This window comes from Paenibacillus zeirhizosphaerae (assembly GCF_030705605.1).
Taxonomy (GTDB): Bacteria; Bacillota; Bacilli; order Paenibacillales; family Paenibacillaceae; genus Paenibacillus; species Paenibacillus zeirhizosphaerae.
In genome coordinates, this window is the sequence record NZ_JAPCKK010000033.1 from 1 (window position 1) to 45,823 (window position 45,823).

Sequence of the window (45,823 nt, forward strand, 5' to 3'; positions counted from 1 at the left end):
CCGCCGCTAACTTCTGAAGAAGCAAGCTTCTTCATCCGTCCGCTCGACTTGCATGTATTAGGCACGCCGCCAGCGTTCGTCCTGAGCCAGGATCAAACTCTCCATGAAAGATCATCCGAAGATGATCCATTGCAAGAGCGATAAGCTCATTTTGAATCTGACGAGATAAAATATCTCAATGATCCGTTCCGGTTTTCATACTGTCATAGACATGTACCAAAAACCTTCACGGGGCGATTTCACTTCGTGAAATCTACTCACTCGTTGTTCAGTTTTCAAAGATCAAACACTTGCTTTCTTTCACCACCGCATCTCAGCGGCGACTTAAATAATATAACACACAACCTTCAAACGAGTCAACAACTTTTTTGAGAAAGTATTTTTTGTCGTTTGTTGAATCACTTATAGCCCAAAACAACAGAAGTAAATGTATCACAGATTTATTTATTTCGTCAACTAAGATTTTTTTGGGGGCATTCACCTCCCCCATTCAACTAAATAAAACCAACTTCAATCCATACAGCAGACCAACTCCCGGCAATCCCAGTATGGCCACAGTGCCTATAGTTACCGCATTAAGAGGAATGTGCACCTGGGTAACCCAGCCGGAGTAGTTAACAATATAAATGCCGATTGCGGCGATTGCCAGATGTGCGCCAAAGGTCGCTAGCCAGCCGAGTCTAGCTTTTTTCATAACAAACAAATAACCCAACAGCAGGACAGAAATAGACAGAACCACCCATGCGATCATTTTCATTCAGCTTTCCTCCCTCTGCCCCAGGCGATTCCTTCTATTGCCCACGCGATATCCGCAGGAATTTGGAGACGATGAAGCTTGCTCTGTTTAGCTTTTTTCAATTGGATTTGGTACTTTCTTTCGGCTGCTTCGAGTACAAAAATAGCGTAATCAATCTGATCCTCTCCGACAGCTTCTTGAAACATGCGTTGAGCTCTTACCCAGTCCGCGTGAGCCGCGCACACATCCGCAAACAACTCTGTCTGATATTCAATGCTATCGGGCCCGCCTAGTTTTCTTTTATTCCAGGTCCACACTTCGCTCACTCCCAACCGATGTTGCTCGGCATTTGCCCCTGCCGTCTCTACATACATATTCGGAGAATGGACAAACTTAGAACCCATATTGGGGACCCATGCGGAAATCAATTTAGAGCCGTAAAATAAAAATGGGCCAGCCAGAAATCTCTGGCCAGCCCGTTCTCTAATTCAATTGGCGTCTTCCCTCAAGCGCTTTGGATAAGGTCACCTCATCGGCGTATTCCAAATCCCCGCCTACTGGAAGCCCGTGCGCAATACGGGTAACGGTAATTTCAAAAGGCTTGACCAACCGTGAAATGTACATGGCGGTCGCCTCACCCTCAATATTGGGGTTAGTCGCTAAAATCAACTCTTTCACCCGCTCGTCACTCAAACGGGTAAGCAGTTCCTTAAGCCGGATATCTTCAGGCCCCACACCCTCCATCGGCGAAATTGCACCCTGCAGCACGTGGTAGTACCCGTCATACTCCTTCGTTCTCTCCATGGCGACCAGATCCTTGGAATCCTGAACGACGCATATAATAGACGAGTCCCTCGTTTTATCCTGGCATATCCGGCATGGATCCGTATCCGTGATATTGCAGCAGACCGAGCAGTAATGGAGATTTCGTTTGACACTCACCAAGGCCTTGGCAAAATCGATCACGTTATCTTCCTGCATGTTCAGCACGTGAAAGGCGAGTCGGGCGGCGGTTTTCGGGCCAACGCCCGGCAGGCGGGTAAATGCATCGATCAGCTTTGCAATCGGCTCCGGATAATACAATAGTCTATTGCTCCTTCGTTCTATAGATTAGAACAGGCCTGGAATCTTCATTCCGCCTGTAAATTTGCTCATATCATTATTAGCAACCTCGTCAGCTTTGACCAGCGCGTCATTCACAGCAGTCAACACAAGATCCTGCAGCATTTCAACATCATCAGGATCAACAGCTTCAGGCTTGATGGCAATGGACAGAATTTTCTTGTGCCCGTTGGCCTGTACCGTAACCACGCCGCCTCCGGAAGTGCCTTCCACCACTTTTTCCCCAAGCTGTTCCTGAGCCTTGAGCATTTGCTCCTGCATCTTCTTAACCTGCTTCATCATCTGGTTCATGTTATTCATTTCGCGTCATCCCCTTAAACTAAAATAAGAAAGTTACAGCTCATTCCTTGATTACGACGAGGTCTTCGCCAAAGAGCTCAATCGCCTCATCAATCCAGGGTTCCTTGGACTTCCCCGGCCCATCGCCTTCATGCTCCAGCTTAAACTCTTCTTCCGGATGGGTATTAGCCCCTTCAATAGCCGTCAACCAATCCCGCTGCATCATCGTGACCAGCCGCAGGGACTTGCCAAGCTGTTCATTAAGCACCCTTTCGATCACTTGCCTGTTCGCCTGCTTCTCAGTTGTCTCCCTGTGAATATTATTTTTGAAAGCCACCAAAACAGCATCCTCGTACAGCGATACAGGCTCACCGTCCATAAACCAGGCATGCACAGTGACCTTCTCTTCTTTTACCCGCTGTAAAATTTGGCTCCACTTGCGGGCAGCCTCCAAAAATTCAGGACTGGACTTCGCGCCTATAAATTCATTCAACTGGGAAGGCAGCTTGGCCGGGGTCGAAATCCGCGGAGCAGGCGCCCTTGAAGCCGCTGGTCGATTCCCCGCACTCTCTTGTCCACTCCCACCGGAAAGCCCCGCCTGCAACGCGCGTTCCAGCTTCTTCTCCATCTCCGACAGTTGTCTCTTAAGGGTCGCGATCTCCCCGCTGTCTACCGCGGAAGCTTGCCCCTCCCGATGGGAGGGCATCTGCTGAATGCTGCACAACTTTAATAAAGCGACCTCAAACAACGTCTGAGGCTGCACAGCATATTTCATTTCACTCTGATAACGATTGAGCGTATCCATCATCTGAAACAGCTGTTCTTTCGTAAATAATGCAGCCACTTCCTGAAACTGGGCCGGCTCCAACACTCTTTCCGTCAGCTTATCCGCCTGCGGCACCATTTTGATCATGAGCAGGTCACGGAAATAATATAACAGATTTTCCATGCATTTATCGGCACTTTTACCCTCTTGCATGAAACCTTCAATCATCTGCAAAACTGTGGCAACATCTTCCTGATGCAGCGCTTTGGCAAGCTTGCTGAACTGCTCGGAAGGAATGCCTCCGGTCATATCGATGACCTGCCGATAAGTAACCCGTCCATCCGTGAAGGAAGATATTTGATCCAGTACACTCAGCGCATCGCGCATACCTCCGTCGGATAAACGCGCAATATACTGCAACGCATCACGGTCCGCTTCGATATTCTCCTGTCTGCAAATCAAATCCAGACGATCTGTCTGCTCCTCCAGTGACACACGCCGAAAATCAAAACGCTGGCATCGGGAAATAATAGTGGCAGGAAGCCGATGAGGCTCAGTGGTTGCTAAAATAAACATGACGTGAGGAGGCGGTTCTTCGAGCGTCTTAAGCAGAGCGTTGAACGCTTCCGTTGTCAGCATATGCACTTCATCAATGATATACACTTTTTGCCGAACTTCCGTCGGCGCATACTTCACTTTATCCCGTAGATCACGGATTTCTTCAACACCACGGTTGGAGGCCGCATCAATCTCCTGGACGTCCATAACCGCCCCGGCTGTTATCCGCTTACAGGATTCACACTCATTGCAGGGCTCAGTCGCCGGACCACGGTCGCAGTTCACTGCCTTGGCCAATATTTTGGCTGCACTTGTCTTGCCGGTACCCCGGGGACCGCTGAACAGATATGCATGGGATGTTCGTCCCTCTCGGATGGCATTCTGCAAGGTCTGGATAATATGCTGCTGTCCTACCATGTCTTGAAACGACTGAGGCCGCCAAGCACGGTACAACGCTATATGTTCCAATTCGCGTTACCCTCTTTCAACATCACTTTCGTGACCTTCGTCGTTACTACATTATACTATATTCCCGTATGAATCTAAACTTTAACCTTCCCTAGTCCAGATACACAAAAAAACACCTTTTGCTTCAGGCAAAAGATGCTGTGTGCTATCATCAATAAATTATAATTATTAAGCCGTGCACCTGTTATTGATGATTGCGATCCAAGCGGCAAACCTGCGCCGCAACTCGGGCTAGGCCACCCTCCGGCACATGAGCGGGCCTGCTTATGGCTGCTTCCTTCCGGACCTGACCAGGTTCACAAGTACTCATTGCGGAGGACCCAACCGTCAACATTGTGCGCAGGGACCAGCCTCACATCGACAACACCTCTAACAGGAATTCAACCTCGCTATAGCGGATTGCGAGTTACAGGGCACCGCTACCTCCCCGTCTAGCACGGTGAAAATAAGTATATCTTATGCATGTACAAAAATCAACCGTCATTAAATGGGCTTTCTTCACGCAACAAAAAAGACCTCTGCACAAGGCAAAGGTCTTTCCAATCACGGCTGCTTGCCGCATAACGGCACACCGGATTATATTCCGTATTTCTTCTTAAATCTATCGACACGTCCGCCAGCGTCAACAAACTTCTGTTTGCCTGTAAAGAACGGATGGCAGTTAGAGCAAATCTCCACGCGCAGATCTTCTTTGACGGAGCCTGTTTCAAACGTGTTGCCACAAGCGCATGTTACAGATGTAACGTGGTACTTCGGTTGAATAGCTTCTTGCATGTGTTTCACCTCTTTCCGCCCTGAGCATCTTATCAGCCCAGAGTTATATGGACATATGATCACATTATATCACCCATTGCAACGATCCGCAATGATTTTTCCATGAGGCTTCAACGGGACATAACCGGCACCTTCGGCCGGTCCTGGCCAAGCGGTGGCACATGAGTATATGAGCCGATGACAACATCAGGAAGCTCCTGCCGGTAAATCTCCAGCATCTGCTTCATCCCCAAGACTTCGCCCTGCGCAGGCGGTATGAGCTCCAGATAAGCTTCCGGATCGATGTTGAGATTGCGCATCTGAATCAGCTTCAGCTTGGTACGCTTGGCAAATTCGATCATCGCCTCAATCTCCTCCTCCCGGTCAGTTACCCCCGGAAAGATCAAATAATTAATCGAGGTATAGACACCCTGCTCGGCCGCATACTTCATAGATTTCTCTACATTGGCCAAGGTGTAGGCGCGCGGCTTGTAGTACGCATTATAATGATCGTCCAGCGCACTGATCGTGCTCACCCGCATAAGATCAAGCCCTGCATCCACAATCCCTCGGATATGATCATTCAATCCGGCATTCGTGTTGATATTAATATACCCCATGTCCGTGGTTTTACGGACTTCCCGGATCGCTTCAATGATCAGCTTGGCCTGCGTGGAAGGCTCACCCTCACACCCTTGTCCGAAGCTGATAATGGATTCAGGGGTTTTCAGATGCTCCAGCATGACCTCTACGATTTCCTCCACCCGAGGCCGGAAATTCATACGGGTCTGCGGAGAAACGAATCCGCTGTCATCCGGCTGCTCGGAAATGCATCCGAAGCATCCCGCATTACAGGAATAGGATACCGGCACACCACCTTCCCAACGGTTCAGGAAAGTGTTCGAAGAGGTCAGGCATTCATAACCGAGCGCACAATTGGATAAATGCTGATACAGACGGTTATCCGGATACTGCTCTACCAGACGCTCCACACCCAACCTTACCTGATCACGGTCGCAGTTGTCCGGATTCCACTTATCCGGCTGGTCGCTCTGTTCCGCTGTAACGTAGAACGACCCGTCTTTCCACACGACAGCCGAATATCCAAATAACGGGAGGCGGTATTCTTTATCCGCCTTCACATACCCCGGCAAGCAGAGGCGTGTGAATCCTTGGGGAAGAAGGGCACCTACCGCTTGTACATTTCCGGGCAGCGGCACCATTTCCCCTGTATTCGGATCCATTCCCACCGGCCGGGTATTCGGCAGTCCAACCAGGGTCGCTCCATCCGGGAGCGGAATCAGTTCTTCCTCCATAATCTCCACAATCATATCCGCACTGCGTGCGAGACCGTACAGCGATGGATGATCAAAGACGTTCCCCTTCTCATCAGCGTATACCAAATACATAGCGGAACTCCTTTCGTTCCTTCAAGCGTTGTAGCTTTTGAGGTCTGTTTGTAAATTTATCCATTCGTAGTAGCTGATACCGTAGCTGGCGCCGATCTTGTCGTTCTGCGCTGACCGCTGCCGCTGTTGGTTCCCCCTACCGAAGCTGAAGTGTCAAAGGATGCCAAGAACTCGGGATTCGTTTTAGTATTGCGCAGCTTTTTCAGGAAGCCTTCTACAAACTCATAACTTTCCGTCATATTTTTACGGATGGCCCAAATCGTGTCCAGCTCTTCCTTATTAAGCAGAACTTCTTCACGGCGTGTTCCCGAGCGTCTGATATCAATGGCAGGGAATACACGGCGCTCAGCCAGCTTGCGGTCAAGATGCAGCTCCATATTGCCCGTACCCTTAAATTCTTCATAAATGATGTCATCCATACGTGAACCTGTATCAATCAGTGCAGTAGCCAGGATGGTCAGGCTGCCGCCCTCCTCCACATTCCGGGCAGAGCCAAAGAACCGCTTCGGACGGTGAAATGCCGCCGGATCGATACCACCGCTCAGCGTGCGGCCGGAAGGTGGGATGACCAGATTGTAGGCGCGTGCAAGCCGCGTAATACTGTCCAACAAAATAACAACGTCCTTCTTCGCCTCCACGAGACGAAGCGCGCGCTCCAGCACCAGCTCAGCCACCTTGATGTGATTCTCGGGCAGCTCGTCAAACGTCGAAGCCACAACCTCCCCTTTCACCGAACGCGACATATCGGTTACTTCTTCAGGGCGTTCATCGATCAAAAGAACAAACAATTCGATCTCGGGATTGTTGGTTGAGATGCTGTTGGCAATTTCTTTGAGGAGTAACGTCTTCCCAGCTTTTGGAGGAGCTACGATCAAACCGCGCTGTCCTAATCCAACAGGGGCAAGTATATCCATGATTCGCGTAGACAAATTGTTGGGGGAGGTTTCGAGAACTAGCTTAGTCTGCGGATACAGTGGAGTTAGTGCCGGAAAATGCAGTCGTTCTGCCGCATGCTCTGGACTTTCACCATTGACGGCATTCACCTGGAGCAGTCCGAAGTAACGTTCATTCTCCTTGGGGGCACGGCATTTACCGGATACCAGATCTCCCGTTCGAAGATCAAACTTTCGGATTTGGGAGGCCGATATATAAATATCCTCGGCGCTTGGGAGATAGTTAATCGGCCTCAGGAATCCGTACCCTTCAGGCAGAATCTCCAGAACTCCCTGCATGAACATCAGGCCGCTCTGTTCCGCCTGAGCCCTCAGAATGGCAAAAATCAATTCTTTCTTCTTCAACTGACCGTAATACGGGATTTGATACTGCTTGGCAAGCTTGTATAGCTCAGTCAGCTTCATTTCTTCCAAATCGGATATTTGCAGATCCATATAATAACCACCTATTCAATTAATAAGTCCATAAAGATAGGACAACATCTTCATCAATCTATTTTTACCCAAAAAGACATAAATTATGCAGCAAAAGGGCAGACGCAAGGGCTTTTTTACTTCCTCGCGTCGGCTATTACAGTTCACCCAACACCACTACCGGAGCGATATCACTCGCTCTGACGCCATACATCCGCACCCAGCATTCGCAAATTGGAAACCAGATGATCATAACCGCGATCAATATATTCAACGCCGGTCACTTCGGTAACTCCTTCCTCTACCGTAAGTCCGGCAATAACCAGTGCTGCGCCCGCGCGCAGATCGGCTGCTTTAACCTTCGCGGCATTCAGACGGCCACCTTCGATGATGGCTGAACGTCCTTCCACACGGATTTTGGCACCCATACGGACCAATTCCGGAACGTGCTTGAAGCGATTGCTGTATACAAAGTCACTCAGCACGCTTACTCCACGAGCCTGCGTGAGCAGACTGGTCATCGGGGACTGGAGATCTGTAGCAAATCCCGGATAGATCAGTGCCTTGACGTCAACATGCTCATACGAGGGCGTCCCCTTGACCCGGATGCTCTCATCGAATTCCTCAATCAGCACACCCATTTCCTGCATTTTGGCTGTAATGGCCTCCAGGTGCTTCGGAATGACGTTGTCAATGAGCACATCCCCACGCGTAGCGGCGGCGGCTATCATATATGTCCCCGCCTGAATCCGATCCGGGATGATGGAATGACGGCAGCCGTGAAGCTCCGAAACACCTTCGATCCGAATCGTTTCGGTACCGGCTCCCTTGATGATGGCCCCCATCGAATTTAAAAGTGTTGCTACATCTATAATCTCAGGCTCTTTGGCCGCATTTTCGATAATTGTAGCGCCTTTGGCCCGAGCGGCCGCCAGCATAATATTAATGGTCGCTCCGACACTGCTGACATCCAAATAGATTTTCGTGCCGCGCAGCTCTTTCGCATGCAAATGAATGGAACCGTGCTCGTTGGTCACGGTCGCTCCGAGCGCCTCAAAGCCTTTGATATGCTGGTCAATGGGCCGGGGCTCAAAGTTGCAGCCTCCAGGGAGGCCAACCACCGCTTCTTTAAATCTTCCGAGCATTGCCCCCATCATATAATAGGAAGCGCGAAGCTTCTTCACAGGGCCGTTGGGCATCGGAATGGACTTGATGGATGAAGGATCAATGCGCATCTGGCTGCCTTCCCAGGCAACCTCGGCTCCAAGCTCCTCCAAAATTTCGGCATACACCGCCACGTCGCTAAGAAGAGGCAAATTGTCCAGTATCACTTCCGATTCCGCCAAAATGGCAGCCGGAATTAAGGCGATTGCACTGTTCTTGGCTCCGCTGATGGATACCATGCCCTGCAGTGGACGTCCACCGCTAATCATCAATTTTTCCATAAGCTTTAGGGTCCCCCTACTTCACTTCACACCTGAAAACATGTTCTCATGGAAGTCAATTGGTAACTGAAATGGAAAAACACCGGCTAAGCGGTGCACTTCCATATCGTATGATGCCGGACAGTCCCCGAAGGGTCTGTCCGATGTAAAACTACTGTTTCAGTTAAGCTTTTCCGGGATACCAAGGCATCCTGTAACAACCGTAATCTTACGCCTTGTTGTTGGAACCAAACTCGCGGATTTTGCCAATGACGGTTTGTTTGATCGCTTCGCGGCCTGGTGCAATGAACGTACGAGGATCATAAGCTTCCGGTTTGGCAGCCAGTACTTCGCGAACTGTCTTCGAGAATGCAATTTGGTTCTCTGTGTTCACGTTAATTTTGGATGTCCCCAGGGAAATGGCTTTTTTGATGTCATGCGTAGGGATCCCAGTACCGCCATGCAGAACCAGTGGAAGGCTAACTGCGTTGCAGATTTCTTCCATTTCCTTGAAGCCAAGGTTCGGTTCACCTTTGTAAGGTCCATGCACAGAGCCGAGTGCAGGAGCAAGCGTGTCGATGCCAGTTTCATTTACGATGCGGACGCAATCATCCAGCTTGGCATACATAACGTCGCCAACCACATCATCTTCCTGGCCACCAACCATGCCGACTTCAGCTTCAACGGAAACGCCTTTGGAATGAGCATACTCAACAACCTTCTTGGTTGTCTCGATATTAGTGTCGATAGGGCTGTGGGAATCGTCAATCATAACGGAAGTAAAGCCGGCGTCGATTGCTTCTTTACATTTCTCAAAGCTGGAACCATGGTCCAGATGGATAGCAACCGGAACGGTGATTTTCATATCATGCATGAGGCCTTCTACCATTTTCACAACCGTATAGAAGCCGCCCATATGGCGTGCGGCACCCTCGGATACACCGAGAATAACCGGGGATTTCTCTTCTTCAGCAGCACCCAAAATAGCTTGCGTCCATTCCAGGTTGTTGATGTTGTATTGGCCTACGGCATATTTTCCTTCAAGCGCTTTGTTGAGCATGTCTGTCATTGATACTAATGGCATGGTTTCATCCTCCTAAGGGGTATTGGGTCTGTCTATGGTTTTTAGCCGACATTCACACAGGGCTTATTATACCACATCCCATGTCAAATACTAAACAAGCTTTTACAAGTACAAAACAGCCCCAAAACCCCTGTATTCCCCCGTTTCTCCCTTTAAAAAGCAACTCCTCGCACGTTCAAGTGCGGGACTACTCGATATAAGACAATGGAATCTGATTGCATCTTATATATCAGCCTAGGAATACACCTTTCAATTTATACTTGCAGTTTAACAAAAAATGCAAAAAAAATAAAAACCCTGTACAAATAACAGGGTTACTATCGGAACTGATTAGGCTCCTCCTGCCCATCTTTCAACTGTCCGTTAACTGCCACGCGCATTTCATCAATATCAAACGGCTTGGTAAAATGCATCAGCGCGCCCAGTTCAGTGGCCTCCTTGATCATATCCAGCTCTCCGTACGCCGTCATCATAATGACTTTGATCTCCGGATTTCCCGTCTTGATATGCTTCAAGATTTCCAGCCCGTCCATACCGGGAATCTTCATATCCAGCAGCACAAGATCCGGGGTTTCGCGTTCCACGATTTCCAGCGCGATTTTTCCGTTGGCCGCTTGAAACGTCTCATATCCCTCACTGCTGAACACTTCCATCAACAAAATGCGGATACCATTTTGGTCATCAACTATCAAAACCTTTTTCTTCTCCACTTTTTTAACCTCCCGGGGTCTTGAAAAGCGCAACAGCTGTCCATTCGTATAATCTAGTGTTGTATGCCATTGCATATATGTAATCGATCATTCAAAGGTATTCGCCCTTCACAGATGAAATCCTTCCCCTATTCAAAATTGTGGAAAAGAAAAGACCTCCCGCGGGAGATCTTTTGGCTTAAGCTTGGTGCAGGAGGGATGCTTTAACAAATTCACGGAACAGCGGCTGCGGACGATTCGGACGGGACGTAAACTCCGGATGGAATTGTACGGCCAGGAACCAAGGATGATCCGGATACTCCACAATTTCCACCAGACGTCCATCTGGGGAGGTTCCCGAAATCTTCAGACCGGCATTCTCGATCATTTCGCGATATTCGTTGTTAAACTCATACCGGTGACGGTGTCTTTCATACACCAGCTCATCGTTGTAACAAGCCATGGCGAGGGAGCCCTCGACCAGCTTGCACGGGTATAATCCGAGACGCATCGTTCCGCCCAGATCTTCGATATCCTTCTGCTCAGGCAGCAGATCGATCACCGGGTATTCTGTCGCCGGATTAATCTCCGAGCTGTTGGCTCCGTCCAGACCTGCCAGCGCCCGGGCCACTTCAATAACAGATACCTGCATGCCAAGGCAGATGCCGAAAAATGGAATTTTCTGCTCTCGGGCATAACGGATCGCGCTGATTTTGCCCTCGATCCCCCGATCTCCGAAGCCGCCTGGCACCAGAATACCTCCAATACCGCCAAGAATGCTTGCCACATTCTCATCCGTAAGCTCTTCCGCGTTAACCCAGCGGATCTTCACGTCCGCATTCGCGGCGAAGCCTGCATGGGAGAGGGACTCTACCACGCTGAGATAGGCGTCATGCAATGCTACATATTTACCGACAATGGCGATTTCCACGGTCGTTTCCAGCCTGCTGATTCGCCCCACGAGAGCTTCCCATTCCGTCATATCTGCAGGAGGGGTAGTGAGCTTCAGATGGTTAACAACAATCTCGTCAAGCCCTTCTTCACGGAGATTGAGCGGCACTTCATACAACGTTGAAGCATCGCGGCACTCTACCACCGCATTAGCGTCAATATCACAGAAGAGGGCGATCTTCGCCTTCATGTCGGCAGACAATTCATGCTCCGTACGGCAGACGATCACATTTGGCTGAATCCCGATGCTGCGCAGCTCTTTCACGCTGTGCTGGGTTGGTTTGGTTTTCACTTCGCCGGCAGCCTTGATGTAAGGAATGAGCGTAACGTGGATGTACATCACATTTTCGCGTCCGACTTCGCTTTTAATCTGACGAATCGCTTCAAGAAAAGGAAGGCTTTCGATATCCCCCACCGTACCGCCGATCTCCGTAATAACGACATCGGAGCCGGCCTCACGGCCTGCACGGAATACGCGTTCTTTGATCTCGTTGGTGATGTGCGGAATGACTTGAACGGTTCCCCCGAGGTACTCGCCGCGGCGCTCTTTACTGATTACACTGGAATATACTTTACCTGTGGTAACATTGCTGTTCTTCGACAGATTGATATCAATGAAACGCTCATAATGGCCAAGGTCCAGGTCCGTCTCCGCGCCATCATCCGTTACAAATACTTCGCCATGCTGATAAGGGCTCATGGTACCCGGATCCACGTTCAGATATGGATCAAATTTCTGGATCGTTACTTTCAATCCCCTGTTCTTCAGAAGCCTGCCGAGCGAAGCGGCCGTAATTCCTTTTCCCAGGGAAGACACAACTCCGCCTGTCACGAAAATGTACTTTGTCACTGTTTAAAACCCTCCTAAATAAAGTCCAGAAATTCAGGCGACATATGATGTTAGCGTAACCCGTTTGCACAGATTATCATCCACAAAGAAAGCAGCGGATCAATTTCCCAACTCCGCCGCTGATCGCTTGCATGTTCAGATCAACAGCACCAAATCGCGCTGTTAATCCCCTATAAAAAACAAAAAAGCACTCCCGTTGTTACGGGGCACTTTTGGCACTCAAAACAAACATATTATATAACTCAATCATAAGCCCAAGCAATAGTTTACCTTTTGTTCATACCTCTGTCAAGAAACTTTGGACTACTTCTCAGGAAAGTCAGCAGCGCCGAGAAAAAAAGAAAAAAGGGAGAACCTGTCTCCCTTATCACCCGGTATTAATAGTCTTCCTCTTCCGCTGGCTCATCTTCACTTTCTTCTTCGGCTTCTTCCTCTTCGAGGTCCTCGTCATCTAGCACGACATCGTCCGTGGTGTCGTCATCATCGTCGGCATCGAACAGGTCTTCATCTTCAGCGTCTTCGGAATCATCGACATCTCCAAAATCATCGTCGGTGTCGTAATTTTCTTCCTCTTCCTCTTGATAGTCCTCTTCCTCATCGTCCTCATCATTAATGATGCGCGGACGCTTGCCACCCGTAATGGCATCTTCCGATTTATCTACCGGATACCAGCGCTTGAGCCCCCACAGGTTGGTACCTACACAGGCAAAACGACCGTCAATATTGATCTCGGTATATAGCTGAGCAATTACATCGTTAATTTCTTCTTCAGACAAGCCGCGCAGCTTGGCAACTTCATTCATCAAGTCACGGTAGTAGAAAGGCGTATTGGCTGCTTTCAGCACCATGAATGCCAGGTCTACCATCGGAATTTCATGAACTTTCTCGGGGTCAATCTTCAAGTTGAGTGGCGTACTCACTTAAGGACACTTCCTCTCACGCGTAATTCACACGAACATTCTAGCCTGCGAACTGCTCCATGCAGACTAACCTATCCATTATCACACCTAAGTAAACCTTATTTAGGCGCAAATTGCAAGTTAAATACCCCGGTTCCAGGACAGGATTTCAAAGCATGTGATGCGGGCACGCAAAAAAAAGGCGGGTTTCCCCGCCTCCGACTGTATCCCCTTTGAAGGCTACGCCTCCAAAGGTGATGCGCAAGAGCCTTACAGCTCTCACAGTATCCTATGTCTGCTGTTAATGATTGACACGACGGGACGCCTATTATCGTAAAAAGGGGCATGTTCCTCATGCGACTCCCTCATGCTTTACATACAATAATTCAGCAATTCAGCATGGCTCAACAGAGGGGAGCGCCTCTACATGGACTATCCGGGATTTTTGCAGCTATTAAACAGGGCTATTCAGGAGCCCGCCCGCTCCGGGCGGGCAAAGCAGATTATTCGCTTTAATAAAGCATCCCACTACAGGGAGTGTCTATCCTATTTGCAGAAAATGAAGCCGGGCCTGTCCGGGCTGCGGAGTGTTCAGTCATCCCACCTGATTAGGGCCCTGATCGCTCCGATGGCCTGCAGAGAACGGCTCGGCAAATACCGGAACGGTGTTGTCATTGAAGAAGACACACGCATTCGTGTTCACGGAGGAGCGGCTTCACTCTCTGCTGAAGCCGTCTCCACGCTCCCTTGGGGAGTCAAAAAAATTAAGGCTCATCAGACATGGCCCCTGTCCACAGGTTCGCAGATTCGGATCGGCGTCATTGACACGGGCGTTGATTTTCGCCATCCCGATCTCCGGCATTGTCTAGCCCGAGGGGTCAATTTGCTGAACCGGGCCATGCTGCCGCACGATGATAACGGACATGGCACTCATATCGCCGGGGCCATCGCTGCCGCCAGCTATGATCGCGGAGCCGTCGGTGTGGCCCCAGGCGCGATCATTTGCCCTGTCAAGGCTTTCGACCATAATGGTTCGGCCTACGTATCTGATATTATCCTTGCCATAGACTGGTGTGTCCGTAACCGAATCGATATTATTAACATGAGCTTCGGTATGAAAACACGCAGTAAGGCTCTGCTTGATGTGGTCAATAAAGCCCATACCAACGGGATTGTAATTGTAGCTTCCTCGGGCAATGACAGCAAAAGGCAGAGTATCGATTATCCCGCCCGTTATCCGCAGACGATCTCAGTCGGGGCCACAGACCGCTTTGGGCGCATCGCTTCATTTAGCAATCGTGGGCCCCATGTGGATATCTATGCTCCAGGCGAGAAAATTCTCTCTTCATGGACCAACAATCGGTACCACGAAATGAGCGGCACCTCTATGGCGACCTCTCACGTGAGCGGCACCATCGCGCTTTTACTCGAACTGAAGCCCAGTCTCTCACCAGCGGAGATTAAAGCGCTCCTGAGACGGACAGCCTCGCCCATGCGTCGACGATCAGGCACGGCGCCCAAAACCTCCAGACTGGGAGAAGTGGACGCCTTCCGGCTGATTCGGGAAGGGATAAAGCTTAGGTAAGGGAACTGGGCGAAATCCAGGACAAAAAGAAAACCGCCCGGAAACCGGGCGGTTAATTATTACATACGTTCCGGTGCGGTTACCCCCACCAGTCTCAGCACATTGGCAATAACCGTACGAACGGCAGCCAGCAGGGCAAGGCGGGCCTGTGTCTGCTCCGCATCTTCCGTGATGACGCGCTCAGCTCTGTAATAGCTGTGGAACATGGATGCCAGCTCGTATACGTAACGAATCATGCGGTGCGGGGCATAAGATGCCGCAGCCGTAGACACCTCGTCCGGCAGTTCGCCGATTTTGCGCAGTAAGTCATGCTCATGCTCAGTATTCAGCCTGGACAGGTTCACTTCCGATAATGGCAGCAGGGCGATTCCCTGCTCCTCTGCCTGACGGAATACGCTGCATACGCGGGCATGGGCGTATTGAACATAGAAAACAGGGTTTTCGTTGGATGTGGAAATCGCTAGATCCATATCAAAATCAAGATGCGAGTCCATACTGCGCATCGTGAAGAAGTAGCGGATTGCATCAACACCCACTTCTTCCATCAGGTCCTCCATCGTCACCGCTTTGCCGGTACGCTTGGACATTTTTACTTTTTCGCCATTCTGGAACAGACTGACCATTTGGGCAATCAGTACCTTAAGCTTGTCCGGGTCATTGCCGAGCGCCTCCATGGCGGCCTTCATGCGCGGAATATATCCGTGGTGATCTGCACCCCAAATGTTGATGACGATATCATAGCCGCGCGCATATTTGTCACGGTGATAAGCGATATCCGGCGTCAGGTAGGTATAGGTGCCGTCGTTCTTGATGAGCACCCGGTCCTTGTCATCTCCGTACTTCGTTGTGTTGAGCCAGGTTGCGCCTTCCTTCTCATAGACCTCTTCACGGTCACGCAGCTCATTCAGTGCCTTAAGCACCTCCCCGTTCTCGTACAGGGAGGTCTCGCTGAACCAGGAGTCGAACGGCACCCGGAAACGCTCGAGATCGCGCTTTATTTTGTCCAGCTCCTTCTCCAGGCCGTATTCGCGGAAAAAGGCCGCGCGGTCCCCCGGATTCATGGAAAGCAGGGAGTCGCCTTTCTCGGCGACCAGCTCCTTGGCAAAGCCGATAATATCCTCTCCGTGATAGCCGTCCTCCGGCATTTCCGCCTGCTGGCCAAGCTGCTGCAGATAACGAGCCTCGATTGAGAGGCTCATATTGTGAATCTGGTTGCCTGCATCATTGATATAATATTCGCGGGTCACCTGGTATCCGGCAAAATCAAGCACATTGCACAGCGAGTCGCCAACGGCCGCACCACGGGCGTGTCCGAGGTGCAAGCTGCCGGTCGGGTTGGCGCTGACAAATTCAACCTGAACCTTCTTGCCTACACCTTCTTGCGTGCGCCCGTAGTCGTCTCCCTGCTCCAGCACACGGCCGATTACAGGATACAGATAGCTTTTGTTCAATCTGAAATTGATGAACCCAGGCCCGGCAATTTCAGCTCCTTCTATAGAAGCGGATGCCATGTCCATGTGTTCGATAATCTGCTCCGCGATTTGGCGCGGGTTCTTCTTCGCAATGCGGGTCAGTTGCATGGCTGCGTTGGTAGCCAGGTCCCCATGTGCCTTATCCTTCGGAACCTCAAGCGTGATGGCTGGCAGTTCTTCCCGACCTACAATACCTGCCGCTAATATGGCGGCTTCAATAGCATCTGTTACTTTCTGATTAATCTGCTCAAGCGGGTTGCTAGTCATGATCCTTGCTCCTCCTGTATCGATAAACTGATCTCGAAATGTCCGGAAAACTCTTCATATACATACAGATCATATGTCCATTCCACGATGCCGGAAAGGCCATCCAGTCGGATATCCAGTTGTCCAGTATCAGTTGACATCATGAAGTTCATGTATGGTGAACGATAAAATCCAGGCAGCTTGCTGCCCAGCTTGAAGGTCTGCTCAGACTGAATATCTCCGTGACGGATCAGCTTAAGCTCGTCCTTCCCGATTTTAACGGTGGTCCGTGTCTTTCCGCTCTGCGGCCCCTCCTGCGGATCTTCATACCTGACGTACAGGCTGCTGCCGCGAAAGATCGCTTCCGCCGGAAGCTCTTGCACGACATTTTCACCGTCATGACGGCTATGCAGACGGATGCGGACCGGTGTATGCTGCGGCATCGTCTTTTCCGCTCCCATTCTATTCATTCTTACTGTACTACTATAGCCAGTTCCCCGCCGCAATTCAATTCAAACAGCAAAAAACCCTGCCTTCCGAATCCGCGCGATTAACCGGGCGGCTCAGTCAGGATCAGGGCTTTCTTAAGACAATTTTTATTTTGTCAGATCTTCCACGAACTTAGGCAACACAAACGCAGCCTTATGCAGGCGCGGGCTGTAATATTTCGTATCCATTTCAGGAATCTGCGTTTCGTCCACTTCGAGCGGGTCATATTTCTTACTGCCCAGCGTGAACGTCCACAGTCCGCTTGGATAGGTCGGAATGTTCGCGCCATAGACACGCACGATCGGGAAGATTTCCTTCACGTCCTTGTTCACCTTCTGGATCAGATCCGCCTTGAACCAAGGGTTATCCGTTTGAGCAACGAAAATTCCGTCATCCTTCAGCGCTTCGTAGATGCCCTGGTAGAAGCCTCTCTCAAACAGCGGAGCTGCCGGGCCGACCGGTTCAGTGGAATCGACCATAATCACATCGTATTCATTTTTATGCTCAAGAATATGCATATACCCGTCGTTGACCAGTACCTCTACATTGGGCTCGTCCAGCTTGCCGGCAATCTCAGGCAGATATTTTTTGGAATATTCAATCACTTTGCCGTCAATTTCGACCAGAACGGCCTTCTCCACTTCGGGATGCTTGATCACTTCGCGGATGACACCGCCATCCCCGCCACCTACAACCAGTACCTTTTTCGGGTTCGGGTGCGTGTTCAGCGCCGGATGGGCCACCATTTCATGGTAGACGAATTCATCCTTTACCGTTGTCATGACCATACCGTCTAGGACGAGCATGTTGCCGAATTCTTCAGTCTCCACCATCGCCAGATCCTGAAATTCCGTTTTCTCTGTTACATAAGTCTGTTTAATTTTCGCCGTGATGCCGAAAGAGGAAGTCTGTTTCTCCGTAAACCACAATTCCATCGTTCAACCTTCTTTCCCGTCAGAATCTTACACACTTTTTGCATTATAAGCCATCCCCGCCGAGACTGCAAAAGATGATTTTTGCGGCCTTTTCCTGTACAATAATTCACCCTATTAAATGGATGAAATGATCAGAATCCCATCCCTGTATGAATAGACCCTGAAGGTTTGACAATAATGAGAATCATCAAGTGAGAAAAAGGGTGGTCAAATGAGCGGGATGCGACCCAAATCAACAAGCAGAGGACATGTATTCTTTGTGCTATTCAAAATATCTTTCATCACCGTCCTGATCGGTCTGATCGCCGCAGCGGCGCTGCTTGTCTACTTATACGGCACCAGTCTCCCCATGGCGGACACGGACCGCAACTCCCACATTCTAGACAGCGAGGGAGAGGTGATTGCGACTTTCTCGGCCGGCGGCAAATCTGCAACTCCCGTTCCTTTAAACGCCATCTCCAGACATGTAATCGACGCCACCCTTGCCGTAGAGGACCGCAAATTTTACAGCCATCCCGGCTTTGATTTTAAAGGTGTGGCCAGAGCAGTGCTCGTGAATCTGGAGAACTGGAAAATGACACAGGGCGCAAGCACGCTGACCCAGCAGTTAGCACGTAATCTGTACCTCTCACATGAACGGACCTGGACGCGCAAGGCCAAGGAAGCCTTTTATACTGCTCAGCTTGAAATGAAGTACAGCAAAGATGAAATTTTGGAAATGTATCTGAATGAAATTTATTACGGACATGGTGCTTACGGGATCGAGTCGGCAGCGCAGATGTATTTCGGAAAATCAGCGGACAAGCTGAATTTGGCGGAAAGCGCTCTGCTCGCCGGCATTCCCAAAGGGCCGACCTACTATTCACCTTATAACCATATGAAGAATGCCAAAAACCGGCAGAAGATCGTGCTGGACTCCATGGTCGAGACCGGCAGCATCACGGCGGCCGAAGCGGCCAAAGCTTACGAGCAGATTCTTCCGCTCAAACCCGAGAGTGAACGGAGAACCGTGGAAGCGGCACCCTATTTCCGCGATTATATTCGGAGCCTGGCTATAGAGAAGCTCGGGATCGACGAAGCGATGCTTGAGCACGGCGGCTTAAGTATCTATACAACGTTGGATATGCGCATGCAGCAGGCGGCGGAGCAGGCTGTAAGCAAAGGGCTTAAAGGCAGCAGCGGACTGGAAACGGCTCTCATCTCGATGGATCCCCGCACCGGATATATTAAGGCGATGGTCGGAGGAAAAAACTATGTGGAAAATCAATATAACCATGTGCTTGCCACGACCCGTCAGCCGGGATCAGCCTTCAAGCCAATCATGTATTTGACCGCGCTGGACTCCGGTGAGATGACGAGCCTGTCAATGTTCGAAAGCCGCCCCACCCTCTTTCGCTATGATGACGACCGGAAGACTTACCAGCCGCGCAACTTTGGAGACAAGTATCTCGGCGAAATTGATATGAGGCGTGCTATCGCCGCCTCGGACAATATTTATGCGGTAAGTACCATTCTGAAGATCGGCACAGAGCAGGTTATCTCTATGGCGCACAAGCTGGGAATTACAAGCAGTCTAGATCCCGTGCCCTCGCTTGCGCTGGGAGCATCACCTGTCAGCCCGTTCGAAATGGCGGCTGCCTACTCCGTCATCGGAGGAGGAGGTGTGCAGGTGCAACCGACGGCCATCCTCCGCATTACCGACGCGGCTGGCCGTATCATCTACGAGGCTCCCAAGCCCACAGGTAAACAGATCGTTCAACCGGCGGCTACTTATGTGCTCACCCGCCTGATGGAGGGCGTGTTCGAGGAGGGCGGCACCGGAGACCGTGTGGCTGATCTGATGAAACGGCCGGTAGCGGGCAAGAGCGGCACAACCGATACCGATGCCTGGATGGTCGGCTTTACACCCGAGCTGACGACCGCCGTATGGGTGGGCTACGACAAGGGCAAGAGCATCACGGTCACGGATGGACGCCGGGCAGCTCCGATTTTCGCCGAATTTACAGAGAAGGCACTGGAGAATGTCCCGCCCAAAATATTCCCGATCCCGGAGGGCGTCGTCAGTGCATATATCGATCCGAACTCCGGCAAGCTGGCAACTGCCGACTGTCCAAGCCAGCGCCTGGAGGTGTTCATTAAGGGGACAGAGCCCAAGGAAGCATGCACGGGGCACGGAGACAGCCCGAAGACGGAGATGCTGCAGGAGGACGGTTCGAAGGCGAACACTCAGGACGAGAAGAAGTCCTGGTGGGCTGATTTTAAACGCTGGTGGATGGAATAAGGCGGTTGACTGTCCGGAGATTTTTCCTTTCGCAGATGTTATCATGGGTACAAATACTCTGTTTAGAGTAGGAAGAAGGTGTATTCATGATTCTTTCACCCGACTTGTACGCCATGAGTGCGCTGCAGGCCGCCCCGCGGCTGCTCGGTCAAACGCTGGTCCGCTTAACGGAGGACGGGGAAATCCGCTGCCGGATCGTCGAAACGGAGAGCTATGGCGGTGCGGAAGACAAGGGAAGTCACGCTTACGGCAACCGCAGAACCGCGCGTACAGAGACGATGTTCCAGCCGGGAGGCTGCGCTTATGTATACCTCATTTACGGCATGTACCACTGCCTGAACGTCGTAACCGGCGCTGCAGATGATCCGCAGGCTGTCCTGATCCGTGCCGTGGAGCCGCTTACGGACAGAGATGCGGCCCTGATGGCTGGCTACAAGGGAACGCCTCCCAAGCGGCCATACGAGCTAAGCGGCGGGCCCGGCAGACTGTGCAAGGCGCTGCGCATCGATAAGAGCTTGAATGGCATCTCGCTGCAGCAAGCGCATGGGCCGTTGTGGCTGGAGGCTGCGCCGCCATCCGCTCCGGGCTTCGGCATCATGCATGGGCCGCGCATCAACATCGATTATGCCGAAGAATACGCCAGCAAACCTTGGCGCTTCGTCATCGAGAACCATGCTTACAATTCGGTCAAAAAGGCGCCGCTGGAACGATATTGTACATAAAGAAAGCGAATCTTAATTGGTTTATGTAGGCATATGCACCCAAGCAGCGGAGAGAACGAAGCCATTGCGAAGAAGCGGAGCGTTCGTCTTTGTCCCGAAGGGGGGCAACAGCGATCGGAGGAATGCTTCGTTCTCGGAGCGTCTCAGAAGCACAAAAGAGAAGCCCCGGATCCATAGATCTTCCGGGACTCCCCTTTTAACAATATTGCTCAGCCTTCCAGTGCCTGCTTTAGCTCGTCAGGAGAAGCGTTCCACCATTCTTCATTATGTGTAATAAGCAGCGTCTTCAACGCAGCCTTCTCCTCGCTCCCCAGCTCATCCAGCATGAAACGGCGCTTCAGCGCGTAATCCATCCGATTCACGTGGTCGGCAAGAATTTTCCAGCCCCGCTTGGCTTCTTCATCAATCAGCATCTCACAAGCCGTTGCACCGCCGTAGGAGCGGCCATCCGCCGTGCGGTCCACCGCAACCCACACGAGCCACACCTGGCGGCCGTTAGGTACGTCCTCCTTGTCGGCGGAAAATTTAATCCCCCGCTCCACCTTGCTCTTCGCATGCATGGCTCCAATATCAATCTTCGCTTCACCGCGGTCAATAATAACCGGCGACATGTTGTTCAGATCGATGGAACCGGCTCCAAAGCCCTTGTGTTTGCTTTTGCTGCTTACAATATTCAAAGCTATTTGCTTCTTGCCGTCCGGCTGATTCTGATCCATAACGTATTCCTCCATATCTTAGTGCAGCCGGCCTCCAATGTCTGAGTTCAGGATCGGACCGGCCGTCAAATGCTTGATCTCCAGCATGATATCTCATCTAAACGTCTACAAATTATTTTAACTAATAATCCCCCGAAAGCAAACATATACATGCTGTAGATGCTTGTCAACGGGAGGTATCCAAATCGATATGAACCTACAGCGCGGCAAAATCTTTCTCTGTCTGCTGCTTGCCTTTTCAATTCTGTCCGGGGAAGCTGCTGCGTCCGCCCCTCAGTCCCCCGCTTCGGCTGCGCCGGAACTGGCCAAGCCTCCGGACCCTTCTTCCGTACCTCAGACGCCTGCCCCGCCTTCACCATCCAAGGCCGAGGTACTTAGCAACCGGATCGTGGAATACCACCTCGATGTCTCTTTGGAGGAAGGAGGTATTTTGCAGGGAAAGGAAACCATTACCTGGAAGCATCCCGGACGAAAACCGGTCAATGAACTTTATTTTCATATGTACCCGAATGCCTTCGCCTCGCCGCAAACGACGTTTATGAAGGAGACGGGGGGCAGGCTGCGCAATGACACCATGCCCGAGAATGGTTACGGCTCCATCACCGTGAAGGAGATGAAGACAGAGGACGGTCTTCCGCTGATGCACCGCACCCAGTTCGTTCAGCCCGACGACGGCAATACCGCGGATCAGACACTAATGAAGGTCAGGCTTCCCAGGCCCGTAAAGGAGGGGGAGAGCATCACCCTATACATGACCTTTGAAGTGAAGCTTCCTAAAATCTTTGCGCGGATGGGGCATGCAGGAGATTTTGTCATGGCAGGGCAGTGGTTTCCGAAGATCAGCGTTTATGAGCCCGCCGGACGGAGGGACCGTGCCGAAGAGGGCTGGAATCTGCACCAGTACCACGGTAACTCCGAGTTTTATGCCGATTTCGGGATTTACAGTGTGCGTATTCAGGTTCCGGACGCCTATACCGTAGCTGCCACCGGTTTTCCTACACGGGCCCCGGTGAGCAAAGGCGGACGTAAAACGTATCAATTCTATGCCGATGATGTGCACGACTTCGCCTGGGCCGCCTCACCCCATTTCGTTACTTATGAAGAGCCCTTCTCAACCGCAGAGGTGCCTGGAGTCAAAATCAAGCTGTATATGGACGCTTCCCACAAGGATCTACAGGCCAGGTATATGTATGCTGCCAAAGCCGCCTTGGCCAACTACAGTAAGTGGTACGGTCCTTATCCATACTCAACGCTGTCCATCGTCGTGCCTCCACAAAACGCGAGTGGTGCCGGGGGCATGGAATACCCGACGCTGGTAACGGGTGTTGGAGCGGATGATGCCGACCCCGGATATAATCTGGAACGCACTGTAGTACATGAAATCGCCCACCAATATTTTTACGGCATCGTGGCCAGCAATGAGTTCGAAGAGCCATGGCTGGACGAGGGGTTTACCTCCTATGCCGAGGATAAATTAATGGAACAGGAATACGGCCTCATACCAAACATCCCCTTGCAGTCTGGACAGGTCTATTCTCCGGAATCGCTGACCCGCGAGGCATGGAAGTATAGCTCACCCGATCACTATGCACAAAATGCCTACCTGCGCGGCAAGCTGGTACTGCTTGGGATAGAACAGCAACTGGGAAGCAACAAAATGGAAGCTTTACTGCGCTCCTACGTGCGGAAATACCGCTTTAAGCACCCGTCCACCCGGGATTTTCAGCGTGTGGTGGAGAATATAACGGACCAGTCATGGTCCCATTATTTCAATCAGTATGTCTATGGCAGCCAGATGGCAGATTTCGCGGTGGACAGTATAACGCTGCGCAAGCTGGAAAATGGCATGTATGAATCTGCGGTTACCGTGTCCAAAAAGGGCGGCGACGTGCCAGCGGTCCCCATACAGATCATGTTCAAGGATAAAAGCAGCCTGCAGAAGACATGGAATGGCCAGCAGCAGAAAATAACCTACCGTGTTCAAAGCCGTTCCCCTGCAGAATCGGTGGTCATTGACCCTCTTTATACGCTCGCTCTGGAGAACAACCACCTGAACAACACGCTGCTGGCCGAGCTGCCGGAAAAAACCGAAACACGCTGGCTTCTGGGCATAACCAGGCTGGCTGAAGCTTTGATTGGAAGTCTGTCATGGTGAGGTGTCGCAGGTGATACATTCTGTCAAAGAGGGTTGGACGCTGGTCCGCTTGCACTTTTTTATCGTAATTCTGCTGTTTATCTACCGTCTCGTATGGGGAGTATTCAACTATAAGTACACCGAAGCCGGTGTTGTACCCCTGCTGCTGCGTTATCCGGGCAACGGGCAGAGCGAGCTTAACCAGACCTTATTCTGGATGGAAAGCCAGATTGCATTAGTACAGAGTAGCACCGTCCATTTGTATCTATGGGTCTTGCTCGCGGTCATCGTGCTGCGCATGCTGCTGACTCCTCTGATCAGGGCGGGTATGTATTATAGCCTGCACGTGAAGAGGCAGCATGGACGGCGCTCCTTTCTCATCGGCATCCGTCTGTTCTGGCGCTCCTCTCTCTTCTATTACGCCGTTGAAGTCCTACTGCTGCTGCTGCCCGGGTACTGGATTCTGCCACATCTGCTACAGACTCTGTCCGACTCGCTGCAGGAACCGCTCAATGCCGTTGTCCGCCTGCTTCCCTACTTGGCTCTATGGGGGATTTGGGCTTGGCTTATCCGTCAATCGGTGATGTACATGCAGTTCGGAACGGTCAGCGGAAGAGGCGCCTGGTTCTCTCTTGCCTGCTGTATGCGGCGGATTCCCCCCGGCATCGGCATATCTGTTATGCTTGGAGCGGCTGTAGTCGTTCTGTTTTCCGTGTTTGCCGCTTCGGCCTGGGTGTGGACAGGGATGCTTGCGCTCATTCTGCATCAAATCTACTGTTTCATTTCCTCTCTGTGTAAAATATGGCATACATCTGCGCAGTATCATTTATGGAATACCGCCTGTGATTCGTTCAGCAAGGAGTAATTCGTTCATATAACAAAGAATTTTAGATATATGTAACCTTTGTTCTCTACAAAGGTTATTTTTTTGTATATTTTTTGCAATGAAACATTTGCCAAACCAAGCTTCCTTTGTTACAATAATCGCAGTGTAATGATAGTAACAACTTTGTAATTATTATTGTAACTTTTTAAGACAAACATTAATGAACTCTCATATTCTTCAGGTGCATATCAAGAGAAGCCGAATTCCTGGCACCTGGGAAGCGGGGGAACCAGTTTTGGGTGAATTGATCTCGCAACAGAGGGATCATAGGGGAACCTTCTACCGAATCCTTAAGCTAACCTCGTAGGCGTTGGAAGGGGTTTGTGTTTTTTTGAAAAAGAAGCTAGCTATCGCAGCCATGAGTGCAGCAATCGCCTTCTCCGCTTTTTCATTCGGCGCCGGAAGCGTATATGCGGACTCTAAAATGGACCTGGTCATCCAAGATACCCAAGGTACCTCCTATAGAATAGGCGGCACAACTTTGAGTGGATTTGACTGCTCCGGTTTTACAAGCTATGTATTTGACAAGCTTGGCATTGATCTTCCTCGCCAATCCTCGTCTCAATTCGAAATTGGCGATTCCGTATCCCGGGATGAAATGAGACCTGGTGATTTGGTATTTTTCAATACCAACGGAAGAGGAGTTTCGCATGTAGGGATTTTCGTAGGTGATGGTCAATTTGCTCATTCCTCTTCATCACGCGGTGTCACCATCAGCTCGTTGAGCGAAAGTTACTACGCCAACCGTTATCTTGGTGCCAAGCGTGTTATGAGCACATCCACTTACGAATCTGTTGCACGTGAATAGAAATATTTCTTGATCCTTCATTCTGATTTGCATCAGCAGCTTCGATTCCGCGCCGGAATTGAGGCTGCTTTTTATTTGCCACGAAGCTTGCCAAACAGGCCCAACCGAAGTACCATTTTTTTATAACGATAAATAGGGGGATAGGAATATGTCAGCCGAATCCACAAGCTATCAGGTCGTACCGATGAGTGAAGAGCAGGCGGCTGCCATAAGTGAATGGCAATATGAACCGCCCTATGACATCTATGGATGGCTGCCGTGGGAGCATATGAAGGCCCTTGATATCGAATTCGCCAACCCGGAGCTGCGAAGCTCCCAATATGTCGCTGTATTGGATTCGTCAGGAGTCTTATGCGGATTTGCACAGTATTTTCCGATGGTAGGGGTTACCCGCCTCGGTCTCGGGATGCGGCCTGAATTATGCGGCCATGGACAAGGCGCGGCGTTTGTCAGGGCCATCGCTGAGGAAGCCAGGCGCCGCACACCGCATCATGAGATCGACCTCGAAGTCCTTGTCTGGAACGAACGGGCTATCAAGGCCTACCGGTCCGCAGGCTTCCGGATCACCGACACCTATGAACGGCAGACGCCTGACGGGATGCGACCATTTTACTGTATGGTCTACGATAGCGGAGAAAATGAAGACAATACACCAAACGCCCCGGACTCAGAGACTTAACTCTAGGCCAGGGCGTTTGCCGTTGGTGCACACCGTGCGGTTTGTTTTGCTCGCGGTTATAAGATTAATCCTCCGAACGCATCCGCTCGAACGCTTCATTGTACTGCTGTGCTTCTTTTATATCAACTGCCGTGATCCCGCCATCATCCCATGAAGTGAGCCGCAGCGTGACCGTCTTATAATCAATGGTGATAAATGGATGGTGATTGAAGGCTTCCGAAATACCGGCGACCTCATCCACGAAAGCAATTCCTCTCATAAAGCTGGAAAAGACATATTTGCGGACAATCCAGCGTCCCTCTTCAAGCTCCCAGCCCTCTAGTCTCTCCAGATGAGCCTCTATTTCCTCTAATGTAAAAGGCATTGTGTGTCCTACTCCTCTCCGTTATACGGAAGCCGTTCCTGATGTTATTTGAGCCTATATCGTGTTCATATTACCATGGCTTCAGCGAGAAATCCATACGGTGTGTTAGACCAAAGATACGAAGGTCAGCTCCTCATCGCCGATCAGAATGTCGATCCGATGATGGCTCCGGTCATGAATCACAACACCGCTTCCTACCGGAATAACAGACTGCTCTCCAAGCGCGTAGAAGAGATCTTCAGCCAGGGCCTCCTGGACCTCAGCACGTTCTTCGCTGCCCAGACGCTCCCACTCCTCCGCTTCCATTTCAAAAAATAGGTAACTGTCCGGAATACGTCCTACTGCGACCGTCAATTCCTGAAGTATATGCTCATATTCCCTTCCATGCTTTACGCCCATGTAAACCCCTCGCTCTTCCATCCATATTTGGAATAAAGTTCTTAAAATTGTCATGAAACAGAGTTATCTTATTATACAGTGAATTACCCCTTAAAAAAAAAGGGGCTTTTGTCGATAAATAGAGTAGTCCGTTTCACCAAAATGCGTTGGAGGGCAAGGATGTCCCCCAGCCGGACCGGATGTTCTACCAATTTCTCATGGATGAGGTGTACAATGCAAATTTCATCAATTATAGGACTTGCGCTCGGACTCATATCTCTGGTTGTCGGTATGATCCTCAAAGGGGCGCCTGTCGTCAATTTGGTTAATAACCCTGCCGCTTACATGATAATCTTTGTAGGTACGGCCGCTAGTGTATTCATGGCCTTCCCAATGTCGGAAATGAAAAGAGTGCCTAAGCTTTTCAAAATTATTTTCACAGAGCAAAAGCTGCCGGACCGTCAGCAGTTAATCGCTACATTCATGGACTGGGCCTCTATTACCCGCCGTGAAGGTCTGCTGGCCCTCGAGCCCAAGGTAGAGGAAATCGATGATGCCTTCCTCCGCAGCGGAATGCGGATGATTATTGACGGTAATGATCAGGAATTCGTACGGGATGTTCTTATGGAAGACATCCACGCAACGGAGGAAAGACACCGGGGCGGGGCGCTGATCTTCTCTCAGGCTGGCATGTACGCGCCAACACTGGGGGTGCTCGGGGCAGTTGTTGGTCTGATTGCCGCTCTTGCCGATCTCAGTGACATGGAGAAGCTGTCCCATGCGATCGCTGCAGCCTTTATCGCAACACTGCTTGGTATTTTTACCGGTTATGTATTATGGCACCCGATGTCGAATAAATTGAAACGGCTGTCCAAGAAGGAAGTCGATATCAAGCTGATGATGGTGGAAGGCCTGCTGTCCATTCAATCCGGCGTATCCACCATCGCCATCAGCCAGAAGCTGTCCGTATTCCTCACTCCTACAGAGCGGACTCAAATGAGCGCCGAAAAGGAGGAGAGCGACGGTGAGTAAAAAGGGCAGACACGAGCCACATGAGGAACATGCGGATGAGAGCTGGCTGCTTCCTTATTCCGATTTGATGACCCTCCTGCTTGCCTTGTTCATCGTTCTGTTCGGTATGAGCTCGTTGGATGCCAAGAAATTTGAACAGATGGCGAAATCAATGAGTTCCGCCTTCAGCGGGGGCTCCGGTGTTCTCGACAACACCTCGGCCAACCCGGTCGAGAACGCCTCCATGGATATGGGCAAGAATCAGGAAACCGTTCAGGACCCTGTTAAGAGCAAGAAATCCAGTGATCTCCAGAAGGAGCTTGCCCGCCGTGAGCAGGAAGACCTTGAGAAGCTCAAGCGCCAGATGGATAAGTATATCAAGCAAAACGGGTTGACAGAGCAGCTCAGCACCAAGCTGAACCAGTCTCAGCTCATGATTACGATTTCCGATAATGCCCTATTTGCATCCGGCCAGGCCACCGTAAAACCGGACGCCCGTAAAATCGCCAACGCGATTTCGGGGCTGCTCGATGAATTCCCGGACTATGATGTTATCGTATCCGGACACACGGATAATATTCCCATTTCGAATAGCGAGTATCCTTCCAACTGGGAGCTGAGCGCCGATCGTGCATTGAACTTCATGCGTATCCTGCTGCAAGACAAGCAGCTTAATCCACAGAAATTCAGTGCCATCGGTTATGGCGAATATCGTCCAACCGCAACCAACTCCACAAATGTCGGCCGTGCCAAGAACCGTCGGGTAGAGATCTCCGTCATCCGCAAATATCAAAACGGCACACAGGTCATCAGCGCAACATCTGGCGGCAACAACTGAGTCGACAGCAAAAAAAGGGTCTCTGACATATTGTCAGCGGCCCTTTCCGCATTTTAAACTAGCTTATAATCCAACATCCGACCCAATTCCTCTTTCTCTTGATCCGTCAAATCCCGCCACATGCCCCGTCGAAGTGAACCCAACAGAATGTTCATAACACGCACACGCTGCAGGCGTTTGACCTCATATCCGAAGGCCGCGCACATTCGCCGGATCTGCCTGTTCTTACCTTCCGTCAGAATGATCCGAAACACGTTATCGGAGACGCGGGTAATCTCGCATGGCAGGGTACGCTCTCCCAGGATCTTGACACCACTCGACATGCCCTGAAGAAAGGATGGAGTGACTGGCCGGTCCACGGTTACAATGTACTCCTTCTCATGCTTGCCTTCTGCCCGCAGTATTTTGTTAACGATGTCTCCGTCATTGGTGAGCAGAATCAGCCCCTCCGAATCCTTGTCCAAACGGCCTATCGGGAAAATACGTTCCGTGTGACCCACAAAGTCCACAATGTTGCCCCGAACATGGCGCTCGGTTGTACTCGTGATTCCTACAGGTTTATTCAACATAATATATACATGCCCTGTTGCTTTGCTTCCCAGGGGCCGCCCGTTTACACGGACATCATCCCCTTCTTCGGCTTGGCTGCCCAGCACGGCTACAGCTCCGTTAATAGTGACCTTGCCGCTCTCGACCAGTTTATCCGCTTCACGCCGCGAACAAAATCCCGTTTCACTAATAAATTTATTGATACGCAACTGATTTTACACCCCGTTCTGTAGTCCGCCACCCGCTTCCCCTGCTGTTCCGGCATCCTTCGCACAGGCTGCCCAAGGCAGAAGAATGGTAACGGTCGTCCCTTCTCCTTCAATGCTTTCCATATCCAGCAGCCCTTTATGGCTCTGAATAATTCGTTGGCTGACCATGAGCCCAAGTCCTGTTCCCGCGTCTTTCTTCGTGAAAAAAGGCTCTCCCAGCTTGGCCATCACTTCAGGAGACATGCCTGTACCTTCATCCTTTATGACAATTTTAACGTTTTCTTCGTACAAGCACAATTCAATAGAGATGCGTCCTCCATTCGGCATCGCTTCTATAGCGTTTTTGAGCAAATTGATAAATACCTGCTTCAACTGATTTTCCGCACAAAATACGGCAGTCGGCTGATTCGTTACCTGTATATGGAACTCAACGCCACATAGATGCGCCTGGCTGTCGAGCAGGGAAATCACATCTTCGAGAATACATCGGATATCGGTCCTCTGAAACTGCACCGCCTGCGGCTTGGCCAGAATCAGGAATTCACCGACGATCAGATTGATCCGGTCCAATTCCGAGAGCATCAGATCGACATGCTTCACATTCAGCGTGCCTGTCTGCTGCTGTATCTGCAAAAATCCGCGCAGGGTTGTAAGCGGGTTGCGGATCTCATGTGCCACACCAGCGGCCAGTTGTCCAACTGTGGTCAGCTTTTCCGACCGGCGCAGCAGCTCCTCCATCCGGTTCCGGCTCGTCATGTCCCGTGTCACGCTGATCAAGCCGACAATCCCTTTTTCCTCATCATGAATAGGCGCGATACTGATGCTTACCTCCACACGACTTCCATCCTTGCGCAGGTGAACCGACTCTGTGGACGAAATGCTTTCTCCTTTCAGCAATCGCTGCCGCTGGTCCTCGTATGTTTCCTTCAGCTCTTCCGGAACCAAATTCAGGCGCTTGCCAATGACCTCTTGCGGATGCCAACCGTACAAATCTTCAAAGGCTTGATTCACCCGGACAACCACATCCTCCGTATCGGTGACATGAATGGCATCCGCCGTTTGATTGATCACAGATTCCAGATGTTCCTTCACCGCCCGGTTCTCCTCATACATCTGTTCCAGCCTGCGCGTATATAACCCCTGATTGAACGCCATGATGTCAATTCGGCTGCTTAGCTGAGCAAGCTCATCATTTCCTGTCACATCGAACTGTGTATCAAATTCACCAGAGGCCACTTTATTTACTTTTTCCAATATGGATTGAACCGGTCTTGTAAAATAACATGCAAGCACATAACTGCCACAAATAACGATGACCAGCAAAACGGATGAAATGACGACGGAGCTGCAGAACAGCTCCCGCATCAATGAAGAGATGTGTTGATAACTCATAACAATACGCATAACATAAGGATCGCGACCCGGCGGATCAAAGGGAATAAAGCCTTTAAGGACCTTCTTATCCCGCATGCGGCTGTCAAGCATCACGCTTTCTCCTGTGCGGATAGCTTCCGCAACCGCGGCGCGATCTTCATTCCATTGGCCCTGTTGATAAGTGCCGAACAGGATCCCGGCATGCATAGCGCCATCCGTCCGGCTTGGGGAGGTGAAGGTAGCAGGATCTATCCCTGTGATCTCCAAATAGCGTGGATCGTTCTTTTGCATCTGCTCCAACATATCCTCAAAATTGGGTACATCCTCTACTTTGTCTATGGTCGATAGGCTCCGCTCTATTGAGCTCTCGATCTGTCTTGCAGCGAGAAGCATATTCGATTGACTGTCCCTTCGGAGACTGTCACCAACCATATAATAGTTAAGCGTCATGCTTAACAATAGAATAACCAGGACAATAGCTGACATAATCATCATTAATTTTAGTTTGATAGACAAGGCTATAGTCACCTCTTAGAGGATTTTGGCGATTCCTGGTAGCATTAATTCCATCATACCCGCTGCCTATCTTTTTGAAAAGAATAATCGCATTCAGTAAGGTGACACATAAAGCTCAAATATAGCCAAACGTTGTTATTTTTAAAGAGTTTGCCTACAATATAACTAGTCCACAACCTATCCACAAATACACAGAATTCTGCACACACTGTGAATAACTCTGTGCATAACCCCGTAGTTATCCACATTTTTATTCACATCATGTTAACAACGGAATGCCTGTTCGCTGGATAATCTAATGATCGAAAGGAGCTTTACCCCAGTGACAGACGAGCATGAATACTGGATGAATCAAGCCATATTGGAAGCGAATAAAGCGGAAGCGATCGGAGAAGTTCCCATCGGAGCTGTAGTGGTCAAAAATAGTGAAATCATCGGCCGGGGGTACAATCTGCGGGAAACCACCAACGACGCAACCGCGCATGCCGAAATTATCGCCATCAAGCAGGCGAGCGAGAGCATCGGCGCATGGAGGCTTCTGGATTGCCATTTATATGTAACCCTTGAGCCTTGTCCGATGTGTGCGGGGGCTATAGTGCAGTCCCGCATCCCCACAGTGATCTACGGTACCACCGATCCGAAGGCCGGTTGTGCCGGTACCCTAATGAATCTTCTACAGGAGCCCCGGTTCAACCATCGCACTGAGGTGATTCAGGGGATTTTGCAGCCGCAATGTGCGGCTCTATTAACTAACTTCTTCCGCAATCTGCGCAAGAAGTGAATCATTTGATCAGGAAGAAGGGAATTATCATGTCTTTAACGTTATATAATACAGCCCAGGGTATTTTTCTTCGCCCTCTCCGGATGGAAGATGCACAGGTGCTGCTCGACCTTCGGTGTGCCAATAAGGATTTTCTCGCCCCGTTTGAGCCTCTGCGAGAGGAGAGCTTCTTCACGCTTGAGGGCCAACAGCAATTCCTGCTGCAGCGTATTCATAACGAGGAAGCCGGAGGTGGCTACCAGTTCGGAATCTTTGTTGTGGAGGATGAACGTCTTATTGGGACAATCGCCATTTCCAATATCGTACGCGGGGTCGCTCAATATGCCGACGTCGGCTATATGATGGATCAAAGCGAGCAGGGAAAGGGACATATGACCGCAGCAGTAAAAATGATCATACAATATTCCTTCAAAGCCTTGGGACTGCATCGGCTGCAGGCGGCCACACTCCTGCACAATAAAGGCTCCCAAAAGGTACTGAAGAAAGCAGGCTTTCAGGAGGAAGGTATCGCCCGCAGGATGCTTCGTATTCATGGGGAATGGCAGGACCATCGCAGATATGGAATCCTCGCGGAAGACCTTATGGAGGAAGCCTATACGACATAAATCTAAAAAAGGAACCACTCAGCCTATCAGAGCCGGAGTGGTTCCTCAATCCATTTGTTATTAATAACCTGCCTTAGACATCTGTTCCTGCAATTGATCCATTGTAACCACCTGGTCGCCGGATGGAATGCCGATCGCAAAGGTCTGCTTCTCATTGATTTTCGTGTACTGGCCGCTTCCGGTCACAGAAAGTTTAACGTTCTGTTTTGTTTCCGGATCATTAAAATCAAGCTTGGCATTCAGGCTTTGATATACCGGGAAATTGTCCTTATTGATGGCCGTATTCAGGTCAAACTGGTTTACCTTCAGGTATTTCTTGGCTTCTTCGATTCCTGTTGTTACTTCGCTGCTGTTCGAGGCTAATTCGGACTTCAAATCCTCAATTTCGGATTTCTCTATCTGCATCAGACCCGCATACTCATCCTTGGACATGATGTCAAGGACTTTAGGAAGTGCTTTATTCACAAAAGTCGTGGCTGCCGCCTGGAAGTTATCATTCGTGACTTTAAATTGAACGACCTGTTTGGCGTCAATTCCTTCCGGTAACGCTGCGTCCTTAGGATCGATGTCTGTGAAATAGGAAGCATCATATTCCGCCATAATAGCATTTATTACTTCATTGGAGAGCTGCTGTGCTTTGGCCTGGTCCATGGCAGCCGGATTGAATTCCTCACCGGTTTGCTCTGCCAACTCCTTCGGATCGAGTTCCAGGAATTTACCTACAATGCCCTCCGGCATAGGGAAGAACGGAATGCTTGGGATTTTGACATACATTTTATCCTGGGTAAGGACCATAGGAATGGTGAAATCCATGGCCATGTCGCCTTTCAAATGAATGCCCACTGTCATTTCCGTCTGCATCGGATCAAGCTGATACACGCCGTCCACTGTCATTTCAGCATTTTTCAACATATTAAGGGCCATATCCATACTTGGGTCGCTCTGAGCTTCAGGTGATGTAAAGGATAATTCATTAATCGTGAATTTGCTGCTCATCGCGTAAGATTTCATCGTCGTAGCTTGTGTTGCTGCTGTTGTTGCAGCTTCCTTCGGTTCCATCTTCTTGCTGCAGCCTACAAGCGCTACAGTCAGTACAAGAATCATGGTCAGCATCAAGGCTGCAATTCTTTTACTCATTACTCTTTCTCTCCCCTCGTTGTTCAACCCCGATGTACATTGTAAAAAGCATGCACATCTTACATGATAACGTAAGTTGTATGTTTTTGAAACACTTTTTGGTAAATTTATACGATGACCGGATACACACAAAAAAGCGCCTTAGTCTACGACTAAGACGCTGTTCACGGATAGCTCCGCCGGCAAATAACTAGGACCCCTCCGGGTTATTGTGGTCGACATGATTGCGGTTCTTGACTTTTTTGGACCCAGACAGTGGTTCCTGTATCCCTCGGCCACGATCCCGGTCACGATGCTGAGGCTCCTGCGCTTCAGGTACCGGTATGCTCTTGGGCTTGCTCATGATTCCCGCCTCCTTTGCATTATCCAGATTCTTGGGCTAGACCTTCCCCATATGGGTCGGGTTCATATCTTCTGTTGCATCATGGTTCAAGGCATCCTGGTGCCGACGGTCATTCCGGTCCTGCTCAAGCTGCTGAGCATGATGGCTGTTTACGGGAGTCTTATCCAGGCTTTCAATAACATTCGATAAATTTTTGTCCATTCCCTTTTTGGATCTGCTCACGGAGATTCCCCCTGTCTGAAATAGCTTGAAATTCCCCGATCAGGTAACGGTCATGCATGCGTCAACTGCTGCAGCGCCTGGGCACATTGATGGATATGTCTTGTATAGTCGTCGGCCAATTGCTGTATCATGTCAGAACGCTCATCAATAGTGCGGCCTCCGCTTTCCACATCCACCAGGCTGACCTTTACTTCACGGGAATCCACATAGGCACAGATAAAATCAAAAGAGTACATCTGCCTTCCTTCCGATTCGATGTGAATGCGCAACGCTTTCGGATCGGCTTCGTCGGCGGATATCTGTGCTTTGTCTCCTGGACCGATGAAGGTCGGAAGACGTTCCTGCCATGCCTCCACTAGCCTCTGCTGGTCTATTTGCAGTTCTTTGTTCATTACAACACCTCCTCCGCACTGTTAACGTGCGGCAAAGAAGCATCATTTATGCATGTGCAAAGCAAAAAAAGCTACCCGCATCTGCCGCAGCAGAACGAATAGCTTATGTGTTCATTTTCATTCATATGAAATGGCGGAGAGGATGGGATTCGAACCCATGTGGAGTTGCCCCCTAACGGTTTTCAAGACCGCCCCGTTATGACCGCTTCGGTACCTCTCCGTGTGGTAAATTACGTTACGCCTTAAAAGACTATACATGAAGCGCAACACAATTGATTTTACCACGAACCATAAATTAAATCAATCCTATTCCTTACGGGCAATCTTCTGAACTCCGCCCATGTAAGGCTGAAGCACCTCAGGAATAGACACACTGCCGTCTTCTTCCTGATAATTTTCCAGAATAGCCGCTACCGTGCGCCCAACCGCAAGTCCCGAGCCATTCAGCGTATGCAGAAACTCCGGCTTGGCCTTCGGCTCCGGACGGAATCGGATATTGGCGCGACGCGCCTGGAAATCCTCACAGTTGGAGCAGGAGGAAATTTCACGGTACATTCCGCTTTCAGGCAGCCATACTTCAAGATCATAGGTTTTGGCCGACGTAAAGCCCATATCGCCTGTGCATAGTGCTAGCACACGGTAAGGCAGACCCAGGAGCTGCAGCACACGCTCTGCGTTCTGAGTCATTTTCTCCAGCTCTTCGTAAGAGGTGTCAGGATGCACCAGCTTCAGCATTTCCACTTTGTTAAACTGATGCTGGCGAATTAGCCCGCGTGTATCCCGGCCTGCAGCACCGGCTTCCGAACGGAAGCATGAGCTGTAAGCTACGTAATGCTTAGGCAGCTCTTCAGCCGGCAGTATTTCTTCACGATGATAGTTGGTCACAGGCACTTCGGCTGTTGGAATGAGATAATACTCGGTATCCCGCAGTTTAAAGAGATCTTCCTCAAACTTAGGGAGCTGGCCAGTACCGTACAAGCTATCTCTGTTGACAATGTACGGAGGAAGCATTTCCTCATAGCCGTGTTCCGTGCTGTGCAAATCCATCATAAAGTTGATCAGTGCCCGTTCAAGACGGGCTCCGAGGCCTTTGTAAAATGTGAACCGTGATCCGGTCACCTTGGCCCCTGCTTCAAAATCAAGAATCCCGAGATTTTGCGCAATGTCCCAATGTGCTTTAGGCTCGAAGGAAAACGATCTGGGCTCAGACCAGCGGCGGATTTCGACGTTATCCTCTTCAGAGCCCCCGACAGGGACGTCTGAATGTGGAATGTTAGGGATGGATAACACCAGCTCATCGATCTGTTCTTCCAGCCCGCGTACCTGCTCGTCCAGCTCCTTGATTCGGTCCGATACCTGACGCATCTCCACGATAAGATCGTCCGCGTTCTCTTTATTCTTTTTCAACTTTGCCACTTCAGCCGATACAGTATTGCGGCGGTTTTTCAAAGCTTCACTTTCCTGAAGCAGCTCACGACGGCGGGTATCCAGCACAGGGAATTCACTTATCGAATCCTGATCCTTTCCCCGGTTTCGGAGCGCTTCTTGTACACGTTCAAAATCATTTCGAAGTATTTTTACATCCAACACGGCAATCCCTCCTACACAAAAAACCTTGACCTCTGCCCGAAAAATAACGATCCGTTTCATGCTGCCTGCAGCCTTACGGCCATTCGTTATTCCCTGCACGAGGGTCAAGGTCGATTCGATTACAATTTTTTATATTCATGAACCATGTCGGCAAAATATTGATGCAGCCGGTAATCATCCGTCAGCTCAGGATGAAAAGAGGAAGCCAACAGATGTCCTTCCCGGGCCGTTACGATTTCTCCGTTGTATTCTGCCAGAACATCCACACTATCGCCTACCTTCTGAATCAGAGGAGCGCGAATGAATACTGCGCGGACAGGTTCTTCTATCCCCTTAATGTTCAAATCGGTCTCAAAGCTCTCACGCTGGCGGCCAAATGCGTTGCGGCTGACTGTCATGTTCATCAAACCAAGATGAGCCTCTTCTTGCCCGACGATCTCTTGGGCCAGCACGATCAGGCCAGCACAGGTACCGAAGACCGGCTTCTTTTCTTCCGAAAATTTACGTACCGCTTCGATAAAACCATACTTGCGCATCAGCTTGCCAATCGTCGTGCTTTCTCCGCCCGGGATGATCAGCCCATCAATCTCAGCCAGCTCTTCCGTCCGTTTGATAGCTATTCCTTCAGCTCCCGCTAAACGAATGCTTCTTATATGCTCTGCTACGGCGCCCTGCAGCGCCAGCACTCCGATATTCATAGATTCCCTTCTCTCTTACCAGCCGCGATCCTGCATACGGTCATGCGGAGCCAGCTTGGAAATCTCAATGCCCTTCATCGGAGCTCCCAGATTCTTGGATACTTCCGCAATCAGCTTGTAGTCCATATAGTGAGTTGTCGCTTCAACGATGGCGCGGGCAAACTTCTCAGGACTGTCTGATTTGAAAATACCCGAGCCTACGAAGACACCGTCTGCTCCCAAATGCATCATCAAAGCAGCATCCGCAGGAGTCGCTACACCACCGGCTGCAAAATTGACCACCGGAAGCTTGCCGTTCTCGTGGACTTCAAGCAGCAGATCGTAAGCTACACCCAGGTTTTTGGCTTCTGCGTACAGCTCGTCTTTCGACATATTCTGTACTTTACGAATTTGGCTGTTAATCAGGCGCATATGACGAACGGCTTCAACAATGTTGCCTGTTCCAGGCTCACCCTTGGTCCGGATCATGGAAGCTCCCTCACCGATCCGGCGCAGCGCTTCACCCAGGTCTTTGGCCCCACAAACAAAAGGAACGGTGAAATCCCGCTTATCGATGTGGAACACTTCATCAGCCGGCGTAAGCACTTCGCTCTCGTCCAGATAATCAACACCCAGCGATTCCAGAACCTTAGCTTCAACGTAATGACCAATACGTGCTTTCGCCATCACGGGAATCGTTACGACCTTCATAACCTCTTCCACAATCGTCGGATCAGCCATACGAGCCACTCCGCCCGCGGCACGAATATCGGAAGGAACCCGTTCAAGCGCCATTACAGCGGTTGCTCCAGACGCTTCAGCGATTTTTGCTTGCTCGGCGTTCATGACGTCCATGATTACGCCGCCTTTTTGCATTTCTGCCATACCCCTTTTAACACGCGATGTTCCCGTTTCCATGTCTTATTGGCCTCCTGTTGAATGCGGATTCTAACTCGTTATTTTACCCTACGGTACCCAAATACTCAATATCTGGCGCTCACTATATTAGAACAGATTTTTGATGCTGCCGAACAGATCTGCGAAGAAGCCTCCGATAGCCCGGAAGAACATCCGGAACCAGCCCGCTTCCTCCACATTTGTTGTCGTAATTAGGTCAACCGTCTTTTCCTGCGGCTGGTCCATTCCCTTTGCTTTGTAGGTGTAGGTTACCGTTCCCACCTTATCCCCCTGCTTGAGCGGAGCCAATAGCTCACTTGCCGACGTTACTTTAGCTGTGTGTGTAATCTGCGGTTCGGCACCATTCTTCGGTACAACGAAGGATACAGCATCTTTGGTTACTACTGGCACTTCGGTTTCTTTACCTTTGGTTACAGGTACAGTTTTCAGCTCGGCAAGCTCTGCCTTAGGAGCCACAACCTGCTGAAGTTTAAAATTCTCAAATCCGTAATCCAGAATTTTTCTTGTTTCTTTAAAACGCGCTGGCTCCGTATCAGCACCCATCGCTACACTGATCAGCGTCATGCCGTCCCGCACCGCTGTGCCTGCAAAGCAGTATCCGGCCGCATTGGTATGTCCGGTTTTCATCCCGTTCAAGCCTTCATAAGCATAGGCTTTAAAGTTTGTAATATTTTTATTCGCTTCAAGCATCCAGTTCCAGTTGACGATCGGATCTTTATCAGTAGGACGGAACTTGTAGTTTTGCAGAGTTGTAAATTCAGTATAATCCGGATGATCCCTTACAATGTACCCGGCCAGTGTGGCGACGTCTCTTGCCGTCATCACCGTCTCACGATCCGTGTCAGGCTGGTACGCCTTCGGCATATCGGCCTTGTCCAATCCGGTAGCATTAATAAAGTAGGAATCCTTCATTCCCATGCGCTGAGCCGTTTCATTCATCATCTCAACGAAATTCTGCTCAGAGCCAGCCACACGCTCCGCCAAAGCTACCGTAGCATCATTGGCAGAGCCCACAGCCATGGCTATATAAAGATCTCTTACCGTATGCTTATCGCCTTCTGCCAAAAAAATTCGTGAGCCGACGCTTTCCGCCGCATTTTTACCGACAGTAACGACATCGTCCCACTTGAGTCTGCCCTGCTTGACCTCTTCAGCGACAATATATTCGGTCATCATTTTTGTCATGCTTGCCGGCGGCAGCGCCTCATCCGGGTTCATGGAGAGCAGCACCTGACCCGTACTCGCTTCGATTAATATAGCTGAACTCAGCGCCAGTTCCGGGGTTTTTATTCCCGCAGTGCCAACAATCTCCGTCGTTGACGCGGCGGCTGAAGTAATCACATGAGAATCCAAAACACTTACGACCGGCAAAGCAGTCATATACATCATATTGAACAGCACAACAATGGCAATGCTCTTCTTCAGAATGCCGGACTTCTTCTTCAATTTACCTGTATCTTTCAATGTTAAATAAACTCCTCTCTAACTCAACCCATTCCACGATGTATACGTGAAGGTTGTCTGGCCTAGCAAATCACTCATCTATTCTATCATACGCTATTGTGCAAAAAAAGACAGGCCAAGCGAATTCGCCCAGCCCGTCTGCCCTGGTATTACCTATGTTTTATAACGAATAGTTTGGTGCTTCCTTCGTGATCTGCACATCATGCGGGTGACTTTCGCGTAACCCTGCACCAGTGATACGGACGAACTGTGTATCGTTGCGCAGATGTTCGATCGTTTGCGTGCCACAGTACCCCATACCCGAACGAAGTCCGCCCATCAGTTGATGAATGGTGTCGGATAATGGACCTTTATAAGCCACACGGCCTTCAATTCCTTCCGGCACCAATTTTTTATCATCATCCTGGAAGTAACGGTCTTTACTGCCCTGTTTCATAGCAGCCATAGATCCCATACCGCGGTATACTTTAAAACGACGTCCCTGATAAATTTCGGATTCACCCGGGCTTTCTTCCGTTCCGGCAAACAGGCTGCCCAGCATTACAGCAGAAGCGCCCGCCGCCAAAGCCTTGGTGATCTCGCCGGAATACTTGATACCGCCGTCCGCAATAATCGGCACACCATACTCACGGGCAACGGTTGCGCAATCATAAATGGCTGTGATCTGAGGAACCCCGATGCCTGCAATAACACGAGTGGTACAGATAGATCCTGGTCCGATGCCGACCTTAACGACTGAAGCACCCGCTTCGATCAACTCCCGTGCACCGTCTCCGGTTGCCACGTTACCCGCTACAATCGTAAGATCCGGATAGTTCGCGCGTAACTTACGGACCGCATCAATGATGTTAATGTGATGTCCGTGAGCCGAGTCAACTACAATTAAGTCCACGCCCGCCTTCACCAATGCTTCTGTACGAACAAAAGTATCTGACGAAATTCCGACAGCCGCTCCAACCAGCAGACGGCCATGCGAGTCCTTGGCTGCATTCGGGAACTGGATGGCTTTCTCAATATCCTTGATAGTAATCAGGCCCTTAAGATTGTTGGCGTCATCCACCAGCGGAAGTTTCTCGATCTTATGCTTCTGCAGAATAACTTCAGCTTCCTGGAGGGTAGTCCCTACCGGTGCTGTAACCAGATTCTCATGGGTCATGACGTCGCTAATTTTAATATTGTAGTCATGGATGAAGCGCAGGTCTCTATTGGTCAAAATACCGACAAGTTTGTTATCCTCATTCACAATTGGCACGCCGGAGATCCGGAATTTACCCATGACCTGCTCTGCATCCGATACCAAATGATCCGGAGTCAGCGAGAACGGATTGGTGATAACGCCGCTTTCCGAACGTTTAACACGATCAACTTCCTCGGCTTGCTGTTCTACGCTCATGTTCTTATGAATAATACCGATGCCGCCTTCTCTTGCCATCGCAATAGCCATTGCTGCTTCCGTAACGGTATCCATACCGGCACTCATCAGCGGAATATTGAGTTTCACCGCGTCGCTTAATCGGATAGATGTGTCCACCTCTTTGGGCAGAACCTCCGATTTACGGGGAACCAGCAGCACGTCATCAAAGGTTAAGCCTTCCTTGCCAAACTTATCTTCCCACACCTGGGTTGTCCTCCTTAAAATGTCTTATTGCAGCCATGAATTGTCTATCCATGACGGACAAAGTAATGTTTTCTGAAAATATATTATTGCAATCTTAGCAAAGCAGTATAGGGGTGTCAAGCATACTACTTTACACGTTGAGCAGGTATATTTCCCATTGAAAACATCTGTTTGCCACCGAAGGACATTTCGTGAATAAACGCACTGGCCCCCGGCATGATGCCGGGGGCCAGCGGACGAATCCCTCTTTCGAAAAGTCACTCTGCCGACTTATGGAGCGAGGCTCGGATCAACTTCTTTCAGCAGACTTAAATCGATATAGGAAGAAGTTTCGGGAACAGACGTAATATTTCCGGTCGACATTAGATAATCCATAACGCCCTGACCGTTGCTCGCATTCAGGAACGTATCGTCGGCCGTCATACCATAAACGTTGCGGCTCATAATATCCGTCAGCTCCGTTTCCGTCAAATGCAGCTCCGGCGCAAGCATTTTGATCGCTTCTTCGCGGTTATTGTTAATATAATCAGACGCTTTATTCAACGCGCGAAGGATCGCTTTGATCGTGTTCGGATTTTCCTGCAAATAAGCGTCGGTCACTTGGATGGTCGTATGGACACTCATCCAGTTGACATCCCCCTTCTTGTCCGGCAGCTCCGACTTCGTTCCGCTAAACAGGAAGTGACCGCCCGCATTGATTGCTTTCGTAATGAACGGTTCCCAAGCCGCCATCGCATCAATGTCGCCTTTCTCCAAAGCCACGACCGCATCGCTCGGTGCCAGATTGACGTATTTGATCTTGGAAGCGTCCACGCCAAGCTCCTTCGCCATATTGTCGATGGCAATCTTGACGTCCGCTCCGCTCGGGATACCGATCGTCTTACCTTCCAGATCCTTCGCACTGTTTAGTACAAGATCCTTGCCACCAACAACAGCTTGTGTACCGGCGATTTGCGCAAGCGGAGCGACGATCTTCACGCCGATGCCGTTCGATTTCAGAATGATATCCATAAAATTTGTCTGAATGCTAATCGGTGCGCTGCCGCCGGACACCATAGGACCGATATCGGGGCCGCTTTCGATCAATTGATTGGTAACCTCCAACCCTTCTTCTTTGAAATAACCGAGTTTGTCGGCAATAATTTGTTGAGACGAAATTTGGGCGTCCCGTACACCGACAAGTGTAAGCTTGGTCGTTTCCAGGCTACCGCCTTCCGCAGGAGCTGATGTGGCCGGTGAAGACGAAGGAGCTTCAGATGTCGATGACGAAGAACCGCTATTGCCGCAGGCGGACACTACAACCGTCAAAATAAGGGATGCAACCAAAGTAAGACCCAGTTTACCTTTTCTCATTTTTGTCATTCTGCTCCACCCTCTGTTTTTGTTAGTGATACTTGATACTGCTATCCATCTCTGCGCCAAATGTTCCTCCAGCTATTTGCCGAGGGCGTCGCGAATCCCTCCCTTCCGCCAGGACATGACCCTCTTCTCTACCAGCTTCAACAATTGGGAGAACAAGCTATACTCCAGTCCGATGAATACGATGGCCACAAACATATTCGATATTTTAAAATAATTGCGGGCATCCACGATAATATAACCGAGCCCGGAGCTCGCGCCCATCATTTCCGATACGATCAAGGCAGAAAAAGCGAGTCCTAGCCCTACCTGCGAGCCAACCAATATATTCGGAATGGCCGAAGGCAGAATAACCCGGGTGAAAATTTGGCGTTGCGACGCTCCCAGACTGGTAGCCGAACGGATCAGCAACGGGTTGACAGATTTCAACCCGTCCAATGTATAAGCAAGCATGGGGACAAACGTTGTCCATGCGATAAGCAGCACCTTCGGAAATTCCCCGATGCCGAACCAGATGATGAACAGCGGCAAAAGCGCCAAAGCCGGTATCGGCCCGGTTAAATTGAGAAGGGGCGCTACCCAGAACTCGACATGGCGGAAACGGCTCATCATCATAGCAATGCCAATGGCCGAAACGGTACCCAGCGTAAATCCTTGCAAAATGCGAATGGTGCTGGACCAGAGGCTCGCGCCGATTATACCCGTCTCAGCGAGCACCCAGGCGTTGCGGACAATTTCCGTGGGTGGGGGGAAGAAGAGTGGATTGAACCATTGAACAACAATGTTAAACCGTGAAAACAACTCCCACAGCAGAAAGATGGCGATGTAAGGAATGGTTCCCTTCCACCCGAACAACTTCCAACCAGTTCGAAAAATCGTCATTCCGCCTGACTGTGCGGATGGAATCGCTACCGTCTTGATCCGGCTCATATTCTCGCCTCCTTTGCCTCTTCCGATGCTTCGTCCATCAGCACATCTTCGATTTCCGTCATGAGCTGCCCGAACCGACTATTATGGAACGTTCTCGGATGAGTCATCTCGACTTCCAGCACTGACGCAATCTTCCCGTGCTTCATCACCACGACACGGTCTCCCAACGAAATCGCTTCACTGATGCTGTGCGTAACGAAGAGTACCGTCGGTTTCACTTCCCGGCAAATGCGAAGCAGCTCTCGCTGCATCACGTCGCGGGTCAAGATATCGAGCGCACCGAAAGGTTCATCCATCAGCAGCATATCCGGCCCGGCCGCAAGTGCCCTGGCGATACCGACCCGCTGCTTCATTCCGCCGGACAGCTCGTGCGGATAATGCTTTGCATAATCGGATAAGCCCACCAACTCCAAAAAATGAGCCGCATGGTTCCGGGCCTCCTTTTTGCCCATCCCCTGTACCTCCGGCCCGAAGGCGATATTGTCCATTACGTTGAACCACGGAAAAAGCGCATGCTCCTGGAACACAACGCCACGCTGCTTCGACGGTCCCTTGATTGGTTGGCCATCCACCGTAATCGTTCCGTTGTCAGGGGCGATAAAACCTGCCACCATATTAAGCAGCGTCGACTTTCCGCAGCCGCTGTGGCCTAAAATGCATACAAGCTCATGCGGCTTTACGGTCAAATGGATTTGGTCCAACACCGTTCGGCCGTTAAAGCTTTTATTCACACCATCAATGACCAATTGCATCGCCATGCCACCTCCTATACATCGCAACCAAGTGAGTAAAATCCCACCATACCTATTCAGCATCCGAAATTACATCCAAGATTGTATACAATCTCCCGGTAAAAAAACTCAGACCAGCTTCAGTTTGAAAATGTCGGCCATCGTGCTTGGTGTCTCCCAGAGCCCGCCGTAATCGATTCCGTCCTCGACCTCCTTCAGATGAAGGGTCATCAATTCGGCGGCCGTTTGTCCATCCCCTCGTTCGATCGCGTTTAAAATTTGTTTGTGATGATCGCAGCGGGTAGGTTTTTTCCCACCGTAAAATGCGATAATGACGTAAGATAATGAAATGAGCTCCTCCAAATATTTGCTGTAATAAGAATTACCCGCCATCTGTGCAATCCGGAGATGAAAGTCGCCCGAAATCCGCAGCGCTCTAAACAAATCCCCCCGCTCATTAGCTTCCAGCTCCTCCTCCAGCATCCGGGCCAACTGCTGACGATCCTGTTCATCAAGCCTGCGGCAAATCCGCCTGACGGCTGCTTCCTCGAGCACCCTTCGCATTTCGAACACTTCCTTGGATTCGCTTACCGTTGGACACCAGACAAAAGTTCCTTTATACGGCACAACGGATACAAGCTTCTCCGCCGCTAGTCGGCGAAATACGTTGCGCACGGGTGTACGGCTGACGCCAAACGATTCCGCGATATCTTCCTCGACAAGCTGCATGTTGGGTCGAAGCCTTTGGTCAATAATAGCGTCTTTAATTGCGATGTAAATTTCCGATTCCGAGGCCGGCATTGCTTGTTCCCTCCTCTGTTGCATGCCTTCGTTGACTTGATGGTAAACGATCGCCCTGATATATGTAAATATTCATTACGTAAAAATCGAATTTTTCAGCATAGAACATAAAGAAATTGCTACCAAACTGTCTTTTTCAACAAAACATATACCGCAAAAGAATATATCTCACATATATTTAACGTTTAAATTGATTCTTTTGTAAAAAATAATCTTCAATTGTCTCGCACGACAAAAAAACCTGACGTCGACCGTCAGGTTAGTAAATAACCAGTCACCAAAAATCAATCGGTGACTGGCACAGTTTAACTCACGAAAAAAAACAGCCCTGTTCGTAAGAACAGAGCTGTTTTTTTACTTTTTTTGCCTGGCAACGTCCTACTCTCCCAGGACCCTTCGATCCAAGTACCATCGGCGCTGGAGGGCTTAACGGTCGTGTTCGGGATGGGTACGTGTGGAACCCCTCCGCTATCGCCACCAGACATGATTTTTCGAAGCTTCCGCTTCTCGAAATCGCTGCAAGAAAATATCAATCCTCAGAAAGGACCTACATTCTTGCTTCGCAACATCTTTCTTTCAAAGCGGTTACGCCCTGAAAACTGGATCCGAAACGTTCATTGCCTTTTAGAACCTTTAGGATAAGCCCTCGACCGATTAGTACTGGTCAGCTCCATGCATTGCTGCACTTCCACCCCCAGCCTATCTACC

General features: G+C 50.2%; 45 protein-coding genes, 1 tRNA gene, 2 rRNA genes, 1 other RNA gene and 1 riboswitch. Of the genes, 11 read left to right on the forward strand and 38 right to left on the reverse strand.

The window, feature by feature from the left end:
* The 15 genes from OIN60_RS21035 to rpoE form a co-directional block, all read right to left on the reverse strand.
* A 16S ribosomal RNA gene (locus OIN60_RS21035) occupies window positions 1-108 on the reverse strand; the annotation flags it as partial.
* A gap of 382 nt (window positions 109-490) precedes the next feature.
* The gene (locus OIN60_RS21040) at window positions 491-757 is read right to left on the reverse strand and encodes a pro-sigmaK processing inhibitor BofA family protein (protein ID WP_305756833.1); all 267 of its coding nucleotides are present in this window, start codon (window positions 755-757) and stop codon (window positions 491-493) included.
* Entirely contained in the window at window positions 754-1,140 is a 387-nt protein-coding gene (locus OIN60_RS21045; protein WP_305756834.1) for a DUF2508 family protein, read from the reverse strand. Before OIN60_RS21045 ends, OIN60_RS21040 begins: the two co-directional genes overlap by 4 nt.
* A 79-nt stretch (window positions 1,141-1,219) precedes the next feature.
* Window positions 1,220-1,819: a recombination mediator RecR gene (recR, locus tag OIN60_RS21050; protein ID WP_305756835.1), complete on the reverse strand. Its 600-nt coding sequence runs from the start codon at window positions 1,817-1,819 to the stop codon at window positions 1,220-1,222.
* A gap of 27 nt (window positions 1,820-1,846) precedes the next feature.
* A complete protein-coding gene (locus OIN60_RS21055; protein WP_305756836.1) occupies window positions 1,847-2,158 on the reverse strand; it encodes a YbaB/EbfC family nucleoid-associated protein in 312 nt (103 codons plus the stop codon).
* 40 nt (window positions 2,159-2,198) lie between these two features.
* Window positions 2,199-3,929 (reverse strand): DNA polymerase III subunit gamma/tau, encoded by a 1,731-nt coding sequence (gene dnaX, locus OIN60_RS21060; RefSeq protein WP_305756837.1) that lies wholly within the window; start codon window positions 3,927-3,929, stop codon window positions 2,199-2,201.
* 173 nt (window positions 3,930-4,102) lie between these two features.
* An RNA gene (gene ffs, locus OIN60_RS21065) (signal recognition particle sRNA large type) lies at window positions 4,103-4,369 on the reverse strand.
* A gap of 136 nt (window positions 4,370-4,505) precedes the next feature.
* Window positions 4,506-4,703 (reverse strand): 50S ribosomal protein L31, encoded by a 198-nt coding sequence (rpmE, locus tag OIN60_RS21070; protein ID WP_305756838.1) that lies wholly within the window; start codon window positions 4,701-4,703, stop codon window positions 4,506-4,508.
* Between the two features lie 110 nt (window positions 4,704-4,813).
* The gene (locus OIN60_RS21075) at window positions 4,814-6,091 is read right to left on the reverse strand and encodes a radical SAM family protein (RefSeq protein ID WP_305756839.1); all 1,278 of its coding nucleotides are present in this window, start codon (window positions 6,089-6,091) and stop codon (window positions 4,814-4,816) included.
* 56 nt (window positions 6,092-6,147) lie between these two features.
* Entirely contained in the window at window positions 6,148-7,479 is a 1,332-nt protein-coding gene (rho, locus tag OIN60_RS21080) for a transcription termination factor Rho (RefSeq protein ID WP_305756840.1), read from the reverse strand.
* 170 nt (window positions 7,480-7,649) lie between these two features.
* Window positions 7,650-8,903 carry a UDP-N-acetylglucosamine 1-carboxyvinyltransferase gene (gene murA / locus OIN60_RS21085; RefSeq protein ID WP_305756841.1) on the reverse strand — a complete coding sequence of 418 codons (1,254 nt, stop codon included), beginning with the start codon at window positions 8,901-8,903 and terminating at the stop codon, window positions 7,650-7,652.
* 208 nt (window positions 8,904-9,111) lie between these two features.
* Window positions 9,112-9,966: a class II fructose-1,6-bisphosphate aldolase gene (gene fba, locus OIN60_RS21090; protein WP_305756842.1), complete on the reverse strand. Its 855-nt coding sequence runs from the start codon at window positions 9,964-9,966 to the stop codon at window positions 9,112-9,114.
* A gap of 317 nt (window positions 9,967-10,283) precedes the next feature.
* On the reverse strand, window positions 10,284-10,676 hold the full coding sequence (locus tag OIN60_RS21095; RefSeq protein WP_305756843.1) for a response regulator: 393 nt from the start codon (window positions 10,674-10,676) through the stop codon (window positions 10,284-10,286).
* A gap of 178 nt (window positions 10,677-10,854) precedes the next feature.
* The gene (gene pyrG / locus OIN60_RS21100; protein WP_305756844.1) at window positions 10,855-12,456 is read right to left on the reverse strand and encodes a CTP synthase; all 1,602 of its coding nucleotides are present in this window, start codon (window positions 12,454-12,456) and stop codon (window positions 10,855-10,857) included.
* 377 nt (window positions 12,457-12,833) lie between these two features.
* Window positions 12,834-13,376 carry a DNA-directed RNA polymerase subunit delta gene (gene rpoE, locus OIN60_RS21105; RefSeq protein WP_305756845.1) on the reverse strand — a complete coding sequence of 181 codons (543 nt, stop codon included), beginning with the start codon at window positions 13,374-13,376 and terminating at the stop codon, window positions 12,834-12,836.
* A gap of 406 nt (window positions 13,377-13,782) precedes the next feature.
* On the opposite strand from rpoE, the gene OIN60_RS21110 reads away from it, so the two are divergent.
* Window positions 13,783-14,940: a S8 family peptidase gene (locus tag OIN60_RS21110; RefSeq protein ID WP_305756846.1), complete on the forward strand. Its 1,158-nt coding sequence runs from the start codon at window positions 13,783-13,785 to the stop codon at window positions 14,938-14,940.
* A gap of 59 nt (window positions 14,941-14,999) precedes the next feature.
* Here the strand turns inward: OIN60_RS21110 and argS are convergent, their stop codons facing one another.
* From argS to speE, 3 genes are all read right to left on the reverse strand, one after another.
* Window positions 15,000-16,679 carry an arginine--tRNA ligase gene (gene argS, locus OIN60_RS21115; RefSeq protein WP_305756847.1) on the reverse strand — a complete coding sequence of 560 codons (1,680 nt, stop codon included), beginning with the start codon at window positions 16,677-16,679 and terminating at the stop codon, window positions 15,000-15,002.
* Window positions 16,676-17,101 (reverse strand): YwiB family protein, encoded by a 426-nt coding sequence (locus tag OIN60_RS21120; protein WP_305756874.1) that lies wholly within the window; start codon window positions 17,099-17,101, stop codon window positions 16,676-16,678. The genes argS and OIN60_RS21120 overlap by 4 nt, the downstream gene beginning before the upstream one ends.
* 153 nt (window positions 17,102-17,254) lie before the next feature.
* Window positions 17,255-18,082 (reverse strand): polyamine aminopropyltransferase, encoded by an 828-nt coding sequence (gene speE, locus OIN60_RS21125; RefSeq protein WP_305756848.1) that lies wholly within the window; start codon window positions 18,080-18,082, stop codon window positions 17,255-17,257.
* 211 nt (window positions 18,083-18,293) lie between these two features.
* On the opposite strand from speE, the gene OIN60_RS21130 reads away from it, so the two are divergent.
* Window positions 18,294-20,363: a transglycosylase domain-containing protein gene (locus OIN60_RS21130; RefSeq protein WP_370872580.1), complete on the forward strand. Its 2,070-nt coding sequence runs from the start codon at window positions 18,294-18,296 to the stop codon at window positions 20,361-20,363.
* An 86-nt stretch (window positions 20,364-20,449) separates the two neighbouring features.
* Window positions 20,450-21,085: a DNA-3-methyladenine glycosylase gene (locus OIN60_RS21135; RefSeq protein ID WP_305756849.1), complete on the forward strand. Its 636-nt coding sequence runs from the start codon at window positions 20,450-20,452 to the stop codon at window positions 21,083-21,085.
* A gap of 209 nt (window positions 21,086-21,294) precedes the next feature.
* Here OIN60_RS21135 and OIN60_RS21140 read toward each other — a convergent pair whose 3' ends face one another.
* The gene (locus tag OIN60_RS21140) at window positions 21,295-21,801 is read right to left on the reverse strand and encodes a YwhD family protein (protein ID WP_305756850.1); all 507 of its coding nucleotides are present in this window, start codon (window positions 21,799-21,801) and stop codon (window positions 21,295-21,297) included.
* A gap of 190 nt (window positions 21,802-21,991) precedes the next feature.
* On the opposite strand from OIN60_RS21140, the gene OIN60_RS21145 reads away from it, so the two are divergent.
* The 4 genes from OIN60_RS21145 (at window position 21,992) to OIN60_RS21160 (ending at window position 26,308) form a co-directional block, all read left to right on the forward strand.
* Window positions 21,992-23,956 carry a M1 family metallopeptidase gene (locus OIN60_RS21145; protein WP_305756851.1) on the forward strand — a complete coding sequence of 655 codons (1,965 nt, stop codon included), beginning with the start codon at window positions 21,992-21,994 and terminating at the stop codon, window positions 23,954-23,956.
* A gap of 10 nt (window positions 23,957-23,966) precedes the next feature.
* The gene (locus tag OIN60_RS21150; protein ID WP_305756852.1) at window positions 23,967-24,800 is read left to right on the forward strand and encodes a hypothetical protein; all 834 of its coding nucleotides are present in this window, start codon (window positions 23,967-23,969) and stop codon (window positions 24,798-24,800) included.
* A gap of 207 nt (window positions 24,801-25,007) precedes the next feature.
* Window positions 25,008-25,146: riboswitch (cyclic di-AMP (ydaO/yuaA leader) on the forward strand.
* 6 nt (window positions 25,147-25,152) lie between these two features.
* Window positions 25,153-25,629, forward strand: coding sequence for a C40 family peptidase (locus tag OIN60_RS21155; protein ID WP_305756853.1), 477 nt, complete (start codon window positions 25,153-25,155; stop codon window positions 25,627-25,629).
* A 148-nt stretch (window positions 25,630-25,777) separates the two neighbouring features.
* Entirely contained in the window at window positions 25,778-26,308 is a 531-nt protein-coding gene (locus OIN60_RS21160; protein WP_305756854.1) for a GNAT family N-acetyltransferase, read from the forward strand.
* 64 nt (window positions 26,309-26,372) lie between these two features.
* Here OIN60_RS21160 and OIN60_RS21165 read toward each other — a convergent pair whose 3' ends face one another.
* Together OIN60_RS21165 and OIN60_RS21170 are read right to left on the reverse strand one after the other, a co-directional pair.
* A complete protein-coding gene (locus OIN60_RS21165; protein WP_305756855.1) occupies window positions 26,373-26,672 on the reverse strand; it encodes a 4a-hydroxytetrahydrobiopterin dehydratase in 300 nt (99 codons plus the stop codon).
* A gap of 105 nt (window positions 26,673-26,777) precedes the next feature.
* On the reverse strand, window positions 26,778-27,071 hold the full coding sequence (locus OIN60_RS21170) for a hypothetical protein (RefSeq protein ID WP_305756856.1): 294 nt from the start codon (window positions 27,069-27,071) through the stop codon (window positions 26,778-26,780).
* A gap of 213 nt (window positions 27,072-27,284) precedes the next feature.
* Between OIN60_RS21170 and motA the strand changes: the two genes are divergently transcribed.
* On the forward strand, window positions 27,285-28,082 hold the full coding sequence (gene motA, locus OIN60_RS21175) for a flagellar motor stator protein MotA (RefSeq protein ID WP_305756857.1): 798 nt from the start codon (window positions 27,285-27,287) through the stop codon (window positions 28,080-28,082).
* Entirely contained in the window at window positions 28,075-28,899 is an 825-nt protein-coding gene (gene motB, locus OIN60_RS21180; protein ID WP_305756858.1) for a flagellar motor protein MotB, read from the forward strand. The genes motA and motB overlap by 8 nt, the downstream gene beginning before the upstream one ends.
* Before the next feature lie 53 nt (window positions 28,900-28,952).
* Here motB and rluF read toward each other — a convergent pair whose 3' ends face one another.
* Together rluF and OIN60_RS21190 are read right to left on the reverse strand one after the other, a co-directional pair.
* On the reverse strand, window positions 28,953-29,657 hold the full coding sequence (gene rluF / locus OIN60_RS21185) for a 23S rRNA pseudouridine(2604) synthase RluF (RefSeq protein WP_305756859.1): 705 nt from the start codon (window positions 29,655-29,657) through the stop codon (window positions 28,953-28,955).
* Window positions 29,658-29,663: 6 nt separating this feature from the next.
* Complete coding sequence (locus OIN60_RS21190) at window positions 29,664-31,547, reverse strand: ATP-binding protein (protein ID WP_305756860.1); 1,884 nt, start codon at window positions 31,545-31,547, stop codon at window positions 29,664-29,666.
* Between the two features lie 322 nt (window positions 31,548-31,869).
* Here OIN60_RS21190 and tadA point away from each other — a divergent pair, with 322 nt between their 5' ends.
* Window positions 31,870-32,328, forward strand: coding sequence for a tRNA adenosine(34) deaminase TadA (gene tadA, locus OIN60_RS21195; RefSeq protein ID WP_370872582.1), 459 nt, complete (start codon window positions 31,870-31,872; stop codon window positions 32,326-32,328).
* Between the two features lie 29 nt (window positions 32,329-32,357).
* Complete coding sequence (locus OIN60_RS21200) at window positions 32,358-32,933, forward strand: GNAT family N-acetyltransferase (RefSeq protein ID WP_305756862.1); 576 nt, start codon at window positions 32,358-32,360, stop codon at window positions 32,931-32,933.
* Window positions 32,934-32,993: 60 nt separating this feature from the next.
* On the opposite strand, the gene OIN60_RS21205 is transcribed toward OIN60_RS21200, so the two are convergent.
* The 15 genes from OIN60_RS21205 to rrf form a co-directional block, all read right to left on the reverse strand.
* The gene (locus tag OIN60_RS21205) at window positions 32,994-34,070 is read right to left on the reverse strand and encodes a hypothetical protein (protein WP_305756863.1); all 1,077 of its coding nucleotides are present in this window, start codon (window positions 34,068-34,070) and stop codon (window positions 32,994-32,996) included.
* Between the two features lie 190 nt (window positions 34,071-34,260).
* A complete protein-coding gene (locus tag OIN60_RS21210) occupies window positions 34,261-34,413 on the reverse strand; it encodes a small acid-soluble spore protein P (RefSeq protein WP_305756864.1) in 153 nt (50 codons plus the stop codon).
* Between the two features lie 36 nt (window positions 34,414-34,449).
* Window positions 34,450-34,635 carry a hypothetical protein gene (locus OIN60_RS21215; RefSeq protein ID WP_305756865.1) on the reverse strand — a complete coding sequence of 62 codons (186 nt, stop codon included), beginning with the start codon at window positions 34,633-34,635 and terminating at the stop codon, window positions 34,450-34,452.
* Between the two features lie 50 nt (window positions 34,636-34,685).
* Complete coding sequence (locus tag OIN60_RS21220; protein WP_305756866.1) at window positions 34,686-35,027, reverse strand: hypothetical protein; 342 nt, start codon at window positions 35,025-35,027, stop codon at window positions 34,686-34,688.
* Window positions 35,028-35,158: 131 nt separating this feature from the next.
* Window positions 35,159-35,247, reverse strand: a tRNA-Ser gene (locus OIN60_RS21225).
* Window positions 35,248-35,333: 86 nt separating this feature from the next.
* The gene (serS, locus tag OIN60_RS21230) at window positions 35,334-36,617 is read right to left on the reverse strand and encodes a serine--tRNA ligase (RefSeq protein ID WP_305756867.1); all 1,284 of its coding nucleotides are present in this window, start codon (window positions 36,615-36,617) and stop codon (window positions 35,334-35,336) included.
* 119 nt (window positions 36,618-36,736) lie between these two features.
* Complete coding sequence (gene pdxT / locus OIN60_RS21235) at window positions 36,737-37,315, reverse strand: pyridoxal 5'-phosphate synthase glutaminase subunit PdxT (protein ID WP_305756868.1); 579 nt, start codon at window positions 37,313-37,315, stop codon at window positions 36,737-36,739.
* A gap of 15 nt (window positions 37,316-37,330) precedes the next feature.
* Window positions 37,331-38,212: a pyridoxal 5'-phosphate synthase lyase subunit PdxS gene (pdxS, locus tag OIN60_RS21240; protein ID WP_305756869.1), complete on the reverse strand. Its 882-nt coding sequence runs from the start codon at window positions 38,210-38,212 to the stop codon at window positions 37,331-37,333.
* Between the two features lie 87 nt (window positions 38,213-38,299).
* Complete coding sequence (locus OIN60_RS21245) at window positions 38,300-39,676, reverse strand: D-alanyl-D-alanine carboxypeptidase family protein (RefSeq protein WP_305756870.1); 1,377 nt, start codon at window positions 39,674-39,676, stop codon at window positions 38,300-38,302.
* A gap of 160 nt (window positions 39,677-39,836) precedes the next feature.
* Window positions 39,837-41,294: an IMP dehydrogenase gene (gene guaB, locus OIN60_RS21250; RefSeq protein WP_305756871.1), complete on the reverse strand. Its 1,458-nt coding sequence runs from the start codon at window positions 41,292-41,294 to the stop codon at window positions 39,837-39,839.
* Window positions 41,295-41,564: 270 nt separating this feature from the next.
* Window positions 41,565-42,647: an ABC transporter substrate-binding protein gene (locus tag OIN60_RS21255; RefSeq protein ID WP_305756876.1), complete on the reverse strand. Its 1,083-nt coding sequence runs from the start codon at window positions 42,645-42,647 to the stop codon at window positions 41,565-41,567.
* Window positions 42,648-42,728: 81 nt separating this feature from the next.
* Complete coding sequence (locus OIN60_RS21260; RefSeq protein ID WP_305756872.1) at window positions 42,729-43,583, reverse strand: ABC transporter permease; 855 nt, start codon at window positions 43,581-43,583, stop codon at window positions 42,729-42,731.
* Window positions 43,580-44,335, reverse strand: coding sequence for an ABC transporter ATP-binding protein (locus tag OIN60_RS21265; RefSeq protein WP_305756877.1), 756 nt, complete (start codon window positions 44,333-44,335; stop codon window positions 43,580-43,582). Before OIN60_RS21265 ends, OIN60_RS21260 begins: the two co-directional genes overlap by 4 nt.
* Before the next feature lie 108 nt (window positions 44,336-44,443).
* Window positions 44,444-45,115, reverse strand: a complete 672-nt coding sequence (locus OIN60_RS21270) for a GntR family transcriptional regulator (RefSeq protein WP_305756873.1) — start codon at window positions 45,113-45,115, stop codon at window positions 44,444-44,446.
* Between the two features lie 365 nt (window positions 45,116-45,480).
* Window positions 45,481-45,597 (reverse strand): 5S ribosomal RNA (rrf, locus tag OIN60_RS21275).
* Window positions 45,598-45,823 lie beyond the last annotated feature (226 nt).

Bases quoted from the DNA above. Each gene is read 5' to 3' on its own strand.
- OIN60_RS21040 (WP_305756833.1), bottom strand. From the start codon at position 757: ATGAAAATGATCGCATGGGTGGTTCTGTCTATTTCTGTCCTGCTGTTG.
- OIN60_RS21135 (WP_305756849.1), top strand. From the start codon at position 20,450: ATGATTCTTTCACCCGACTTGTACGCCATGAGTGCGCTGCAGGCCGCC.
- OIN60_RS21075 (WP_305756839.1), bottom strand. From the start codon at position 6,091: ATGTATTTGGTATACGCTGATGAGAAGGGGAACGTCTTTGATCATCCA.
- OIN60_RS21205 (WP_305756863.1), bottom strand. From the start codon at position 34,070: ATGAGTAAAAGAATTGCAGCCTTGATGCTGACCATGATTCTTGTACTG.
- OIN60_RS21165 (WP_305756855.1), bottom strand. From the start codon at position 26,672: ATGCCTTTTACATTAGAGGAAATAGAGGCTCATCTGGAGAGACTAGAG.
- OIN60_RS21145 (WP_305756851.1), top strand. From the start codon at position 21,992: ATGAACCTACAGCGCGGCAAAATCTTTCTCTGTCTGCTGCTTGCCTTT.
- OIN60_RS21265 (WP_305756877.1), bottom strand. From the start codon at position 44,335: ATGCAATTGGTCATTGATGGTGTGAATAAAAGCTTTAACGGCCGAACG.
- OIN60_RS21160 (WP_305756854.1), top strand. From the start codon at position 25,778: ATGTCAGCCGAATCCACAAGCTATCAGGTCGTACCGATGAGTGAAGAG.
- OIN60_RS21110 (WP_305756846.1), top strand. From the start codon at position 13,783: ATGGACTATCCGGGATTTTTGCAGCTATTAAACAGGGCTATTCAGGAG.
- argS (WP_305756847.1), bottom strand. From the start codon at position 16,679: ATGACTAGCAACCCGCTTGAGCAGATTAATCAGAAAGTAACAGATGCT.
- OIN60_RS21220 (WP_305756866.1), bottom strand. From the start codon at position 35,027: ATGAACAAAGAACTGCAAATAGACCAGCAGAGGCTAGTGGAGGCATGG.
- speE (WP_305756848.1), bottom strand. From the start codon at position 18,082: ATGGAATTGTGGTTTACGGAGAAACAGACTTCCTCTTTCGGCATCACG.
- rho (WP_305756840.1), bottom strand. From the start codon at position 7,479: ATGGATCTGCAAATATCCGATTTGGAAGAAATGAAGCTGACTGAGCTA.
- OIN60_RS21055 (WP_305756836.1), bottom strand. From the start codon at position 2,158: ATGAATAACATGAACCAGATGATGAAGCAGGTTAAGAAGATGCAGGAG.
- murA (WP_305756841.1), bottom strand. From the start codon at position 8,903: ATGGAAAAATTGATGATTAGCGGTGGACGTCCACTGCAGGGCATGGTA.
- OIN60_RS21120 (WP_305756874.1), bottom strand. From the start codon at position 17,101: ATGCCGCAGCATACACCGGTCCGCATCCGTCTGCATAGCCGTCATGAC.
- OIN60_RS21210 (WP_305756864.1), bottom strand. From the start codon at position 34,413: ATGAGCAAGCCCAAGAGCATACCGGTACCTGAAGCGCAGGAGCCTCAG.
- OIN60_RS21255 (WP_305756876.1), bottom strand. From the start codon at position 42,647: ATGAGAAAAGGTAAACTGGGTCTTACTTTGGTTGCATCCCTTATTTTG.
- OIN60_RS21260 (WP_305756872.1), bottom strand. From the start codon at position 43,583: ATGAGCCGGATCAAGACGGTAGCGATTCCATCCGCACAGTCAGGCGGA.
- OIN60_RS21130 (WP_370872580.1), top strand. From the start codon at position 18,294: ATGAGCGGGATGCGACCCAAATCAACAAGCAGAGGACATGTATTCTTT.
- motA (WP_305756857.1), top strand. From the start codon at position 27,285: ATGCAAATTTCATCAATTATAGGACTTGCGCTCGGACTCATATCTCTG.
- OIN60_RS21170 (WP_305756856.1), bottom strand. From the start codon at position 27,071: ATGGGCGTAAAGCATGGAAGGGAATATGAGCATATACTTCAGGAATTG.
- OIN60_RS21140 (WP_305756850.1), bottom strand. From the start codon at position 21,801: ATGGATCAGAATCAGCCGGACGGCAAGAAGCAAATAGCTTTGAATATT.
- OIN60_RS21270 (WP_305756873.1), bottom strand. From the start codon at position 45,115: ATGCCGGCCTCGGAATCGGAAATTTACATCGCAATTAAAGACGCTATT.
- OIN60_RS21045 (WP_305756834.1), bottom strand. From the start codon at position 1,140: ATGGGTTCTAAGTTTGTCCATTCTCCGAATATGTATGTAGAGACGGCA.
- fba (WP_305756842.1), bottom strand. From the start codon at position 9,966: ATGCCATTAGTATCAATGACAGACATGCTCAACAAAGCGCTTGAAGGA.
- rpmE (WP_305756838.1), bottom strand. From the start codon at position 4,703: ATGCAAGAAGCTATTCAACCGAAGTACCACGTTACATCTGTAACATGC.
- pdxS (WP_305756869.1), bottom strand. From the start codon at position 38,212: ATGGAAACGGGAACATCGCGTGTTAAAAGGGGTATGGCAGAAATGCAA.
- pdxT (WP_305756868.1), bottom strand. From the start codon at position 37,315: ATGAATATCGGAGTGCTGGCGCTGCAGGGCGCCGTAGCAGAGCATATA.
- OIN60_RS21200 (WP_305756862.1), top strand. From the start codon at position 32,358: ATGTCTTTAACGTTATATAATACAGCCCAGGGTATTTTTCTTCGCCCT.